Source organism: Aquamicrobium ahrensii, from assembly GCF_040545755.1.
Lineage (GTDB): Bacteria > Pseudomonadota > Alphaproteobacteria > Rhizobiales > Rhizobiaceae > Mesorhizobium > Mesorhizobium ahrensii.
In genome coordinates, this window is record NZ_JBEPMN010000002.1 from 341,550 (window position 1) to 396,908 (window position 55,359).

60 protein-coding genes (2 of these 60 running past the window's edge) are annotated in these 55,359 nt (G+C 63.7%); 37 read left to right on the forward strand and 23 right to left on the reverse strand.

Annotation, left to right across the window (positions count from 1 at the left end):
- The 5 genes from ABID44_RS04495 to ABID44_RS04515 all read right to left on the reverse strand — a co-directional run.
- On the reverse strand, positions 1-441 hold the 5' portion of the coding sequence (locus ABID44_RS04495; protein ID WP_354150478.1) for a tetratricopeptide repeat protein. 384 nt of this gene lie to the left of the window's left edge; 441 of the gene's 825 nt are visible here — the first part of the coding sequence; its start codon is at positions 439-441; its stop codon lies beyond the left edge, outside the window.
- Positions 442-633: 192 nt separating this feature from the next.
- Positions 634-1,899 carry a mechanosensitive ion channel family protein gene (locus ABID44_RS04500; protein WP_354150593.1) on the reverse strand — a complete coding sequence of 422 codons (1,266 nt, stop codon included), beginning with the start codon at positions 1,897-1,899 and terminating at the stop codon, positions 634-636.
- Between the two features lie 225 nt (positions 1,900-2,124).
- A complete protein-coding gene (locus ABID44_RS04505) occupies positions 2,125-2,457 on the reverse strand; it encodes a cupredoxin domain-containing protein (protein WP_354150479.1) in 333 nt (110 codons plus the stop codon).
- Positions 2,454-2,978: a DUF4142 domain-containing protein gene (locus ABID44_RS04510; protein WP_354150480.1), complete on the reverse strand. Its 525-nt coding sequence runs from the start codon at positions 2,976-2,978 to the stop codon at positions 2,454-2,456. Before ABID44_RS04510 ends, ABID44_RS04505 begins: the two co-directional genes overlap by 4 nt.
- 251 nt (positions 2,979-3,229) lie before the next feature.
- Entirely contained in the window at positions 3,230-3,934 is a 705-nt protein-coding gene (locus ABID44_RS04515) for an RNA polymerase sigma factor (protein ID WP_354150481.1), read from the reverse strand.
- 152 nt (positions 3,935-4,086) lie between these two features.
- On the opposite strand from ABID44_RS04515, the gene ABID44_RS04520 reads away from it, so the two are divergent.
- Genes ABID44_RS04520 through ABID44_RS04530 form a run of 3 tightly spaced genes read left to right on the forward strand, consistent with a single transcriptional unit; the run spans position 4,087 to position 6,733 of the window.
- A complete protein-coding gene (locus ABID44_RS04520) occupies positions 4,087-5,454 on the forward strand; it encodes a leucyl aminopeptidase family protein (protein ID WP_354150594.1) in 1,368 nt (455 codons plus the stop codon).
- Positions 5,455-5,509: 55 nt separating this feature from the next.
- Positions 5,510-5,860, forward strand: coding sequence for a MarR family transcriptional regulator (locus tag ABID44_RS04525; protein ID WP_354150482.1), 351 nt, complete (start codon positions 5,510-5,512; stop codon positions 5,858-5,860).
- Positions 5,861-5,872: 12 nt separating this feature from the next.
- On the forward strand, positions 5,873-6,733 hold the full coding sequence (locus tag ABID44_RS04530; RefSeq protein ID WP_354150483.1) for a C40 family peptidase: 861 nt from the start codon (positions 5,873-5,875) through the stop codon (positions 6,731-6,733).
- Between the two features lie 9 nt (positions 6,734-6,742).
- Here ABID44_RS04530 and moaB read toward each other — a convergent pair whose 3' ends face one another.
- From moaB to ABID44_RS04565, 7 genes are all read right to left on the reverse strand, one after another.
- Positions 6,743-7,282 (reverse strand): molybdenum cofactor biosynthesis protein B, encoded by a 540-nt coding sequence (moaB, locus tag ABID44_RS04535; RefSeq protein ID WP_354150484.1) that lies wholly within the window; start codon positions 7,280-7,282, stop codon positions 6,743-6,745.
- A 4-nt stretch (positions 7,283-7,286) separates the two neighbouring features.
- Positions 7,287-8,159, reverse strand: a complete 873-nt coding sequence (locus ABID44_RS04540) for a 4-(cytidine 5'-diphospho)-2-C-methyl-D-erythritol kinase (RefSeq protein WP_354150485.1) — start codon at positions 8,157-8,159, stop codon at positions 7,287-7,289.
- 9 nt (positions 8,160-8,168) lie between these two features.
- Positions 8,169-8,354, reverse strand: a complete 186-nt coding sequence (locus tag ABID44_RS04545) for a hypothetical protein (protein WP_354150486.1) — start codon at positions 8,352-8,354, stop codon at positions 8,169-8,171.
- Positions 8,355-8,429: 75 nt separating this feature from the next.
- On the reverse strand, positions 8,430-9,290 hold the full coding sequence (locus ABID44_RS04550; RefSeq protein ID WP_354150487.1) for a S49 family peptidase: 861 nt from the start codon (positions 9,288-9,290) through the stop codon (positions 8,430-8,432).
- A gap of 60 nt (positions 9,291-9,350) precedes the next feature.
- Complete coding sequence (locus ABID44_RS04555) at positions 9,351-10,145, reverse strand: tRNA1(Val) (adenine(37)-N6)-methyltransferase (protein ID WP_354150488.1); 795 nt, start codon at positions 10,143-10,145, stop codon at positions 9,351-9,353.
- The gene (locus ABID44_RS04560) at positions 10,142-10,366 is read right to left on the reverse strand and encodes a putative signal transducing protein (RefSeq protein WP_354150489.1); all 225 of its coding nucleotides are present in this window, start codon (positions 10,364-10,366) and stop codon (positions 10,142-10,144) included. Before ABID44_RS04560 ends, ABID44_RS04555 begins: the two co-directional genes overlap by 4 nt.
- A gap of 43 nt (positions 10,367-10,409) precedes the next feature.
- Positions 10,410-12,089, reverse strand: a complete 1,680-nt coding sequence (locus tag ABID44_RS04565) for an alpha/beta hydrolase (RefSeq protein WP_354150490.1) — start codon at positions 12,087-12,089, stop codon at positions 10,410-10,412.
- A gap of 192 nt (positions 12,090-12,281) precedes the next feature.
- On the opposite strand from ABID44_RS04565, the gene ABID44_RS04570 reads away from it, so the two are divergent.
- Positions 12,282-13,298, forward strand: coding sequence for a polyprenyl synthetase family protein (locus ABID44_RS04570; protein WP_354150491.1), 1,017 nt, complete (start codon positions 12,282-12,284; stop codon positions 13,296-13,298).
- Between the two features lie 12 nt (positions 13,299-13,310).
- Here the strand turns inward: ABID44_RS04570 and ABID44_RS04575 are convergent, their stop codons facing one another.
- The gene (locus ABID44_RS04575; protein WP_354150492.1) at positions 13,311-13,748 is read right to left on the reverse strand and encodes a MerR family transcriptional regulator; all 438 of its coding nucleotides are present in this window, start codon (positions 13,746-13,748) and stop codon (positions 13,311-13,313) included.
- Between the two features lie 367 nt (positions 13,749-14,115).
- Here ABID44_RS04575 and ABID44_RS04580 point away from each other — a divergent pair, with 367 nt between their 5' ends.
- The 6 genes from ABID44_RS04580 (at position 14,116) to ABID44_RS04605 (ending at position 22,302) form a co-directional block, all read left to right on the forward strand.
- On the forward strand, positions 14,116-15,891 hold the full coding sequence (locus tag ABID44_RS04580; protein ID WP_354150493.1) for a tetratricopeptide repeat protein: 1,776 nt from the start codon (positions 14,116-14,118) through the stop codon (positions 15,889-15,891).
- Between the two features lie 137 nt (positions 15,892-16,028).
- A complete protein-coding gene (locus tag ABID44_RS04585; protein ID WP_354150494.1) occupies positions 16,029-16,982 on the forward strand; it encodes a glycine--tRNA ligase subunit alpha in 954 nt (317 codons plus the stop codon).
- Positions 16,983-19,133 carry a glycine--tRNA ligase subunit beta gene (glyS, locus tag ABID44_RS04590; protein ID WP_354150495.1) on the forward strand — a complete coding sequence of 717 codons (2,151 nt, stop codon included), beginning with the start codon at positions 16,983-16,985 and terminating at the stop codon, positions 19,131-19,133. It abuts the gene before it with no gap.
- A 22-nt stretch (positions 19,134-19,155) separates the two neighbouring features.
- Positions 19,156-20,121 (forward strand): L-threonylcarbamoyladenylate synthase, encoded by a 966-nt coding sequence (locus ABID44_RS04595; RefSeq protein ID WP_354150496.1) that lies wholly within the window; start codon positions 19,156-19,158, stop codon positions 20,119-20,121.
- A gap of 6 nt (positions 20,122-20,127) precedes the next feature.
- Positions 20,128-21,558 (forward strand): FAD-binding oxidoreductase, encoded by a 1,431-nt coding sequence (locus ABID44_RS04600; protein ID WP_354150497.1) that lies wholly within the window; start codon positions 20,128-20,130, stop codon positions 21,556-21,558.
- Positions 21,559-21,735: 177 nt separating this feature from the next.
- Positions 21,736-22,302, forward strand: a complete 567-nt coding sequence (locus tag ABID44_RS04605) for a DUF6101 family protein (RefSeq protein WP_354150498.1) — start codon at positions 21,736-21,738, stop codon at positions 22,300-22,302.
- A 77-nt stretch (positions 22,303-22,379) separates the two neighbouring features.
- Here ABID44_RS04605 and ABID44_RS04610 read toward each other — a convergent pair whose 3' ends face one another.
- Both ABID44_RS04610 and ubiA read right to left on the reverse strand, forming a co-directional pair.
- Positions 22,380-23,546 carry a porin gene (locus ABID44_RS04610; RefSeq protein ID WP_354150499.1) on the reverse strand — a complete coding sequence of 389 codons (1,167 nt, stop codon included), beginning with the start codon at positions 23,544-23,546 and terminating at the stop codon, positions 22,380-22,382.
- Positions 23,547-24,272: 726 nt separating this feature from the next.
- A complete protein-coding gene (gene ubiA / locus ABID44_RS04615; protein ID WP_354150500.1) occupies positions 24,273-25,256 on the reverse strand; it encodes a 4-hydroxybenzoate octaprenyltransferase in 984 nt (327 codons plus the stop codon).
- A 211-nt stretch (positions 25,257-25,467) separates the two neighbouring features.
- Here ubiA and purD point away from each other — a divergent pair, with 211 nt between their 5' ends.
- Complete coding sequence (purD, locus tag ABID44_RS04620; protein WP_354150501.1) at positions 25,468-26,742, forward strand: phosphoribosylamine--glycine ligase; 1,275 nt, start codon at positions 25,468-25,470, stop codon at positions 26,740-26,742.
- Here the strand turns inward: purD and ABID44_RS04625 are convergent.
- On the reverse strand, positions 26,739-27,863 hold the full coding sequence (locus ABID44_RS04625) for a glycoside hydrolase family 25 protein (protein WP_354150595.1): 1,125 nt from the start codon (positions 27,861-27,863) through the stop codon (positions 26,739-26,741). The two genes, purD and ABID44_RS04625, sit on opposite strands and share 4 nt — an antisense overlap.
- A 248-nt stretch (positions 27,864-28,111) precedes the next feature.
- Between ABID44_RS04625 and ABID44_RS04630 the strand changes: the two genes are divergently transcribed.
- Positions 28,112-29,881, forward strand: coding sequence for an acyl-CoA dehydrogenase family protein (locus tag ABID44_RS04630; protein WP_354150502.1), 1,770 nt, complete (start codon positions 28,112-28,114; stop codon positions 29,879-29,881).
- Positions 29,882-29,913: 32 nt separating this feature from the next.
- Positions 29,914-30,666, forward strand: coding sequence for a crotonase/enoyl-CoA hydratase family protein (locus ABID44_RS04635; protein WP_354150503.1), 753 nt, complete (start codon positions 29,914-29,916; stop codon positions 30,664-30,666).
- A 2-nt stretch (positions 30,667-30,668) separates the two neighbouring features.
- Here ABID44_RS04635 and ABID44_RS04640 read toward each other — a convergent pair whose 3' ends face one another.
- Both ABID44_RS04640 and pdxH read right to left on the reverse strand, forming a co-directional pair.
- Positions 30,669-31,121, reverse strand: a complete 453-nt coding sequence (locus ABID44_RS04640; protein WP_354150504.1) for a hypothetical protein — start codon at positions 31,119-31,121, stop codon at positions 30,669-30,671.
- Positions 31,118-31,732 (reverse strand): pyridoxamine 5'-phosphate oxidase, encoded by a 615-nt coding sequence (gene pdxH / locus ABID44_RS04645; RefSeq protein WP_354150505.1) that lies wholly within the window; start codon positions 31,730-31,732, stop codon positions 31,118-31,120. The genes ABID44_RS04640 and pdxH overlap by 4 nt, the downstream gene beginning before the upstream one ends.
- 122 nt (positions 31,733-31,854) lie before the next feature.
- Between pdxH and ABID44_RS04650 the strand changes: the two genes are divergently transcribed.
- From ABID44_RS04650 to ABID44_RS04665, 4 genes are all read left to right on the forward strand, one after another.
- On the forward strand, positions 31,855-32,241 hold the full coding sequence (locus tag ABID44_RS04650; protein WP_354150596.1) for an RT0821/Lpp0805 family surface protein: 387 nt from the start codon (positions 31,855-31,857) through the stop codon (positions 32,239-32,241).
- Positions 32,242-32,329: 88 nt separating this feature from the next.
- On the forward strand, positions 32,330-33,274 hold the full coding sequence (locus ABID44_RS04655; RefSeq protein ID WP_354150506.1) for a DnaJ C-terminal domain-containing protein: 945 nt from the start codon (positions 32,330-32,332) through the stop codon (positions 33,272-33,274).
- 97 nt (positions 33,275-33,371) lie between these two features.
- Positions 33,372-34,190, forward strand: coding sequence for an enoyl-ACP reductase FabI (gene fabI / locus ABID44_RS04660; RefSeq protein WP_354150507.1), 819 nt, complete (start codon positions 33,372-33,374; stop codon positions 34,188-34,190).
- Positions 34,191-34,245: 55 nt separating this feature from the next.
- Positions 34,246-34,833: a histidine phosphatase family protein gene (locus ABID44_RS04665; RefSeq protein WP_354150508.1), complete on the forward strand. Its 588-nt coding sequence runs from the start codon at positions 34,246-34,248 to the stop codon at positions 34,831-34,833.
- A 27-nt stretch (positions 34,834-34,860) separates the two neighbouring features.
- On the opposite strand, the gene ABID44_RS04670 is transcribed toward ABID44_RS04665, so the two are convergent.
- Positions 34,861-35,124, reverse strand: a complete 264-nt coding sequence (locus ABID44_RS04670; RefSeq protein ID WP_354150509.1) for a DUF1344 domain-containing protein — start codon at positions 35,122-35,124, stop codon at positions 34,861-34,863.
- 309 nt (positions 35,125-35,433) lie between these two features.
- Between ABID44_RS04670 and aroC the strand changes: the two genes are divergently transcribed.
- From aroC to ABID44_RS04715, 9 genes are all read left to right on the forward strand, one after another.
- Positions 35,434-36,531: a chorismate synthase gene (gene aroC, locus ABID44_RS04675; RefSeq protein WP_354150510.1), complete on the forward strand. Its 1,098-nt coding sequence runs from the start codon at positions 35,434-35,436 to the stop codon at positions 36,529-36,531.
- A gap of 103 nt (positions 36,532-36,634) precedes the next feature.
- On the forward strand, positions 36,635-37,726 hold the full coding sequence (gene ribB / locus ABID44_RS04680) for a 3,4-dihydroxy-2-butanone-4-phosphate synthase (RefSeq protein WP_354150511.1): 1,092 nt from the start codon (positions 36,635-36,637) through the stop codon (positions 37,724-37,726).
- A gap of 106 nt (positions 37,727-37,832) precedes the next feature.
- A complete protein-coding gene (locus ABID44_RS04685) occupies positions 37,833-38,762 on the forward strand; it encodes a histone deacetylase family protein (RefSeq protein WP_354150597.1) in 930 nt (309 codons plus the stop codon).
- 4 nt (positions 38,763-38,766) lie between these two features.
- Positions 38,767-39,018, forward strand: coding sequence for an exodeoxyribonuclease VII small subunit (locus ABID44_RS04690; protein ID WP_354150512.1), 252 nt, complete (start codon positions 38,767-38,769; stop codon positions 39,016-39,018).
- A gap of 161 nt (positions 39,019-39,179) precedes the next feature.
- Positions 39,180-39,452 (forward strand): hypothetical protein, encoded by a 273-nt coding sequence (locus ABID44_RS04695; protein ID WP_354150513.1) that lies wholly within the window; start codon positions 39,180-39,182, stop codon positions 39,450-39,452.
- Between the two features lie 41 nt (positions 39,453-39,493).
- Complete coding sequence (locus ABID44_RS04700) at positions 39,494-40,258, forward strand: TlyA family RNA methyltransferase (protein WP_354150514.1); 765 nt, start codon at positions 39,494-39,496, stop codon at positions 40,256-40,258.
- The gene (locus tag ABID44_RS04705; RefSeq protein WP_354150515.1) at positions 40,255-41,496 is read left to right on the forward strand and encodes a class I SAM-dependent RNA methyltransferase; all 1,242 of its coding nucleotides are present in this window, start codon (positions 40,255-40,257) and stop codon (positions 41,494-41,496) included. Before ABID44_RS04700 ends, ABID44_RS04705 begins: the two co-directional genes overlap by 4 nt.
- Before the next feature lie 78 nt (positions 41,497-41,574).
- Entirely contained in the window at positions 41,575-41,946 is a 372-nt protein-coding gene (locus ABID44_RS04710; protein WP_354150516.1) for an antitoxin Xre/MbcA/ParS toxin-binding domain-containing protein, read from the forward strand.
- Entirely contained in the window at positions 41,939-42,448 is a 510-nt protein-coding gene (locus ABID44_RS04715; RefSeq protein WP_354150517.1) for an RES family NAD+ phosphorylase, read from the forward strand. Before ABID44_RS04710 ends, ABID44_RS04715 begins: the two co-directional genes overlap by 8 nt.
- Before the next feature lie 6 nt (positions 42,449-42,454).
- Here ABID44_RS04715 and tldD read toward each other — a convergent pair whose 3' ends face one another.
- Entirely contained in the window at positions 42,455-43,867 is a 1,413-nt protein-coding gene (gene tldD / locus ABID44_RS04720; RefSeq protein ID WP_354150518.1) for a metalloprotease TldD, read from the reverse strand.
- 151 nt (positions 43,868-44,018) lie between these two features.
- Entirely contained in the window at positions 44,019-44,543 is a 525-nt protein-coding gene (locus ABID44_RS04725; RefSeq protein WP_354150519.1) for an invasion associated locus B family protein, read from the reverse strand.
- Between the two features lie 334 nt (positions 44,544-44,877).
- Between ABID44_RS04725 and coxB the strand changes: the two genes are divergently transcribed.
- From coxB to rnhA, 11 genes are all read left to right on the forward strand, one after another.
- Positions 44,878-45,744 (forward strand): cytochrome c oxidase subunit II, encoded by an 867-nt coding sequence (coxB, locus tag ABID44_RS04730; protein ID WP_354150520.1) that lies wholly within the window; start codon positions 44,878-44,880, stop codon positions 45,742-45,744.
- Positions 45,745-45,781: 37 nt separating this feature from the next.
- Positions 45,782-47,428 (forward strand): cytochrome c oxidase subunit I, encoded by a 1,647-nt coding sequence (ctaD, locus tag ABID44_RS04735; protein WP_354150521.1) that lies wholly within the window; start codon positions 45,782-45,784, stop codon positions 47,426-47,428.
- A 74-nt stretch (positions 47,429-47,502) separates the two neighbouring features.
- Complete coding sequence (locus ABID44_RS04740; RefSeq protein ID WP_354150522.1) at positions 47,503-48,441, forward strand: heme o synthase; 939 nt, start codon at positions 47,503-47,505, stop codon at positions 48,439-48,441.
- Between the two features lie 5 nt (positions 48,442-48,446).
- Complete coding sequence (locus tag ABID44_RS04745) at positions 48,447-48,605, forward strand: cytochrome c oxidase system small membrane protein (protein WP_354150523.1); 159 nt, start codon at positions 48,447-48,449, stop codon at positions 48,603-48,605.
- A gap of 8 nt (positions 48,606-48,613) precedes the next feature.
- A complete protein-coding gene (locus ABID44_RS04750; protein ID WP_354150524.1) occupies positions 48,614-49,243 on the forward strand; it encodes a cytochrome c oxidase assembly protein in 630 nt (209 codons plus the stop codon).
- Position 49,244: 1 nt separating this feature from the next.
- Positions 49,245-50,123 carry a cytochrome c oxidase subunit 3 gene (locus tag ABID44_RS04755; protein ID WP_354150525.1) on the forward strand — a complete coding sequence of 293 codons (879 nt, stop codon included), beginning with the start codon at positions 49,245-49,247 and terminating at the stop codon, positions 50,121-50,123.
- A gap of 162 nt (positions 50,124-50,285) precedes the next feature.
- On the forward strand, positions 50,286-50,693 hold the full coding sequence (locus tag ABID44_RS04760) for a DUF983 domain-containing protein (RefSeq protein WP_354150526.1): 408 nt from the start codon (positions 50,286-50,288) through the stop codon (positions 50,691-50,693).
- The gene (locus ABID44_RS04765; RefSeq protein WP_354150527.1) at positions 50,690-51,448 is read left to right on the forward strand and encodes an SURF1 family protein; all 759 of its coding nucleotides are present in this window, start codon (positions 50,690-50,692) and stop codon (positions 51,446-51,448) included. Before ABID44_RS04760 ends, ABID44_RS04765 begins: the two co-directional genes overlap by 4 nt.
- A 325-nt stretch (positions 51,449-51,773) precedes the next feature.
- Complete coding sequence (gene ispH / locus ABID44_RS04770; protein WP_354150598.1) at positions 51,774-52,808, forward strand: 4-hydroxy-3-methylbut-2-enyl diphosphate reductase; 1,035 nt, start codon at positions 51,774-51,776, stop codon at positions 52,806-52,808.
- Positions 52,809-52,817: 9 nt separating this feature from the next.
- Positions 52,818-53,780: a homoserine kinase gene (locus ABID44_RS04775; RefSeq protein WP_354150528.1), complete on the forward strand. Its 963-nt coding sequence runs from the start codon at positions 52,818-52,820 to the stop codon at positions 53,778-53,780.
- Positions 53,777-54,301 carry a ribonuclease HI gene (gene rnhA / locus ABID44_RS04780; RefSeq protein WP_354150529.1) on the forward strand — a complete coding sequence of 175 codons (525 nt, stop codon included), beginning with the start codon at positions 53,777-53,779 and terminating at the stop codon, positions 54,299-54,301. Before ABID44_RS04775 ends, rnhA begins: the two co-directional genes overlap by 4 nt.
- Positions 54,302-54,337: 36 nt before the next feature.
- On the opposite strand, the gene ABID44_RS04785 is transcribed toward rnhA, so the two are convergent.
- Entirely contained in the window at positions 54,338-54,823 is a 486-nt protein-coding gene (locus tag ABID44_RS04785; protein WP_354150530.1) for a peroxiredoxin, read from the reverse strand.
- 71 nt (positions 54,824-54,894) lie between these two features.
- Positions 54,895-55,359: the 3' portion of a protein-disulfide reductase DsbD domain-containing protein gene (locus tag ABID44_RS04790; RefSeq protein WP_354150531.1), read on the reverse strand. 342 nt of this gene lie beyond the right edge of the window; only the last 465 of its 807 coding nucleotides appear in the window; the start codon falls outside the window, past its right edge — the gene reads right to left on this strand; it ends in the stop codon at positions 54,895-54,897.

The window sequence follows — 55,359 nt, forward strand, 5'->3', positions numbered from 1 at the left end:
CGACATCAGCCGCCAGTCGGGATATTCGGGGGTCTGGGCGCGACGCACTGCATCCAGCGCCGGCTCGAACTGGCCGTTGGCCGCCAGCGCCTTGCCGTAGGCGGCCAGCACCTGCCGGTCCTTGGGATGGGCGATGGCCAGCTTGCGCATGACGGCCAGAGATTGCCCGGCGTTGCCGTCCATCTGCAACACGCTGGCGAACTGGATGGCGGTGGCCTTGTCGTCCGGATTGGCTGCATAGGCCTTGCCGAGCCTCGCCGAAGTGCTGCGCAATTCGCCGGTGGACATGGTTTCGATCGCCTTGCCGGGGCCGGTGCGGCCAATCGAACCTGTCTTGATCTTGTCGGTGCCGCAGCCCGAGAGGCTTGCCATCACAACGATGGCGAGCGCCGCCGCGGCAAAGCGACGTCCGGTTGCGGCGTGATTGCGCCAAATGTGCATGAGAGCCCGCCTCCATCTGCTGGCGCGGCCGTTTTCGCGCGGCCGGTCCCCATGCAAATCAATAGTCCGTTAACCCTAATGGATGGTTAATTCGCGCTTCTCATGCTCCGGAAGCGTTAAGAATCCGGGCCATTCCTGAAGAGGGAGGGCGCGCGCCGGGATGAGCGCGTTCCGCCCCATTTTCAGGGCGGATCAGCCCACCCGCACCTGTTCCGTCACCGCTTCCGGGTTCGCCAGATAAGGGCGGGGCGATGACCATGAGCTGAGATCCGCGCCGCTCGGGTTCTGGAAAACGGCCAGCCCGAACTCGGGCAGAATGGCGAACAGATGATCGAATATATCCGCCTGGATGCCCTCATAGGAGGTCCACACCGTGGTGTTGGTGAAGCAATAGATTTCTATCGGCAGGCCTTCCGGCCCCGGCTGAAGCTGGCGCACCATGATGGTCATGCCCTTGTGCACGCCCGGATGGTTGCGCAGATAGGTGTCCACATAGGCGCGGAAGGTGCCGATATTGGTGATGCGCCGCGTGTTTGCCGCAACCCTGGCCTTGTCGCCAAGCTTGCCGTTCCACTCGGAAATCTCCGTCTTCTTGTGCTTCAGATAGGCTTCGAGCAGACCGAAGGACTCCAGCTTGCGGAGTTCGTCTGGCGTGAGGAAACGGATGCTGGTCTGGTCGAGATAGATCGAGCGCTTGATGCGCCGCCCGCCCGATTCCTGCATGCCGCGCCAGTTCTTGAACGAATCGGTGACCAGCTTGCGGATCGGAATCGTGGTGATGGTCTTGTCGAAATTGCGCACCTGAACCGTGTGCAGCGCGATCTCGATGACGTCGCCGTCTGCGTTCAGGCTCGGCATCTCGATCCAGTCGCCGACCCGCACCATGCCCGTCGAGGAAATCTGGATGCCGGCGACGAGCGAAAGCAGCGTGTCCTGAAAGACGAGGATGAGGACGGCGGCCATGGCGCCGAGACCGGAGAGCAGGATCAGCGGCGAGCGATCGATGAGCGTGGCGATCATCAGCAGCGCGGCGACCACATAAACCGCGATCTTGACGACCTGGATATAGCCCTTGATGGGCTTCATCCGCGCTTCTGCCCTGCGGTGATAGAGCGTGTCGACGATATTGAACGCCGCACTGATCGCCATCGCCACCATGAGGATCATGAAGGCGCTGGCGACGTTCGTCACCACCGCCGCCACCACCGCCGGCAGGCCAGGCACAAGCGTGACGCCGCCTGCGATCACCATGGCCGGCATGACATTGGCCAGCCGTTCGATGACGCCATAACGGCGCAATTCCTCGTCCCGGCCAAAGGCCGTTCTGGCAAAGATGCGGTTGAGGATTTGCAGGAGGACCGACTTCACGATGAAATTGGCGAACAGGGCCGCCAAAACCAGCGCGATGAGCGCCGACAGGGTTTGAAGCCAGGGATAGGACTGGAAAAATTCCTGTATTGAGACCGTCACTGTCTCGCTTGCCTCACATTTCGGGGTGAATGTCGTGCGCCACATCAGGGCGAAATCGGCAGAAGGCTAACCATAGCGGAAATAAGGTCAAAATTGGAACCCGGGCAAAAAAGGGTTCCTCGCTGAAAAGAAGACTATCCGCTTTTCCAGGCGGTGAGGCCGGCGAAGGCGGCCGCAGCCATCTTCGCCGTCCGGCGCATCGCGCCGAAGCCGTCAGCCGATGACGGTGATCGTTCCGGTCATGTTGGGATGGAAGCGGCAATAATAGCTAACGCTGTCGTCTTGCCGGACGACATGCGTGGCGCTCTTGCCGGGGGGCAGCATCACCTCCCATCCGTCCTTGACGGTTGCTGTATGCGCGAAAGGATCCTTGTTGATCCATTCGATGGTCTGGCCGGCCCGGACCTCGACCGAGGCCGGCTCGAAGGCCATTTTATGAACGGTCACATGCACGGTGTCGCCATGCGCTGAGGCCGCGCCCGCCGTGGCGAGGAGGGCCAGGCCGCCCGTCAGAAAAACCCGCCTGTCGAGGACGAGGCGGCTCATTTCAGATCCGCCGCAACATGCTCGGCATGCTGCTGGTGCCCCTGAAACAGCTTCAGACCGGTTTCAAGCAGGGACTTCAACTCCCCGTTCTCGGCCGAGGGGATGAGCACCGTTTCCAGCGCCGCATTGACCTGCTTGTGGAACGCGATCTCGTTGTCGACATAGGCCTTGTCGAAGGCCGCGCCGTCGAGCTTTTCAAGCTTGGCGCGCTCCGCCTGAGCGGCCGCCGTCAGCGCCTGGCTGGTGGCGTTGTCCTCGGGCGTCACGTTCAGCTTCTTCACCAGCGCCAGCGCCTGTTCGTTGACCGCCTGATGGTCGTTTTGCATCGATGTGGCGAAGTCGACGACGGCCTTGGTGTTGCTTTTCGTCAGGGCGAGTTTGGCGGCCTCGATATCGATGACGCCGGCGGTGTAGGCCACATGCGCGATCTGCGGATCGGTGGGCTTGTCCTGCGCCTGAGCGGCGGGCGCGGCGAACAGCAGGCAGGCGATGCCCAGCATGGAAACCAGAGGCATTCTCATGGCGATGTCCTTTCAGGGGCGGCGTTCCGCCCCGTAATGGTGGTTGACACAGCATTGGACGCCGCGTGCCGCCGGACGTTCCCGCTGGAGCGTCGGACGGAAAGGTGGGCGCGGTTGTTCGGATTGTTCCAATGCCCGATCAAAATGCGGGATCGTCCTCCGTGCGTCCGGCAGGACGCACGGCGCTCTATCTCATTGTTTTGGTCACATTTCCGGACGCAAAACCGCTTCACACTTTTGCTGGAAATGCTCTAATTGCCGGTCGACAGGCGTGCCAGCACCGCTTCAGTGAGGCGCTCGCAGCGCTTCCCGGCGAAGGGGAAGGCATCCACCAGAACCGGTCCGATCTGCGCCTCGAGCTGCTCCTTCACCATTTTGCGGGCGCGGTGGAGACGGGTGCGCACCGTGGAAGGCTGAAGGTCGAGCAAAGCCGCCGTCTCCTCGACGCTCAGGCCCTCGATCACCCTGGCGACGAAGACCAGCCGGAAGGGCTGGGGCAATGTGTCGGTGGCCTGTTCCACCAGATGGAGAATCTGCCGCTGCGCCATGGTGCGTTCCGGGTCGTCGCTGCCGTTGCGGATGGGAAAGGGAATAATAATCTGCGAGGCGCTGTCGGGCCTGTCCACAGCGTTCCGCTTGAGGCGCTTGCGCCTGCGCAGACGGGAGGCCGCCTCGTTGAGCGTGATGCGCGACAGCCATGTCGACAGGCTGGCCTCGCCGCGAAAGCGGTGAAGATGGGTGAAGGCCTTCAGATAGGCGTCCTGCAGGGCGTCCTCGGCGTCGGCGTCGTTGCGCAGCACGGCCCGCGCCAGCCGGTAGAGGCGCTGGTTGTGCTGGCGCACGATCTGGCGGACGGCGGCGGGATCGCATCTGGCGGCGCGGCGCGCCAAAGCCAGCTCGGCCGATGACGGCGCGTGATGCTTGCTGGAAAACGGATCCGGGATCGCAGCTTTCACGGGAATGCTCCTGTTGCATCCTATTTGATGTCGGCTGCGTGGAAAAGTTCCCGCCTGTTTTCCACCGTCGCTTGCATTGTTTCGGCCGAGTTCCGAAATTGTCGGGATCGACTCATCGCCAAACTGCTCATCGCCGGGTCTGGAGACATATGATGGCCGTAGAATTCGCCGCGACCGATCTTGCCGGAGCGCTTCCTGTTCATCTTGTCGGGAAGGACGGGCTGGATCGCGCGGGGTTGTCCGGGCAGGCGTTGGCCTGGGCGAAGGCCAATGGCTTCACCGGGGAAGCGGGCAAGACGCTTGTGCTGCCGGGCGAGGGCGGCAAGATTGGCGGCGCGCTGTTCGGCCTTGGCGATGGATCGAAAGGTGCGCTGGCGCTTGGCGGCCTCGCCCGCTCGTTGCCGGAGGGCGACTGGCGGCTGGAAGGACGGCTGGAAAAGCCGGAACTGGCGGCGTTGGCGATTTCCCTCGGCGGCTATGTGTTCACCCGCTACGGCAAGAAGCCCGGCCGCGCCCTGCGGCTGGCTTTGCCCAAGGGGATCGAGGCAAAGCGGCTGGAAAGGCTGGCGGAAAGCGTTTTCCTGACCCGCGATCTGGTCAACACGCCGGCCAATGACATGGGGCCGGATGCTCTGGAGCAGGCGGTGCGGGGGCTTGCCGAAAAGCATGGAGCGGCGGTCGCGGTCACGGCAGGCGACGATCTTCTGGCGGCCAATTTCCCGATGATCCATGCGGTCGGCCGCGCGGCGGCGCAGGCGCCGCGTCTCATCGACCTGCGCTGGGGGCGGGAAGACGCGCCCAGGGTGACGCTGGTCGGCAAGGGCGTGTGCTTCGACACCGGCGGGCTCGACATCAAGCCGGCGTCCGGCATGCTGCTGATGAAGAAGGACATGGGCGGGGCCGCGAACGTGCTTGGCCTCGCGTCCATGATCATGGCGGGCGGGTTGAAGGTGCGGTTGCGCGTTCTCATTCCGGCGGTGGAAAACGCCATCTCCGCCAATGCCTTCCGCCCCGGCGACGTGCTGCAAAGCCGCAAGGGCCTGACTGTCGAGATCGGCAATACGGATGCCGAGGGGCGTCTCGTTCTGGGCGATGCGCTGGCGCTGGCCGATGAGGAAAAGCCCGAACTGCTGATCGACATGGCGACGCTGACGGGGGCGGCGCGCGTCGCGCTCGGTCCCGACCTGCCGCCCTTCTACACCGATGACGAGGCGCTGGCCGCCGACATCGCCGCCGCATCCGTCAATGTCGAGGATCCGCTGTGGCGCATGCCGCTGTGGCGACCCTACGATGCGAAGTTGTCCTCGAAGGTGGCCGATCTGAACAACGTCACCACGGACGGGTTCGCCGGCTCGATCACCGCCGCGCTGTTCCTGAAGCGCTTCGTGGAGAACACCGCGGCGTGGGCGCATTTCGACATCTATGCTTGGAACCCGACCGAAAGGCCGCACGGACCGGCGGGTGGCGAGGCGCAGGCGATCCGTGCGCTGGAGCAGGTGATCGCCAATCGCTTCGCGTGAGATTTCGCGCCGAAACTGAAACGGAAGCGAAACGATTATGATCTAAACCGGATGCATGACGGTTTCCATGCGTCCGATACAGGCCTTGCGGCTGTGGCGACAGGTCTGCCTGCATGAGGTGCGTGACGACGCGCCGGACCTCACCATGCGCCAGATGGCGATCCTCTTCACCATCTATCTGGACCCGCCGCCGCATACGGTGCGCGGGCTTGCCGCAAAGCTCGGCGTCACCAAGCCGGTCATCACCCGGGCGCTCGATACGATGGGGGCCATGAAACTCGTGGCGCGCCATCGCGACGAGCAGGACCGCCGCAACGTTCTCATCCGGCGCACCGTGGAAGGCGCGCTCTATGTCGAACGCTTCGGCGATGCTATTGTCGACAAGGCATTTGAACTTCCGATCTGAAAGCTCCCGACCGTGACCCTGCGCGACCGCCGTCTCCATGCCTTCCGCACCGATCTTGCCGATAGGCGGCTGGAGGGTGAGGTGGAGGCACAGCGTTTTGTCGCCGGAAATCCGGCGCGCATTTCGGCCCCCGTCGCAGATGTGTTGACCGCGCCGCGCGCCGATGCGGGCGTCAACACCCAGTTCCTGTTCGGCGATGACGTGCTCATCTACGAAACCGGCGATGGCTGGGCCTGGGTGCAGGCAGAGCGCGACGGCTATGTCGGTTATGTGCGTGAGGCCGAAATCGGCGAACGCGGCGGCGAGCCGACGCATCTGGTCTCGGTGTCGCGCACATTCGTCTATCCCGGCCCCGATCTCCGTTTTCCGCGCGCCGGCGCGTTGTCGCTCGGCTCGGCGGTCACGGCGGTCGGCGTGGCCGAGACGCGTGGCACGAACTATGCGCTGCTGGCCGACGGCAAGGCTGTGATCGCCCGCCATCTTGCGCCGGCAGGCGAGTTTGCGCCGGATTACGTGGCGGTGGCGGAAACGCTGCTCGGCACGCCCTATCTGTGGGGCGGGGCGTCGGGCTTCGGCATCGACTGTTCCGGCCTTGTCCAGCTTGCCATGCGCATGAGCGGCCGCGACGTGCTGCGCGATTCCGACATGCAGGCGGCCGGCCTTGGTGAACCGCTTGAACCGGGCGCGGACTATGCCGGCCTGAAGCGCGGCGATCTGGTCTTCTGGAAGGGGCATGTCGCGATCATGACGGACCAGAAAAATATGATCCACGCCAACGGCCACACCATGACCGTGGCGCGCGAAGGCCTGCGCGAGGCGATCGACCGCATCGGCTATCTCTATGGAACTCCGACCGGCTTCCGCCGCCCGTAAGCTCCCGATTTAGCCCTTGCTCCGGCGCAGATGCTCGTCCAGCCGCGGCATGATCTCCACGAAATTGCAGGGCATGTGCCGGTAATCGAGCTGGGCTTTCAAAATTCCGTCCCAGGCGTCGCGGCACGCGCCGGGGGAGCCCGGCAACACGAAGACGAAGGTCGCGTTGACCACGCCGCCGGTGGCGCGGCTCTGGATCGTGGAGGTGCCGATCTTGTCGTAGGAGATGCGGTGGAAGACTTCCGAGAAGCCGTCCATGCGCTTCTCGAAGATGGGCTCCAGCGCATCGGGGGTGACGTCACGGCCGGTGAATCCTGTGCCGCCGGTGGTGATGATGACGTCGACGCCGTCGTCCTTCGACCACCCCAGAACCTTGTCGCGGATCAGTGCCTTGTCGTCGGTCACGATGTCGCGCGCCGCCAATATATGGCCGGCGTCCGTGATGCGGTCGGCCAGCGTCTGGCCGGAACGGTCCTCGGCGAGGCTGCGCGTGTCCGATACGGTCAGCACCGCGATGCGCACGGGAATAAAGGAGCGTTCCGTTACCATGGCTCTAGCCTGTCGTTGTCGTGGTCGCGGCGACAAACCAGCCAGGTTGTTCGCGACGAATGGTCCCGGCTGCGGCGGTAGCCGCCTGCGCATGTTCGTAAAGGCCGAAGCAGGTGGCCCCCGAGCCCGACATGCGCGCAAGGCTTGCGCCGCTGGAGCGAAGCGCAGAAAGGCTTTCGGCGATGACGGGCGCGATGGCCAGGGCCGGCGCTTCCAGATCGTTGCGGCTGGCGGCGAGCCAGTCCAGCAGCGAAGTAAAATCAAAGCGGGCCGGCAGGGGTTGCAGCGGCGGATTCTCGCGGCTGGCGAGCGCGGAAAACACCTGCGGCGTGGAGACTTCCACGCCCGGGTTGACCAGCACCATGGCGAGCTGGGGCAGGCCCGCAACAGCCTCGATTCGCTCGCCAACGCCACGCGCCAGCAATGGCCGGGCGGCGAGGCACATCGGCACATCCGCGCCAAGGTCGGGCGCGACGGAGGCGAGGGCGTCGCCGTCCGCAAGCCGCCAGTGACGGGCGAGCGCTCTCAGCGTCGCCGCCGCGTCGCTCGATCCACCACCGATGCCGGAAGCGATCGGCAGGTTTTTCTCAAGCTGGATGGACACGGGCGGCAGGTCGGCTCTGCCACATGTGCGCCTCAGCGCCTCGCGTGCGCGGATTACGAGATTTCCCTCGTCAACGGGCAGGCCGCCCGCGTAGGGGCCATGGATGGAGAAGTGGTCGTGCGGCGCGTCTTCGAGGGTCAGCCGATCGCCATGTTCCGTGAAGACGGCCAGCGTTTCCAACTCATGATATCCGTCCGGCCGACGGCCGACGACATGCAAGGCGAGGTTGATCTTGGCCGGCGCGGCCTCGGCAAGCGCGCAAATCGCGTCCACGGCTGGCGATCAGTCTCTGGCGACGCGGTATTCGCCCGTCTCGGGGTCCTTGACCAACGTGCCGTTCGCGCCCGTTTTCTGTTGCTGCTCGGCGCGGCGAATCTTGGCCGTCACCCGTTCGGCCTCCCGTACGAAGGCGCGATAGCCGACAAAGGCGACAATGCCCACGGCAACGAAGAAGATGATCTGCGGCATCTCAGCTCTCCTGCGGCGCGATGCCGAAAGGCATACGGCCGATCATGGGTCATGGTAGCGCGTGTGCGCGGCTTTTCAAAGGCCGAAGCGCGACCAGAGGGCGCGCTCCTGCGCCGCACCCAGCACGCTTTCGACCGTCGCGGCCGCCATTTCCGGCGCCGCGCCGCCGCGCGATCCGAAGGGCCCGATCCGCGACAGCAGGCCGCGCTGGGCGCTGATCAGCTTGAGGCGGGTCTTCGCCCCATAGCGCTGCTTCAGCACGGAACGCATGTCGCCAAGCGCATCGACGAGGCCAAGCTCCAATCCCTTTTTGCCGGTCCAGAACAGGCCGGTGAACAGGTCGGGCTCGTCCTTGAGCTTCGCGCCGCGCCGCGCCTTCACCATTTCAATGAAAGTGTCATGGATTTCGAGTTGCAGGCTCTTCAGCCGCGCGACATCCTCTTTCTTCTCCGGCTTGAAAGGATCGAGCACGGATTTGTTCTGGCCCGCGGTGTGGACACGGCGCTCGACGCCGATCTTCTTCAGCAGTTCGGGAAAGCCGAAAGAGGCTGAAACCACGCCGATGGAACCGACGATGGAGGAGGGGTCGGCGATGATCTCGTCGCCCGCCAGCGCGATCATGTAGCCGCCCGAGGCCGCGACATCCTCCACGAACACCAGCACCTTGCGGTTCTTCTCGGCGGCGAGATCGCGGATGCGCTTGTAGATCAGCCGCGACTGCACGGGCGAGCCGCCCGGCGAATTGATCGAAATGGCGATGGCGGGCGCGTCGAGGGCGAAGGCCTTTTCGATCAGCCCCGCCGTCGTGGCCAGAGAAAGGGCGGGACGCAACTGCGATCCTCCCGCCATGATGGCGCCGTGCAGCCGGATGACCGGTATGGTGACGATATTGGAGCGCCAGGCTTTCGGCAGGAGTCGGTTGAAAAGTCTCTTCAAGGCAGGTGTCTCCGGCAATGTGCGAGGCATGTAGGCATTCGGGCGGCCTCGGCAAAGGCGTCAGTCGCCGAAAAGTGAGGCAAGCCCGTTATTGATGCGGTCCGTATGGGAGCTGAAGCGGCCGCTGTCGCTCTCATGCAGGATCAGCGGCGGGCGGATGGCGAGCTTGCCGCGCGTTCCGCGTGTGGCGCGCGTGACGATGCGGATCGCGGCCGCATCCGGGCGCGGATGGATGGCCATGAGTTCGACATTGCCGAAACGGCTGCCCATCGCATCGAGGATGGCGTGCAGCGATTGCGGGCGTGCGATGACGCAAACGCCGCCGCGTGGGCGCGTGACCGCCGCCGCGCTGCGCAACCAGTCTTCGAACAGACCGTCCTCCATGACATGCGCCAGACGTTTCAGTTCGTCCGGCGTCGCCCGGTCCGCTTCCGCGTTGAAGGGCGGGTTCATGATCACGTAGTCGAAGCTGTTGTCGACAAGTCCCGCCGCCTGCCGCGCCGCGCCGGTCAGCGCCACGTCGGCCTGCAACGCCTCGGCCCGGCCTGAAAGATGGGCGTTGTCGGGGAGGGCGAGCGTGGCTTGCGCGAAGGCGGCCATTTCCGCCGCGCGCTCGACCAGAACCGCGCGCGCCTGCGGACAGCGCGACAGAACGGCAAGGCCGGCGGCGCCAGCGCCCGCCCCGAAATCGGCCAGCCGGCCGGCAAAGGCGGAAGGCACGCTCGCCGCCAGCATCATGGCGTCCATGCCGGCGCGATGGCCGCCCTTTGCGGGCTGGACCAGAAAGAAGCGGCCGCGATGGAAGGCGTCGACGGTATGGCTGCCCGGCGCGGCGGAAACGGCCTGTGCGGTCATTGCTTCCGGATCTCGTTGCCGATGCCGGCGTCCGCCAGAATCCTGCGCGCCGTTTCAGCCTGTTCGGCATCGACGAGGATGCGGCGCGGCAATATGCCGAGCGAGCCGTCCATGACGCTCATGTTCTGGTCGGCGACGATGCAGGCAATGCCGGCGTCGCGCATCAGCGCCTCCACGAAGGAGATGACCACGGCGTCGTTGGTGCGTACAAGCTCGATCATGGCCGGCATTTTGCAGGTATTGGCCTGTGTGTAAACGCGCCGCTCACTGCTCCTCCATCAATGTGGCGAAATGCGCTTTCAGCCGGTCGATATCCGCCTGCGACCAGCCCTGCACGTCGGTCACCTCGATCCATGCGTCGATATAGTGCTGCGGGGCGTACACATGGCCGTGGCCCATGGGCGTGGTGGTCGCGGTCATCATGTCGACCAGCAATTGCAGGAAGCTGACGATCGGATACCAGCGCATCTGGGGGGAAACGTCCGGACCGCGCGGTTGGTTCATCCATTCCGGCGCGCGGTAGACCGAGAGCGGGTCGAAGAACGCCACCGCATCGCTGGCATATTGCAGGTAGACCACCCTGAGCGGTCCCCAATGCGCGCCAGGAATGTTCACTTCGTTCTCCTGGCCCGTGAACCGGACATAGGAGCCGTCGCGGAAGCGCGGCATCCAGACCGGCGAGCCGGGATTGCGACGCGCTGTGATCGAGCGCCATAACTGGCTGGAATAAGGCGGCCCTGCCCACAGCGCGCCCTGATAGGGATCGCCCAGCACCTCGAACAGCTCGCTGGAACGCTGGGAATTCATGGCGCCGAGGCTGAGGCCGTAAAGGTAGAGCTTCGGCCGGCTTTCCCGGGGCAATGCAGTCCAGTGGCCGTAGACTTCCGTGAACATCGCCCGCGAAACCTCTCCGCCATATTCGGGCTCGATCAGAAGCGACAGCCAGCTTGCAAGGTAGGAATACTGGATCGCGACGGTGGCGACATCGCCGCCATGCAGATATTCCAGCGTGTCGATGGCCGGCGGGTCGATCCAGCCCGTGCCTGTGGGCGTGATGAGGACGAGCGCCGACCGTTCGAACGCCCCGACGCGCTTCAGTTCCTCCAGCGCCAGCCGCGCCCGCTCTTCGGGCGTTTCCGCCGAACGAAGGCCGACATAGACACGCAGCGGCTCCATGGCTTCACGGCCAAGGAAAGTGGAAATGTCGTCCTTCGATGGAGCCGTGGCCACGAATTGCCGTCCGCGCCGGCCGATGCCGTCCCAGTCGAGCAGCGATGCCGCACTGCCGGTTTTAACCGGATCGTCCGGCTGTGGCGTGTCGGGTTCGATCAGTTCGTCAGCGGCCCGGAACGAGCTGTCGGCGACGTAGATGGCGTAGCGCAGGAGCACGCCGTTGAGCAGGCTGAAAAAGATGATGGCTGCGGCGGCGACGCCGATCACCGTCGCGATGCGGCGTGGCAGAAAGCCGCGCAACCGGCGGTCGATGAAGTTGAGCGTGAGACGGAACAGCCGGCTGACGCCGAGCAGCATGGCGAAGGTGAGAATCGCGATCAGCCCGACCCGGAACGGATAGACGCTGTCTACAGGCTCCATGTCGACCAGCGTTCGGATCGAGTTTTGCCATTCTGAAGCCTGCCAGAGAAAGATGACCGCGACCGCCGCGCAAAGGGCTGCGGCGGTCCGTTTCGCCCATCGCGAAGCCGGCGGCTTGAGCGCGGGCAGTTCGAGATAGCTCCACAGCCACACGCCAAGCACGCCGACAAGATAGCCTGCGCCGAAGGCAAGGCCAGCCAGTGCGCCCTGAAGGAGCCAGGTGCGTGGAATGAGCGAAGGCGTGAAGGACGCGGCGAAGAACAGCGTTCCGGTCAGCAGGCCGATGGTCGACAGGGATTTTACGAGACGCGAAAACAGACCGCCAGTGCGGGACGTGATAGAAAGGGACATTGCTTCACCGTCGCCGTTTGATCTTTGCCAGCTATAGGCGGCGCAGGGCCTGTTTTTCCAGACCATTCCTGTTCGCCGCGGTAAAAAAGCAGCTTATGCCGCGCCAATTCGCCTCTTGCCGTGGGGTGACCATCTCCCTAGAGTCCGCTATATGCTGCCGCGTCCGCGGGTCTGTTGGTCAGGAGTCGTTTGTTGGGTATCGTTGTCAATCTCGAGGGCGGCAAACGCGATGCCGCTTCCATCAAGGAGCTGGTTTCGCTGACCGCTTCGGACATGGGGCGCGTCAACGAGCTGATCCTGTCCAGGGCCGGTTCGGACGTGCAGATGATCCCCGAGGTCGCCAATCACCTGATTTCCTCGGGTGGCAAGCGCCTGCGGCCGATGCTGACGCTCGCAGCGGCGCAGATGTTCGGCTACGAGGGCGAGGGGCACATCAAGCTCGCCACCGCCGTCGAATTCATGCACACGGCGACGCTGCTGCATGACGATGTCGTTGACGAGAGCGGCATGCGGCGCGGCAAGAAGACGGCGCGCATGATCTGGGGCAACCAGGCCAGCGTTCTGGTGGGCGACTTCCTGCTTGGGCAGGCTTTCCGCATGATGGTCGACGTCGGCTCGCTGGACGCGCTGGACATCCTCTCCACCGCCGCCTCCATTATCGCCGAGGGCGAGGTGATGCAGCTTGCCGCGGCCAAGAACCTCGAAACCACCGAGGACGAGCATTTCGCCGTCATCAAGGCCAAGACCGCGGCGCTGTTTTCGGCTGCGGCCGAGGTGGGGCCGGTTGTCGCCAATGCTTCGCGCAACGACCGCGCGGCCCTGCGTTCATATGGCATGAACCTCGGCCTGGCCTTCCAGCTCATCGACGACGCGCTGGATTACGGTGGGTCGAGCAGCGACCTCGGCAAGAATGTCGGCGACGATTTCCGCGAGGGCAAGGTCACCCTGCCGGTGATTCTCGCCTATCGTCGCGGAACTGCGGAAGAGCGCGCTTTCTGGAAAAAGGCGATCGAGCAAAACGACGCCGACGATGATGCGCTGGAAAAGGGTATCGGCCTGCTGGCCCGCCATGCGGCCATTTCCGACACGATCGGCCGCGCCCGTCATTTCGGCGAAATCGCGCGCGATGCGCTGGCTCCATTGCCTGCTACGCCGCAGAAGGCGGCGCTGATCGACGTCATAGACTTCTGCATCAGCCGGGTGAGCTGAGGCGCCCCCGTTTCAGCGCCCGACCGCAAGCTCCTTCCAGCCCTTGTGCGAATGGGTGCGGTCGGCCAGAGTTTCGATGACCTGACAATCGCAAACGCGCCCCTGCGCGCATTCATCCACCATCTTCTTCAGCTCCTTGCGCAGGGCCTGAAGGCCGGCGATGCGTCTGTCAACCTCCACCAGACGCGCCCTTGCGATCTCGTCGGCCTGGGCGCAGGGCTGATCGGGGTCGTCCTGCAGGGACAGAAGCGTGCGGATCGCCTCGACGTCGAAACCGAGTTCGCGCGCATGACGGATAAAGGAGAGCCGGGACACTGCCGCAGACCCGTAACGGCGCTGCTGGCCCTCGGTGCGCAGGGTTTCCGGCATCAGTCCGATCTGCTCGTAATAGCGGATCGTCGGAACCTTCACGTCCGCCCGTCGCGCCAGTTCGCCTATTGAAAACTTCATGTCGGCCCTTTCGCTCCTGTGTTGAGGAAAAAGTAAGCACTCCGGCCAACTATGTCACGCCAGAGCCCCCGTGTGTCCTGCCGGATGCGCCAAGGGCGCTCCAGCACCTTGATTGAGCGTCGCAATGATCCGAAAAACCGCGTGCACTTTTCGGCCTGAGGCTCTGGCAAGTCCGTAAGGGTGGCGTTGCCGGATTGCGCGCTCTGGCGGGCAATCGTACAAAAGCGCGTGATGTCCGTGTCCGCCGGTACGGACGCCCGGCGATGCGGATTGAAGCATGATCCCAAAAAGGCCATGCTTTCCCGCCACAGGATCAACATGACGGTTCCGGCAAGGCGACCGGGACTTTTCGGCTGAAAGGATGACGATGCCGCATCAACGCATTCGCTGGCTCGCGGGTCTGACTGTGGCGACCGGGCTGGCCCTGTGCGGCCCTGTCGTCGTCGCCAAGGAATCCGCCAAACCCATCGAGATCACGTCCTTTTCCGGCGCTTATCTGGCGGCGCGCGTGGCCGAGGGCGACAACGACCTCGACAGCGCCATCACCTATTACAAGCAGGCGCTGGCGTTCGCGCCCGACGATGTGCAGTTGCAGCAAAGCCTGATGCTGACGCTGATTTCACAGGGGCGGTTCGACGAATCGTTGCCCTATGCCGACAAGCTCAGGGAAGTGCCCGACATCGAGCGCTTCTCGCGTCTCGCGCTCGCGGTCGACACCTTCCGCAAGAAGGACTACCAGAAAGCCGAGTACTGGTTGAAACTGTCCCTTCAGGCCGATCTCGACCGGCTCATCAGCGGGGTCATGACCGGCTGGGCGCGTCTGGGCGCAGATCATGGCAAGGATGCCGTTTCCTACGTCGCCACGCTGAAAGGGCCGGAATGGTTCGACCTGTTCAAGTCCTATCATCGCGCCCTCATCGCCGATGTCGCCGGGCAGAAGGACAAGGCGGTGGAGGCCTACGAATCGACGCTTGAAAACGCGGCGGCCGGCGGCGCCGCCCCCGAAACCTGGCTGCGCAACGCCGAGGCTTATGCCCGCTTCCTCGCCCGTCAGGGAAAGAAGGACGACGCGCTGGCCGTGCTCGACAAGTCCGAAGAGTTTGTCACTGGCCGCCCCGAGATCGAAGCCCTGCGCGAAAGCATCGGCAAGGGCGAGGAAATCGCGCCCATGGTCGCCAGTCCTGCCGATGGCGCGTCGGAAATTCTGGTCAATCTGGCGACCGCCCTGAACCGTGGCGGTGGCGAACCCTTCGTGCGGCTTTATCTCGAATATGCTCTGGCGCTGAAGCCAGACAGCGATATCGCGCTGGTGCAACTGGCCGGCGTGGCCGAGCAGATGAAGGACAGCGAGCGCGCCATCTCCTATTACAAGCGCATCGCCGACGGTTCTCCCTACAAGCAGATCGCCGAGTTGCAGCTTGGCCTCAACCTCGCCGACCTCGGCCGCAACGACGAGGCGATCGAGCATCTCAAGGCGCTGGTCGAGGCCAGGCCGGACGAGATGCGCGGCTATCTCGCCCTCGGAGGCGTCTATGGCTCCAAGGAGAACTGGCGCGCATCGGCGGATCTCTATGATCGCGCCGTCGAGCGCCTGAAGGAGCCGGAGGCTGCCGACTGGAACGTCTTCTACCAGCGCGGCATCGCCTATGAGCGGCTGAAGGAATGGAACAAGGCTGAGCCGAGTTTCCGCAAGGCGCTGGAACTGAACCCTGAGCAGCCGCAGGTCATGAACTATCTCGGCTATTCGTGGGTCGACAAGAACATGAACCTGACGGAAGCGCTGGAGATGATCCAGAAGGCGGTGGAATTGCGCCCGAGCGATGGCTACATCGTCGATTCGCTGGGCTGGGCCTACTACCGGCTCGGCCGTTTCGAGGATGCGGTGCGCGAGCTTGAAAGAGCCGTTTCCCTGCGCCCCGAAGATCCGGTGCTCAACGACCATCTGGGCGACGCCTACTGGCGGGTCGGCCGCAAGCTGGAAGCCACCTTCCAGTGGGGCTACGCCCGCGATCTCGAACCCGAGCCCGATGTTCTGGCCGAGGTGGAGAAGAAGCTGCAGGAAGGCCTGCCGCCGCTGGCGACCAACACCGCGCAGGATACCGGCGCGGCCAGGACAAAGCCTGCCCCTGAAAAGATCGACTGACAGGGCGGCCCGGATCGACTGCGCGACGAAGCGCCCCGCTTTTGGCGAGGCGCGCGCCGCGCTCTTTTCTTGACGCTCCGGGACCGGCGCTCTAGGGATGGCGGCATCCTCCCTTTTGCCGCATCGAGGCCGTTTCCGTGAACGCCGAACTTCCTGCCCATATGCATCCCAGCCGCTCGTTTCAGGGGCTGATTCTCACTCTCCACAGCTATTGGGCCAATTACGGCTGCGCCGTTCTGCAGCCCTACGACATGGAGGTGGGCGCGGGCACCTTCCACCCGGCCACGACGCTGCGCGCCCTCGGTCCCAAAGCGTGGAACGCCGCCTATGTGCAGCCGTCGCGCCGGCCCAAGGACGGCCGTTATGGCGAAAACCCCAACCGGCTCCAGCACTATTATCAGTATCAGGTGATCCTGAAACCGAGCCCGCCGGATCTTCAGGAGCTTTATCTGGGCTCTCTCGCCGCCATCGGCATCGACCCGCTGGTGCATGATATCCGCTTCGTGGAGGACGATTGGGAAAGTCCGACGCTGGGCGCCTGGGGGCTTGGCTGGGAATGCTGGTGCGACGGCATGGAAGTCTCGCAATTCACCTATTTCCAGCAGGTTTGCGGCATCGAATGCGCGCCCGTGGCGGGTGAGCTGACCTACGGCCTTGAGCGGCTGGCCATGTATGTGCAGGGCGTCGACAATGTCTACGACCTCAATTTCAACGGCCGCGAGGGTGAGGAAAAAGTCACTTATGGCGACGTCTTCCTTCAGGCCGAGCAGGAATATTCCCGCTACAATTTCGAACATGCCGACACGGCCACGCTGCACCAGCATTTCATCGACGCCGAGAAGGAATGCATCGCGTTGCTCGCCGCCGGGGCCAATCGTGCCGAGGGCCAGCCGCACCGCATGGTGCTTCCGGCCTACGACCAGTGCATCAAGGCCAGCCATGTCTTCAACCTGCTCGATGCGCGCGGCGTCATCTCCGTGACCGAACGCCAGAGCTACATCCTGCGCGTGCGCAATCTCGCCAAGGCTTGCGGCGAGGCGTTTCTCCAGACCGAAGCCGGCGGCTTCCAGATCGCGCGGGAGGCCGCATAAATGCCTGATCTTCTGCTCGAACTCCGCTCTGAAGAGATCCCCGCACGTATGCAGCGCAAGGCTGCCGAAGACCTGAAGAAAATGGTCACCGACGGGCTGGTCGACGCCGGTCTCACCTATGAGGCGGCGCGCGCCTACTGGACGCCGCGCCGGCTGACGCTGGATGTGCGCGGTCTCACCGCCCGTTCGCGTGACGTGCGCGAGGAACGCAAGGGCCCGGGCGTCAATGCGCCCGAAGCCGCCATTCAGGGTTTCCTGCGCTCGGCGGGGCTCGCCTCCATCGACGAGGCGCATGTCCACTCCGATCCGAAGAAGGGCGATTTCTACGTCGCCCACATCGTCCGGCCGGGCCGGGCGGCGGAAGAGATCATCGCCGACCTCATGCCGGGCGTCATCCGTTCGTTCCCGTGGCCGAAGTCGATGCGCTGGGGCGCCGCTTCCGGTCCCAAGGGCAGGAGCTATGGCGGCGTCGAGGGGCGTGGCGGCGACGCGCTGCGCTGGGTGCGGCCCCTGCAATCGATCCTGTGCACCTTCGGGCCCGAGACCGCAGAGCCGGTGGTGGTCGAATTCGAGGTCGAGGGCGTGCGCTCCGGCAACGTCACTTATGGCCACCGTTTCCACGCGCCGCATGCCATCACCGTCAGGCGTTTCGAGGATTACTCCGCCTCGCTTGAGGCTGCGAAAGTCATCATCGACGCTGACCGGCGCAAGGAAATCATCCTGACCGACGCCAGGAATCTCGCCTTCGCCAACGGTCTCGATCTGGTCGAGGATGAGGGCCTTCTGGAAGAGGTGTCGGGGCTGGTGGAATGGCCGGTGGTGTTGCTCGGCGAGTTCGAGAAGGAGTTTCTGGCGATCCCGCCGGAAGTCATCCGCCTCACCATCCGCGCCAACCAGAAGTGTTTTGTCGCCCGCCCGCAGGATGAGGCGGAGGCGCTCGCCAACCGCTTTCTGCTTATCTCCAACATCGAGGCGAAGGATGGCGGCAGGGAAATCGCCCATGGCAACGGCAAGGTGGTGCGTGCCCGTCTTTCGGACGCGGTGCATTTCTGGAAGACCGATCAGGCCGATGTGCCGGACCTCGACCAGCTTGAAGGTTCAGCAAAAAAGTTGGCGCTGGACCTGAACAAGCCTCTCGATCAGCGCATGGCGCGTCTCGACCATCTGGGCGTGACCTTCCATGCAAAGCTGGGCACGCAGGGTGAGCGGGTGGAGCGCATCGTGAAGCTGGCGCGCGAGATTGCACCGCTGGTCAATGCCGATCCCGAACTGGCCGCTCGTGCCGCGGTGCTGGCCAAAGCCGATTTGCAAACGGAAGTGGTGGGCGAATTTCCCGAGCTTCAGGGCGCGATGGGCCACAAATACGCGCTGTTGCAGGGCGAGCAGCCTGCCGTCGCCGCCGCGATCGAGGCGCATTACAAGCCGCAGGGCCCGTCCGACCGCGTGCCGACTGATCCGGTTTCGGTGGCCGTGGCGCTAGCCGACAAGCTCGACACGCTGACCGGTTTCTGGGCCATCGACGAAAAGCCCACAGGCTCCAAGGATCCCTATGCGCTCCGCCGCGCTGCGCTTGGGGTGATCCGAATGGTGGTCGAGAACGGGGTCAAGTTCGGGCTCGGCCGCTGGGCGAACGCCGATCTGCTCTCCTTCTTCCATGATCGGCTGAAGGTCTATCTGAAAGACAAGGGCGCGCGGCACGATCTGATCGACGCCGTCATCACGCCGCAGGCCGACGATCTGCTCGCCATCGTGCGTCGGGTCGAGGCGCTGGGTTCCTTCCTCGATAGCGAGGAAGGCGGGAACCTGCTGGCGGGCACGAAGCGCGCCGCCAACATTCTCGCCGCCGAGGAAAAGAAGGGCACGGCGATCGCCGGTGCGGTCGATCCGGCCCTGTTCCGGGGCGAAGCAGAAACGGCGCTGTTCGCCGCCGTGAATCAGGCTGAGAAGAACGCCCGCCAGGCGATTGCAAATGAAGATTTTTCCGCCGCCATGCGCGCGCTGAGCAGCTTGCGTGAGCCGGTTGATTCATTCTTCGAAAAAGTGCTCGTAAATGACGAGGACGCAGCCGTGCGCGCCAACCGTCTCGCGCTGCTGTCGCGCATCCGCGCGGCAACCGGCGAGGTGGCGGATTTCTCGCGTATCGCCGGCTGATCCGGCAAGGGGATGGACGAGCGTGGCCGAGATATTGCCCGCCAGTAAGGCCCTTGAGCCGGCGCTGGCTCTGTTGAGGGCCGGCGAGGTCGTCGCTATCCCCACCGAGACGGTCTATGGTCTTGCCGGCGACGCCACCGATGGCGCGGCGGTGGCGCGCATATACGAGGCCAAGGGCCGGCCGCGCTTCAACCCGCTTATCGCCCATGTCAGCGACATGGAAATGGCGGGGCGCATCGGCCGTTTCGATCCGCTGTCGCTGAAGCTTGCCGAAACATTCTGGCCCGGCCCGCTGACGCTGGTGGTGCCGTTGCGGGCCGATGCCGGCATCCATCCTCTTGTCACGGCGGGGCTAGACACCATCGCGCTGCGCATGCCGCGCGGCTTCGGGTCGAGGCTGATCGCGGCGCTTGGGGCTCCGCTTGCGGCTCCCAGCGCCAACACATCGGGCCGCATCAGCGGCACCACCGCATCGGCGGTCGCCTCGGATCTGGGCGACCGGATCAGCTTGGTGGTGGATGATGGCCCGACGCCGGTCGGGCTGGAATCGACCATTGTCAAGGTTGAGAACGGCAAGGTGCGACTGCTGCGGCCGGGCGGGGTCGCCGCCGAGGAGATAGAAGCGGCGATCGGCCAGAAGCTGGAGCGCGGAGCGAAAGGCATCGAGGCTCCCGGCATGATGCTTTCCCACTATGCGCCCAACGCAGGCATGCGGCTTGCCGTCGAAGATGTGCGCCCCGGCGAGGCGCTGCTGGCTTTCGGGCCGGATCGCGTAAGGGGAGCGGCGAACGCGGTGGCGACGCTCAACCTGTCGCCCGCGGGTGACCTGCGCGAGGCGGCGACCAACCTCTTTTCGTTCATGCAGGAACTGGACCGCGACGGTGCTGCTACGATTGCGGTTGAGCCGATCCCCACGGAAGGGCTCGGCGAGGCGATCAACGACCGGCTGGCGCGGGCGGCGGCCCCGCGTGGGGCAGACAGGGAGTAGGGTGTCATGACCGACGCGGCACTTGCTCTCGATCCTGGTCTGGTGCAGCGTTTCGCGGAGATCGTCGGCGACCGCTATGCGCTGACTGCCCGGCGGGACATCGTGCCGTACGTGACCGAACCACGCGGTTTGTGGCATGGCCGCACCTCGCTGGTTCTGCGGCCGGGCAGTGTCGAAGAGGTCAGTCGCATCATGCGGCTGGCGACCGAAACGCGAACGCCCATCGTGCCGCAGAGCGGCAATACCGGGCTTGTTGGCGGGCAAATGCCTGATGAAGGGGGCGGGCAGGTGGTGCTGTCGCTGTCGCGTCTCAACCGCATTCGCGAGATCGACCTGCTTTCCAATACGGTCACGGCCGAGGCCGGAGTCATACTCCAGACACTGCAGGAGGCGGCGGCAAACGCGGACCGTTTGTTCCCGTTGTCGCTTGCTGCACAGGGCTCTTGCCAGATCGGCGGCAATCTTTCCTCCAACGCCGGCGGCACCAATGTGCTGGCCTATGGCAACGCGCGCGACCTGTGCCTCGGGGTGGAGGTCGTGCTGCCGACTGGCGAGGTGTTTGACGATCTGCGCAAGCTGAAGAAGGACAATACCGGCTACGACCTCAAGAATCTGTTCGTCGGGGCCGAAGGCACGCTGGGCGTCATCACCGCCGCTGTGCTGAAGTTGTTCCCGAAGCCGAAAGGCCGCGAGGTGGCGTTCGTCGGCCTGCCGTCGTCCGAGGCGGCCCTTGCCCTGTTCGGCATGGCCAGCGACCGGGCCAACAATGCGCTTACCGCTTTCGAACTGATCGGGAGGCTGCCATATGAATTCACCCTGGCGCATGCTGCGGGAGTGGTGCGGCCGCTGGCGAGCGACTGGCCCTGGTATGTGCTGGTGGAGATTTCCTCGGGCCGTTCGGCGGAGGACGCGCGCGGCCTGATAGAGGACATTCTGGGTGCGGCGATCGAGACGGAACTTGCAGGCGATGCGGTGATCGCCGCAAGCCTTTCGCAGGCCGAGGCCTTGTGGAATTTCCGCGAGGTGCTGCCCGAGGCGCAAAAGCCGGAAGGCGCTTCGATCAAGCACGACATTTCGGTGCCGATCGCCTCCATCCCCAAATTCATCGAACAGGCGGGCATGGTGGTCGAAGGCGTCGTGCCGGGTGCGCGCCCCGTTTGTTTCGGCCATATGGGCGACGGCAATCTGCACTACAACATCTCGCGGCCTGTCAACGGCGATGATGCGGCTTTCCTTGCCCGCTATCGCGCCGTGAACGATGCTGTCCACGACGTGGTGCGCAGTCTCCACGGTTCGATTTCGGCCGAGCATGGGGTGGGCCAGTTGAAACGCGACGAACTGATCGCCACCGCGCCGCCCATGTCCATGGAACTGATGCGCCGCGTGAAGGCGGCTTTCGACCCTGCCGGCATCATGAATCCGGGTAAGGTTATCTGATCCTCAACGCCGAGGGGTTTGGTGGTACTTCCCTAACCATCTGGCAGATCAGCAAAATTTAACCCAATTTCTTAAGCGGGCCGGTAAGGCCCCCGCGCTACCTTGCCTTCATAACGAGGCCGAAACGGCCCGGAGAAGACCGGAAAACCGGCTCTCGGAAGAAACAGGAAGGCACCGATGCAATCTGGACTGAAGCCAGTCTGGGCGGGGCGCGACATGCGCCTCGACCCCTTTCGCTTGCCGCAAATGGTGAGCTACGCCAGCCGCGAGGATCATGGCGACGTAACCCTGACGATCGATCATCGCGGCGCGGTTCTGCGCCGTACGCTCCAGATGAGCGGCCTGCCCGCCGTCATCGCGCTGCCGGCCAATGTGTTTCGCGGCGTGGCCGCCCGTGCGCTGGAAGATGGGCAGGGCAACGTCACCGTGACGCTCGAACTGCTGCATGACGATCCGCTTCTGTCCGTGCCGCTGCTGGTCGCGCACGATCTCAACGATGTCGCCGCCGACTGGCGCGCCTGGGCGGAAGCCTTTCGCCTGCCCATGCTGCTGATCGAAGCCGACGGCGTGGCGCGAACGCTGGAGGAATCGCTGGGAGCCGCGATTAGGACCATGCCGCCGCAGGATCGCCGTCAGGGGCGCGCATCGGCGCGCCGCCGGCCCCGCTTCCTTGCCCGCCGCCGCATGGGCAACCTTGGCTTGCGGCTGGTTATCGACGGCGAGGAAATCATCGCCCGAAACTGAAACGCGCCTGCAATCGGCCAACCAAAAAACCCGGCAGTCTCCTGCCGGGTTCTTCTGTTCAGACGGTGAAACCGATCTTAGAACGAACGCTGGAAGCGGAGGTAACCGCCCCAGTTGTCGTCGCCGTCGCGGTCGACATAGGCAATTTCCGGACGAATCTGGAGGCCGGGCACCACGTCGTAGCGCATGCCGACAACTGCGCCGAAGGTCTCGGCGTCGTCGTAGGAGAGCTGGACGTCGAGAGCGGCTTTTTCGGTGAAGCGGTACTGACCACCGCCCCAGACGGCCCAGTCGCCGCCCCAGACGCCGTAGTAGCTCGCATTGTCGCCATCACGCAGGCCAGCCATCACCCAAAGGCTCAGAGCGTCATTGACGTTAACGTCAACTCGGGCCTTGCCGGCAACTTCACCGAAGTTGGCGTCGTAGCCGATGACAGCGGCGATCTTGCCCCAGCCCTGCGTGAAGGACGCACCCGCGACAACATGCGGAACGTAGGAGTCGATCGTACCGCGAACGCCAGCACCTTCTTCAACGCCGACGGTAGCGGAGAAGCCATTGCCGCCATCGAAGGTGTAGGCGATGTAGTGCGACTTGCCCGGCGAGTACCTGACCAGATCGTCATTGATGACGGAGCCGGCCGAGTCGGTGAGCGTTTCGAACAGCGAGTCAGAGTAAGCCAGCGTCAGGCCGCCAAGCTGGATGATGGCGTGGTCGATGCCCCAGGCGTTACGGGTGTTGCTGATGCCAGGCAGGTCGAGATCCAGCGCGCTGATCACGCCTTCAAGCTCGGCGGGAACACCGATGATGCTGCCGCCCGGCCCCGGAAGGGCAGACTGCCTGTAGGATTCACGCTGGAAGTTCAGAGCGATAAAGCCGCGGAGCGTGCCGTACTCGGTTTCCGACCGGGCGTCCAGATTGATCTGGGCGCGCATCATCTTGTAGTAGGTGTCGTTGGTGCGGGCGTCGATGATGTCACCAGCCGCATCGGTGACCCACGGGTTCTTCTTGTCCAGCACGTCTTCATGGCCGAACTCGCCCACGCCGATGTCATAGCGCAGGTAGCCGCCGACCTTGAGGCAGGTTTCGGTGCCGGGGATGTAGTAGAAGCCGGCGCCGTAGACGTCGCAGATGCGGACATATTCGGCGGGCTCGGGTTCAGCGACGACGATGGCGTCGGCGGCGCGCGCGCCGGAAACTGCGATCAGGGCCGCAGCGGAGCCGAGAAGAAGGCTCTTGATGTTCATTTATACTCTCCAGTTCAAAACTGAATGGTTTCCTGTGTGCCCGAAGGCCGTGGGTGAAAAGATCGTGCGAGTCGCCCCTCTTTCCGTCCCGATTGATTTCCCAGCGGGCTTTTTCTGGCAAGGAAAATTGCACTTAAAGGTTGTGTAGATTTATGAATTACAACCTATATGTTGCATTAAGGGCACATATAGCCAGCCGCCTTCATGAACGCGATGGCCCTTCGTCAATGTGAAATTAACAACTATAAATAGTATATTTACAAATAATTCAACCTATGAGAGTGTGCAGGCCTCGATCTCCAGTCGAGAGAGGCCTCGCCTGAGGGGGGCGCCGTAACCTTTTGCGAGGCCTCTGTTTTTTCTTGATCCTGCGGGGTGCCCGGCATGAGAGTTGGCCCCGGCGGCAACCCGGGTCGCCGGCGGACAGGCTCCTATCCGACAAATCTGCCTGAAACCGTGTCCGACCATTTCCGGGAAATCTGCTTTATGCAGCCTAAGGACAGCTGGAGGTTGTATTCCGCCTTTCGAAGCGGCGCAGCACCTGCCGGAGGCGGGCAACGACGTTCCTCCGCTCCGGGCAGTCGGATAAATGCGACGAATAAAGGCGAATGGAGCGGCAGGCCGCTTCAGAGCGTCCGCTACTGTGATCGCCGCCTTGCCGATGCGAGAGGGCGGCAAGCTTGGGCGCGAGGATCGTCGCCCGGACGCGACATCCGGAAATTGCGCTTAAAGCATCGGCTTGAGGAAGCTCCAGCAGGCGCCGCCGATGAGTCCGAGGAAGATCAGCCAGCCGACCTGATTGTTCGACTTGAACAGCCTGAGGCACTGGTCGCCGTCATCGATGTCGAGCACCAGTATCTGGCGTCCCATATGGACAGCCGCCGCGATCAGCCCGGCCATGGCGGGCATCGGCACCTGCGCATTGGCGAAGGCCACTGCGAAGCACATCAGCGCGCCGCTGTAGAGCACGATAAGCCACGACTTCGTGTTGTCGCCGAACAGGCGGGCGGTGGATTTGACGCCGACGATGGCGTCGTCCTCCTTGTCCTGATGGGCGTAGATGGTGTCGTAGCCGATGGTCCACATGATGGCGCCCACATAGAGCAGGATGGCGGGACCGTCGATGTCGCCGAACTCGGCCGACCAGCCCATCAGTGCGCCCCACGAGAAGGCGAGGCCGAGCACGAATTGCGGCCAGTTGGTGATGCGCTTCATGAACGGATAGGCGGCGACCACCGCCAGCGAGGAAATCCCGAGCAGGATGGTGAAGCTGTCGAATTGCATAAGCACGGCAAGCCCGGCCAGCGCCTGGAGGACGAGGAACAGCCACGCCTTGCGGCGGCTGACCTGACCGGAGGGCAGGGGACGCGAACGGGTGCGCTCGACCTGATTGTCGATGTTCACATCGACTATGTCGTTATAGGTGCAGCCGGCCCCACGCATGGCGACGGCGCCGATGAAGAAGAGAATCAGCGTCGACAGCGGCGGCAGAAGGGATTCAAGCGTATCCTCCGGGCGGGCATAGGCGGAAGCGGCCATGGCCGCCGACCACCAGCATGGCCACAAAAGAAGCTGCCAGCCGATAGGGCGATCCCAGCGCGCCAGCTGTGCATATGGCCACAGGGCGCGGGGCAGGATTTTGTAGACCCAATGCCCGCTTGGCGCATCCGCGACGCGGCCCTGCGAGGATTTCGACTGAATGGTTTCCATGCCGGATCAAGTGGCAGGCGATGGCGCGGGCGTCAAGCTGGATAGATCGGCAGCCGGTCAGATCGCGATTTTGCAGACGTTACGGCCTGTTAGCCCCATACGCAGTCTCCCCGCTCACGGAAACCGCTGCTGTGCGCCCATAACGGCTTGACCTCGGCGGCCATCGCCAATAGCGGAAGCCCTTGCAATCCCACTCGCGCGAGGTCTGCCCATGAACGTTCTCCTTATCGGCTCCGGCGGGCGTGAGCATGCGCTGGCGTGGAGGCTGGCGGCGTCGCCGTTGCTGTCGAAGCTCTACGCCGCGCCCGGCAATCCGGGCGTTGCCGGGGAGGCCGAACTGGTGGCGCTCGATGTCGACGATCACGATGCGGTGCGCCGCTTCTGCCTCGATCATGGCGTCGATCTGGTGGTGGTCGGGCCGGAAGCGCCGCTGGTCGCCGGCCTTGCCGATGATCTGCGCGAAGCCGGCGTCCGTGTGTTCGGCCCGTCGAAGGCGGCGGCGCAGCTGGAAGGCTCCAAGGGCTTCACCAAGGATCTGTGCGCGCGCTTCGCCATCCCGACCGGCGCTTACCGGCGGTTCTCGGCGCTCGAGCCGGCAAAGGCCTATGCGCGCGAGCAGGGCGCGCCGATCGTCATCAAGGCCGACGGCCTCGCGGCCGGCAAGGGCGTGACGGTGGCGATGACGCTGGAAGAAGCCATCGAGGCGCTCGAAGCCTGCTTCGACGGCTCTTTCGGGAGCGCGGGGGCCGAGGTGGTGGTCGAGGAATTTCTCACCGGTGAGGAAGCGAGCTTCTTTTGTCTGTGCGATGGCAAGACGGCTCTGCCCTTCGGCACGGCGCAGGATCACAAGCGCGTCGGCGATGGCGACACCGGGCCCAACACGGGCGGCATGGGGGCCTATTCACCGGCCCCGGTGATGACGCCTGAAATTATCGAGCGCACCATGCGCGAGATCGTGGAGCCCACCATGCGCGGCATGGCCGAGATGGGACATCCCTTTCAGGGCGTTCTGTTCGTGGGGCTGATGATCGGCGAGGATGGTCCGAAGCTCATTGAATACAATGTCCGCTTTGGCGATCCCGAATGCCAGGTGCTGATGATGCGCCTGAAGGAAGACCTGCTGGTTCTGCTCAACGCCGCCGTGGATGGCCAACTGGCCCATGCTTCCGCGCGCTGGCGCGACGAGACGGCGCTGACCGTGGTGATGGCCGCGAAGGGCTATCCAGCCTCGCCGGAGAAAGGCGGCGTCATCCGCGGCGTCGCGGCGGCGGGGGGCGACAACGTCGAAATCTTCCATGCCGGTACGGCGTTGCGCGATGGCGAGCTGGTCGCCAATGGCGGCCGGGTGCTGAACGTCACTGCCATGGGGGCACGCGCCCGCGAAGCGCAGAAACGCGCCTATGAGGCGGTCGAGCGGATAGACTGGCCGGGAGGATTTTGCCGCCGTGATATCGGCTGGCGCGCGGTGGAACGCGAACGGGGCTAATCCTTCTCCCGGATCGAGCCGGTGGCGATGGGGTCGATACCGGCGGCGGATTCGCGCTCGACGGCCATCTGCTGCAAGGCGTTCAGCCTGCTGATCGCATATTCCGCCATGCCGTGCCGGTGGCGGCCCTGATAGGGACCGCTCATCGCCACTGACCAGCCATGGCGCATCCGGCGCCAGCCTTCGCCGGCCGCTTCGGCCAGCATGGAAAATGTGGGCGGTTGCGCGACATCGGCATAGGCGATGGTGACTTCGCCTTTCAGCCCGTCCGTGCGCGCCACCGGGACGGGGACACGAAAAAGCATGTCCGCCGGCACGCCGATCAATCCGCCGAACGGCCATGCCGCGCGCAGTTCGTCCGCCGTCATCGCAGCGACGTTGACGTCGATGTCGGTCGGCGTGCCGGGCACGCGATAAGGACAGCGCCGGGCGTTGCAGTTGGCCTGGGTTGCGAATTGCCACAGCGCATAACCTTGCCAGTTGCCTTTCGGGAAATGCATGTCGATATCGGGCTTGTAGCGCGCATACCACAGTGGCAGCCGAGACAGCAGCGGATAGAGGCGACGGTTGTCGGCGATGTGTTTGGCCGTCGTCCCGTTGGTATAGAGCACTGGAAAACGTCCCACTCGGCGGTGCACATGGCGCACGAATTCCTCGGCGTCGACCAGCGACATCCATTTTTCCGGGTCGTTGTCCTCGATGTCGAGCGCGAGCAGGTCATCGGGCCCCGGTCTGGCGAACTCGATGAAGTTGTTGGCCTGCTCGATCGGGTTTCCGGGACGGGCCAGATGATATGCGCCCCATTCGAGACCGAGCGCCTTCGCCACCATGCGGCGGGTATGGAACAGTTCCTTCGCCACCGCATGGCGGCGAAACAGCGCCCGGCACAGCCGCACTTCGGTTTCGTCGCCCCTGCAGGCATAGGGCGGCGGCAACCCGTCGGAGGCCTTGTTGATGAAGCCCACGACGCGCTTGTCGGTGGAGAGAGCGTTCCAGTCTATCGAATTGTACTCATAGGCGTCGATGACCAGCGCGCGGTCCTCGCGCTTCCACGGCTCGCTGAAATCGGAGGCGAGCGCGGGTGAGCCGGCAAGGGCGATTGCCGCAGCCAGAAGCGCCATCAGCCGAAAGTTCAGTCGCCTTGACCCCAAACCACAGTTCCTTGCGATTGACCGGCAATCCTCACCCTTTATGGTTAACCAATCCTTGCCGCCTGAACGGCCCGGCCTCGATATGTCGATTCATGGCTGATGACGCCGCAGAATCCGCGTGACAAAATTTGACGTTTACGTAAAAAGAAGAATGATTGGACAGGCCGTCAGCCTATGCCGGACCGTCACTGCCGCCAACAGTTTCAGGAGGAGCCTGCATGTATCGCGCACCGGTTGATGAAATCGCCTTCACGCTCAAGCATGTGGCGGGCCTGGAGGAGGCGCTGGCCTCCGGTGCGCTGGGCGATCTGGGAGCCGATCTGGTCGATGCGGTGCTGGCCGAGGCGGGACGGTTCGCAACGGAAGAGGTGGCCCCTCTCTACAAGGCGGGCGACGAGGCCGGCGCGGTGCTGAAGGATGCGGCTGTGACCACGCCGCCCGGCTGGAAGGACCTTTACACGCGCTGGCGCGAGGGCGGCTGGAACAGCCTCACCGGGCCGGAGGAATATGGAGGGCAGGGCCTGCCGATGATGCTGTCGGTCGCCGTTCTGGAAATGTGGAACTCGGCTTCCATGGCGTTCGGCATCGGGCCGACGCTGACCATGGGCGCGGTCGAGGCGCTGGAGAAGCACGCGACCGACGACCTGAAGCGCAACTATCTGGAAAAGCTGGTGTCGGGCGAGTGGATGGGCACCATGAACCTGACCGAGCCGCAGGCGGGTTCCGATCTGGCGGCGCTGCGCGCCCGCGCCGAGCGGGCGGAGGGTGGCGCCTATCGTATCTTCGGCCAGAAGATTTTCATCACCTATGGCGAGCACGATTTTACTGACAACATCGTGCATCTGGTGCTGGCGCGCCTGCCGGACGCGCCGGCCGGCACGCGCGGCATCTCCCTGTTTCTTGTGCCGAAGTTCCTCGTCAACGAGGACGGCTCGCTCGGGGCGCGCAATGACGTCTTCTGCTCAGGCCTTGAGCACAAGCTTGGCATTCACGGCTCACCCACCTGCACCATGATCTATGGCGACGGTTTCGGCGATGTGGGGACTGGAGCTATCGGCTGGCTTGTCGGCGAGGAAAACAAGGGCCTCGCCTGCATGTTCACCATGATGAACAATGCGCGTCTGGCTGTCGGCATGCAGGGCGTGGCCATTGCTGAAGCCGCGTTCCAAAAGGCGCTCGCCTACGCCAATGAACGCCGACAGGGCAGGGCCGCCTCCTATACGGGCGAGGGCATGGCTCCGATCGTCCATCACCCCGACGTGCAGCGCAATCTGCTGACCATGAAGGCGCTGACGCAGATCGCCCGCTCCATCTCCTACAATTGCGCCCACGCCATCGACATGGCGGGTGTCTCGGACGGGCCTGAGGCGCAGCACTGGCGCGATCGCGCCAATCTGCTCACCCCGCTGGCCAAGGCCTTTTCCACTGATGTCGGCGTCGACGTCGCTTCGCTCGGCGTGCAGGTGCATGGCGGCATGGGTTATATCGAGGAGACGGGCGCCGCCGCTTTCTATCGCGATGCGCGCATTGCGCCGATCTATGAGGGCACCAACGGCATTCAGGCCATCGACCTCGTCACCCGCAAGCTGCTGCTGGGCGAGGGGCGGCATGTGCATGGCTATATCGAAGAGCTTGGCGCGGTGACGGCCAGCTTGAACGGGAAGGATGGATTCGGCCGCAGTACGGACCTGCTCCAGACGGCGCTTGCCGACCTGACCGAGGCGACGCGCTATTTGCAGGAAAAGCTTGCCGGCAACTCCGTGCAGGAGGCCCTGAGCGGCGCGACGCCCTATCTGCGCCTGTTCTCGCTGGCGGCGGGCGGCGTCTATCTGGCCCGGGCGGCGCTGGCCGATCAAAGCGGCGAGCGCGTGGCGCTCGCCCGCTTCTTCGCAGAGAACATGCTGGGCGAAGTTCGTGCATTGAAAGAACGCGTCACCGGCGGGGCGGAAAGCCTTGGTCTTGCGGGCGCATCGCTGATAACGGCCTGATTGGCTCCAAGCCGCACCTGGGAGGACACATCTTGACGCAGAATATCGAGATCGAGCGCCGCGGCGCGGTGCAGATCATCCGCATGAACAGGCCGGAGAAGAAGAACGCGCTTACCCGCGCCATGTATGCCGCCATGGCCGACGCCCTGACCGGCGGCGACGCCGATCCGGCGGTGCGCGTCCATGTCTTCCTCGGCGTTCCGGGGGCGTTTTCGGCCGGCAACGACCTTGCCGATTTTCTGGCCATCGCCACCGGCGGCGAGGGCGGCAGCGAGGTGTGGGATTTCCTGCTGGCGCTGGCCGGCTCGCAAAAGCCGATCGTATCCGGCGTAGATGGCGTCGCCGTCGGCATCGGCACCACGATCAACCTGCATTGCGACCTGACCTTCGCCACGCCGCGCACCGTTTTCCGTACGCCCTTCGTCGATCTGGGCCTTGTGCCGGAAGCGGGTTCGAGCTTGCTTGCGCCGCGTTTACTGGGCCGACAGGGCGCTTTCGCGCTGCTTGGGTTGGGAGAAGGCTTTTCCGCCGAGCGCGCGCGCGATGCCGGCCTGATCTATGACGTGGTCGAAGAGGGGCGGCTGGAGGACGCGACGCTCGCCGCCGCCGAGGATATCGCCGCCAAGCCGCCGGAGGCGTTGCGGATCGCGCGCGACCTGATGCTCGGTTCGCGCGAGGAACTGAAGGAGCGCATCCGCATCGAAAGCCAGCACTTTCGCGAGCGACTGGCTTCCGACGAGGCGCGCGCGGCCCTGATGGCCTTCATGAACCGCAGGAAGGCTTGAGTTCACGCCAGCCCGTGGTCCTTCATGGCCTGCGCCTCGTCGGGTGTGATCCACGCGAAGATTTTGGGCTCGCCGCCGGCGAAATTGACGAAATAGATGTTGCGGAAAGCGATGGTTCCCGTCGCCCCGTTGCGCGGGCGAAGATAGTCGAATTCCCAGTCGGCCCGGACCATGACGTTGCAGTCGTCCAGCATTTCCACTTCGAGATTGATGATCTCGAAGCGTGTTCCGCCGCTGGCGCGATAGGCTTCGAAGCCTCGGCGCAGGATTTCCGGGAAGGAGGCGTCCTTCGCGCCACCCATAACGCCCGCCGGGCTGGCGCCGACGAAATGACCGGCGAAAGCACCGGCCAGCGCGTCTAAATCCGCGCGTTCCGGCGCATGCAGGGCCGCGTTGCTGCGCTGGCTGTAATCCCGGAAAAGCGCGCGTGCCCTGGCCTCTAGCGTACGCATCACGGATAGAGCCGCGTTTTCTCCCAACCCTCGCCTGCGCGCGAGAACACGACCCGGTCGTGCAGGCGGAAGGGGCGGTCGTGCCAGAACTCGATGGTTTGCGGCATGATGCGGAAACCGGACCAGTGAGATGGGCGCGGGATCGAGCCGACCGCATAGCGCGCAGTATATTCCGCAACCGCCTTCTCCAGTGCGAAGCGGCTTTCCAGCGGTCGCGACTGTTTCGAGGCCCATGCGCCGATACGGCTGCCGCGCGGGCGCGAGGCGTAATACTCGTCCGCTTCCGCGTCGCTGACGATTTCCACCGGCCCGCGCACGCGCACCTGCCGGCGCAATGATTTCCAGTGGAAGCACATGGCCGCCTTCATGCTGCCGAGAATCTCGCGACCCTTGGCGCTCTCGAAATTGGTGTAGAAGGTGAAGCCGCGCTCGTCGACGCCCTTGAGCAGCACCATGCGCACATCCGGCATGCCGTCCTGATCGACCGTGGCCAGAGCCACCCCGTTCGGATCGTTGACTTCGGCCTTCGAGGCGTCGTCAAGCCACTGCGCAAACAGGCGAAACGGCTCCTCCTCCTGTGTAAAGTCATGGTCTGTTAACTTCGCATCACTCATAAGTTTTTACTCGAATTCTATCTTTCACCGGAGACAGGCTATTGTGGCGAAGCGCGCAGGCTTCTGACAACCGGGTAGGCCGAAAAAGGGTCCCTGCCAGCGTCAAGGCTGTCGTGGCTGTCATGCTTCTGTCGCTCGGCGGTTGCGGCATGGGCGGCTTCAGTCTCGACAAGGCCGGGATAGACCGTTCCATCATCACCAGCAATGTGCCATCCACGAATAGCGGCACGGCCACCGATGCCGGCTTCGCCGCGGACCAGACGACGGTCCGCAACGCCGCCTCATCGGCCGATCTGGAGGAACTGGGCGGGCAGCCGGTTCTGTGGGCGAATGCCGATACGGGTTCGCGCGGCTCGATTTCGGGCATTGCTGAAACCCGGATCAAGGGGGAATTGTGTCGTGTGTTCTCCACCACGCGCGAAAGCTTCGATGGCGTGACCCTCTACAAGGGGCGCATCTGCATGTTGGGCGCCGGCGCATGGCGCATTGACGAGTTCGAGGCCGGCTGAGGAGTTTTGCACAGGGCTCTGGAATTTCTTCCTATGCGAGCGCATATAAGGCTCGACACCAGAACCGTTCGTCTAGCAGGCAGGATACATGCGCGACCCGTATGAGGTGCTGGGCGTTGCAAAAAACGCCTCAGCCAAGGAAATCAAGTCGGCCTACCGGAAGCTGGCCAAAAAGTATCACCCGGACCAGAACCCGGACGATCCCGGGGCCAAGGACCAATTCGCGGCAGCGAATCAGGCCTACGAGATCGTCGGCGACGAGAAGCAGCGCGCCGCTTATGACCGTGGCGAGATCGGCCCCGACGGAAAGCCGCGCTTCCAGGGATTCGAGGGCGCGGCCGGGGGCGATCCCTTCGCCGCGTTCAGGCGCGGACAGCAGGGGCCGGGCGGCGCGAATTTTGAGTTCCGTTCGGCCGGGCAGGGCGGCGAGGCCTTTGGCGACGACATCTTCAGCCACATATTCGGCGACGCGTTTTCTCGCCAGCAGCAGTCCGGTCAGGGTCCGTGGCCCGGTGGCGCGGACCGTCGTCGGCAGGCGCCGCGCGGTCAGGACATAAATGTCGAGCTCGGCATCACCATCGAGGAAGCGGCGACGACGCCGAAGGTGACGGCCCAGTTCCCCGACGGCCGCAAGATCGCGGTGAAGTTGCCGACCTATGTCGAGGACGGCCAGACCATACGCCTCAAGGGGCAGGGGGAGCAGGGCCATGGCGCGCCGGGCGATGCGCTGGTCAAGATCCGCTTCCTCAATCATCCGCGCTATCGTGTGGAGGGCCGCGACCTGCACGCCGATCTGCCCGTCCCGCTGCGTGACGCGGTGCTGGGCGCCAAGCTGCCTGTGGAAACGCCCACCGGCAAGCTGGCGCTCAATGTTCCGGCCTGGTCGAGCTCCGACAAGGTGCTGCGCCTGAAAGGGAAGGGTTTGCCCCACAAGTCTGGCGGGCATGGCGACCTGTATGTGCATGTGCGCGTGATGCTGCCGGAAGGCGGCGACGGCGAGCTTGAAGCGCTGATGCGCGAGCGTCGGAGCTGACCGTCGGTCGATCAGCGCGCGTTTGAGAGCTTGAAGCGCGGGTGAGCCTGTGCGATAGGGCTTGCTCCCAAGCAGACAAGTTGCGGAGAACGGTGACATGGCGGGTGGACAGGGCCTCATGGCTGGCAAGCGCGGCCTCATTCTGGGCGTCGCCAACAATCGCTCGATCGCTTTCGGCATCGCAAAGGCCTGCGTCGACAATGGCGCCGAGATCGCGCTGACCTATCAGGGCGAAGCCTTCAAGAAGCGCGTGGAGCCGCTGGCGGCGGAACTCGGCGCGCACATCGCCGGCCATTGCGACGTCACCGATCCGGCCAGCCTTGACGCGGTGTTCGAAAATGTCGCGGCGCATTTCGGCAAGGTCGATTTCGTCGTCCACGCCATAGCCTTCTCCGACAAGGAGGAACTGGATGGCCGCTACGTCGACACCACCCGCGCCAACTTCAACCGCACCATGGAGATTTCGGTGTTTTCCTTCACCGACATCGCCAGGCGCGCCGAGGCCATCATGAACGATGGCGGGTCGTTGCTGACGCTGACCTACTATGGCGCGGAAAAGGTGATGCCGCATTACAACGTCATGGGTGTCGCCAAGGCCGCGCTGGAAGCCAGCGTTCGCTATCTGGCCGTTGACCTCGGCGGCCGCGGCATCCGCGTCAACGCCATTTCGGCCGGCCCGATCAAGACGCTGGCCGCCTCCGGCATCGGCGACTTCCGCTACATCCTGAAGTGGAATGAGTACAACTCGCCGCTCAAGCGCACCGTAACACCGGAAGAAGTGGGTGATTCGGGGCTTTATCTGCTGTCCGACCTGTCGCGCGGCGTCACCGGCGAAGTTCATCATGTCGATTCCGGCTACCATGTCGTCGGCATGAAGGCCGTGGACGCGCCCGACATCTCCACCGTCAAGGACTGACATCGGCCGTTCCCGCCCGGCCTTTTCGGAAGGTTTTCAAAGGACGCCGCAGATCATGCCCGCGCCTGTCTATATCGTGCGTCACGGTCAGACCGACTGGAACGCCGAGTTTCGCCTCCAGGGGCAGGCCGACATCGGTCTCAACGATCTCGGCCGCACGCAGGCTGTGGGAAACGGCCGCAGCCTGTCGCGCCTGATCGCGGAGCCGCAATTGTTCGATTTCGTCGCCAGCCCGATGGCCAGGACGCGCCACACCATGGAGCTGCTGCGTGGCGCAATGTCGCTGGAGTCCGCCGTCTACCGCATGGACGAGCGGCTCAAGGAACTGAATTTCGGTGACTGGCAGGGCTATACGGCGCAGGAACTTGAGGCGCTGCACCCCGGTTCGACGCGTGAGCGCGAACTGGCAAAGTGGGATTTCCAGCCGCCTGGCGAAGGGGCGGAAAGCTACCAGATGCTGTTGGAGCGGGTTGAGCCCGTGTTTCGCGAACTGGGCGGCCCCGCAGTCTGCGTGACCCATGGCGGCGTGATACGCGCGTTGTTCCACCTCGCCGGAGTTGCGACGAAGGAGGAGGCGTGCGCGCTCGCCATTCCGCAGGACCGCATCCTGCGCTGGCAGGCGGGCGCTCTGGAATGGCTGTGAGAACCGCCCCGGGACGCGGGGTAGGACTTACTCCGTGACCTGCATGTCGGTGATGACGTTTTCACCGTTGGTCACGTCATAGGCGATCACGACGTCCATACCGGCCTGGAGGGCGTCGACGTCCATCTCGGCATTGAGCTTGTAGGATTTACCGTCGTCCAGCGTCAGCGTCATTGCCTCCTTGTCGACCTTCCTGATCAGCCCTTCCGCCTGCTCGGCGAAGGCGGCGGTCGAGATCAGCATGAGAGCTGCGGCGGCGCCGGCAAGAATGCGCCCGGTTTTGATTGGCATGTGTCGTCCTCTTGTTTCTTGCTCCGGCTTCGGGCCGGGTGATTGCGGAGACGGGGCGATGTGAACAGAAGCAGTCCAATGTGTCAAAGCTTAGACGTGGGCCATGACGGTTTGACCACCGCAAAAAAACGCCAGCAGAGCGCCGTGCGTCCGGTCGAAGACACAAAGGACGCTCTAAAACTTTGATTGAGAAGCGGAACCATCCGAAAACCGATTCCACTTTTCGGTCCGATGCTCTAGAACGCAGGCACGATCATACCGGGATCGGGCCGCCCCGCCGGCTTCGACCCGAAGGGCAGGGTTTCCGCGATGTCTCACAACACGTTCGGCCATCTGTTCCGCGTCACTACCTGGGGCGAAAGCCATGGAGCGGCGCTCGGTTGCGTGGTTGATGGCTGTCCGCCTGGCGTCCGCTTTTCGCTGGCCGACATTCAGGGGGATCTCGACCGCCGCCGCCCCGGCCAGTCGCGCTTCGTGACGCAGCGACGCGAGCCCGATCAGGTCAAAGTGCTTTCCGGCTTCGTCTTCGACGAGGACGGCGAGACGATGATCACCACCGGCACGCCGGTGTCGATGCTGATCGAGAATGTCGACCAGCGTTCGAAGGACTATGGCGAGATCGCGCGCCAGTACCGCCCCGGCCATGCGGACTATACCTATGATGTGAAATACGGCCTGCGCGACCATCGCGGCGGCGGACGATCCTCGGCTCGGGAGACCGCCGCGCGCGTCGCCGCCGGTGCGCTCGCCCGCAAGGTGGTGCCGGGCCTCGTGGTGCGTGGCGCGCTGGTTTCCATGGGCGTGAAAGGTATCGACCGCGCCAACTGGGACTGGGATTTCATCGGTCACGAGGACAATCCGTTCTTCACGCCGGACCCTGCCTCGGTGCCGGTTTTCAGCGCCTATCTGGATGAAATCCGCAAGGCCGGATCGTCGGTCGGCGCAATTGTGGAGATCGTGGCGGAAGGCGTGCCGGCAGGACTTGGCGCGCCGCTCTACGGCAAGCTCGACCAGGACATCGCCGGCAACCTGATGTCGATCAATGCGGTCAAGGGCGTCGAGATCGGCAATGGCTTCGAGGCAGCCCGCATCACCGGCGAGGAAAACGCCGACGAGATGCGCATGGGCGACGACGGCCGTCCGGTCTTCCTGTCCAATAAGGCCGGTGGCGTCCTGGGCGGCATCTCGACCGGTGAACCGGTCGTGGCGCGCTTCGCGGTCAAGCCGACATCCTCGATCCTGACGCCGCGTCTTTCCATCGACAAGGATGGTGCTGAGGTGGAGGTGCGCACGAAAGGCCGTCACGATCCTTGCGTCGGCATCCGCGCCGTTCCGGTGGGTGAAGCCATGGTCGCCTGCGCCATCGCCGATCACTACCTGCGCCATCGGGGGCAAGTGGGGGAGTAGGGCGGCAGGGCGGCATGTTGAACCCGCCCTTGTCCGTCCTTGCCTGAACGCCTATTCCCTTATTGCCTTACTGCCAGTCCCTTGTGAGCGAAGCGAGCCTCCCATGTACGACCAGAAGAAGATCGTCGAATCCATCCGCGCCTTCGAGCGTGGCGAGATCGTTGTCGTCATGGACGATGACGGGCGTGAGAACGAGGGCGACCTGATCGTCGCCGCCGTGCATTGCACGCCCGAGAAGATGGCCTTCATCGTGCGCCACACCTCTGGCATCGTCTGCACGCCGATGCTGCGGGAAGACGCCAAGCGGCTCAATCTCGCGCCTATGGTCGCCGATAACGATTCCGCGCATACCACCGCGTTTACCGTCAGCGTCGACTTCAAGCACGGCACCACCACCGGCATTTCGGCCGACGACCGAACGCTCACCGTGCGCAACCTGGCCAACGGCAATGTCGGCCCTTCGGATTTCGTGCGACCCGGACATATCTTCCCTCTGATCGCCCGCGAGGGCGGCGTGCTGATGCGTTCCGGCCATACGGAAGCCGCTGTGGATCTGTGCAAGCTCGCCAATCTGCCGCCGGTCGGCGTCATTTCCGAACTCGTCAATGACGATGGCACGGTGATGCGCGGTCCGCAGGTTCAGGCCTTTGCCGAAGCCAACGGCCTGAAGCAGGTGTCCGTCGCCGACCTGATCGCCTATCGCCAGCGGCAGGAAACGCTGGTCGAGCGCGTCGCCTGCACCGATATCGAAACATCCGGCGGCAGGGCCAGGCTCTATGCCTACACGCTGCCGTGGGATCCGATGCAGCATCTGGCCATCGTTTTCGGCGATATTCGCGATGGTGAGGAAGTGCCGGTACGTCTCCATCCTGAAAACGTAGTGGCGGATGTGTTCGGCACGGACCGGCGGCTGGGCGATATCATGAAGACGATGGGCGCGCAGCAGCGCGGCGTCATCGTCTATCTGCGGGAAGGCTCAGTCGGCGTCGGCCAGAAGGAAACCCGAAATCGCGGCGGGGACGAGGATCATGAGGAAGCGCGCAACCGCGAGAGCGAATGGCGTGAGATCGGGTTGGGCGCGCAGATCCTGAAGGATCTGGGAATTTCCTCGATCAACCTCATCGCCTCGCGTGAGCGCCATTATGTCGGGCTGGAAGGCTTCGGCATTCGCATCGCGAAGACCGAAATCGCCTGAAAGGCTGTGGGGCGGTAAAGGCCCTGCGAAGACCGTTTCTGTTGATCGCACTTCTTCGTAAGTGCGAAAACATGGTCAATTGTCCTTCATGCCCTTATATCGGGGCATGGTCACGCGCCTCTACAGCCACCCGATCTATCTGGAGCACCTGACGCCGCCGGGGCATCCGGAGCGTCCGGACCGCCTGCGCGCCATCGAGCGCGTTCTGATGGAGGAGCCGTTCGAAGCGCTTGACCGGGTCCAGGCGCCGGAAGGCGATGCGGCGACCCTCCTTTATGCCCACCCGGAGAGCTATGTGGAGCGGCTGCGCGCCCTGACGCCGCAGGATGGCATCGCCACCATCGACGGCGACACCGTTGTCAGCCCGAAGAGCTGGCAAGCCGCCCTGACGGCGATTGGCGCTGCGAATGCGGCGGTGGATGATGTGTTTTCAGGTGCTGCAAGCAATGTCTTCGTGGCCTCGCGCCCGCCGGGCCATCATGCAGAGAAGTCCACGGCGATGGGCTTCTGTCTGTTCAACAACGCCGCGATCGCCGCCCGCCATGCGCAGAAAAAGCACGGCGCCGAGCGTGTCGCGATCGTTGACTGGGACGTCCACCACGGCAACGGCACGCAGGACATCTTCTGGGATGATCCAAGTGTTCTCTATTGCTCGACCCATCAGTTGCCGCTGTTTCCGGGCAGCGGCCGGCGCAACGAAACCGGCGCGTTCGGCAATGTCGTCAACGCGCCGCTCGCGCCGGATACGGGTTCGGAAGCGTTCCGCGAGGCCTTCGGCACCCGGATTCTGCCGCGCATCGATGATTTCGCGCCTGATCTCATCATCATCTCGGCCGGCTTCGATGCCCATCATCGTGACCCGCTGGCGGACATCAACCTGACCGAGGACGATTTCGACTGGGCGACGGGCTATTTGCTGGAACGTGCGGCACGCTATTGCGACAACCGCCTCGTGAGCCTGCTTGAAGGCGGCTACGATCTGCACGGACTGGCGTTTTCGGTTGCGGCCCATGTCGGCCGCCTGATGAAGGGATAAACGGATGGATGCATCGGCCAACGACGACGTGAAGGCCATGAGCTTCGAGCAGGCGCTCGATGCGCTGGAGAAGATCGTCGAGGATCTCGAACGCGGCGAGGTGCCGCTCGACCAGTCGATCCGCATCTATGAACGCGGCGAGGCGCTGAAGGCCCATTGCGACCGTTTGCTGAAGGCGGCCGAGGACAAGGTGGAGAAGATCAGGCTCGCACGCGATGGCAAGCCTGCCGGCGTCGAGCCGCTGGACGGAGAATAGACGCGTTACTGAATCACCGCATGAGCGGCATGAATCGCCCCGCGCAGCTTCCTTTGTAACTCTCTGTTCACGCTGCTTTTTGCCGTTTCGCTTACCCTTCTGGTTGGCCGAATCTCAACGTGGCGCTGTTAGCTCTGGCCCCGGCAAAGGGCAGGATGACAGTGAAAGCGGTTCTCTACGGTCTGGCAATTGCGATGGCGACGACGACGCACGGCGTCGCCGAGGCGCGCATCGATACCCGCATCGATGAAGCGGCGCGCGGGATCGTGGCGGCGCGGATGGGAAATTTGCGCGGCGGCCTCGCGCCCGGCGAAGAACCCGTTTTCGTCTGGCAGGAAGCAGGCCAAAAGAAGCGCGAGCCGCTCAAGGTTCTTCAATATGGCCGTTATCGTGATGACACCCGTACTGCGCCGCAAAGCAAAAAGGCGCACTGACGGCGCTTGCGTTCCCGTCCACCTTTCGCCAATGAAGGCGAATGAAGCCCGAAGCACCAGCCAGCCGGCGGCTGCGGCTCGATGAATTGCTCGTCGAGCGCGGCCTGTTCGCCAGCCGATCCCGCGCCCGCGATGCGATCGAGCGCGCAACCGTGCGCGTCGATGGCGCGCTTGCCGCGAAGCCCGGACGAGCCGTCGCCATCGACGCCGCGGTCGAGATCGCCGATCCGGCCCGCGCCTATGTCTCGCGCGCGGCGCTGAAGCTGATTGCCGGGCTCGATTGTTTCGGTTTTGATCCGGCTGGCTGCGAAGCGCTCGATATCGGCGCTTCCACGGGCGGCTTCACGCAAGTTCTGCTGGAGCGGGGCGCCGCCCATGTCACGGCGATTGATGTCGGCCATGGCCAGATGCGCGAGGAGATCGCGGCTGATCCGCGTGTGACCTCGATCGAGGGGCTGAACGCCCGCGACCTCGGCGCGGCCGATCTGGGAGATCGCAAACCGGATTTCATCGTCTCCGACGTCAGCTTCATTTCGCTGAAGATCGCCCTGCCGCCTGCCCTTGAACTTGCCGCGCCCGGTGCGCGGGTGGTGCTGCTGGTGAAACCGCAATTCGAGGCGGGCAGGCAGGCCATCGGCAAGGGCGGCCTGTTGAAGAGCCCGGATGACGGGGAGCGTGTCGCCGGGAATTTGCGCGACTGGCTGGACAGCCAGCCGGGCTGGCGGGCGCTCGGCCTGCATCCATCGCCAATCGAAGGCGGCGACGGCAACCGTGAATTCCTGCTGGGCGGGGCGAAAGACAAATGAGCGCGCGCTTCACCATCGACAGGCTGGGCGCTCAGGGCGACGGCGTAGCCAATACCGAGGCCGGGCAGGTGTTCATTCCCTTCACCCTGGCCGGGGAGGTGGTGACCGCGGCCCGTGAGCGCGACCGCGCGACGCTGATGGCGGTGCTGGAGAAGTCGCCGCTGAGGATCGAGCCTGCCTGCCGTCATTTCGGCGATTGCGGCGGCTGCGCCCTGCAACATCTGGAGGACGCGGCATATCGCGCCTGGAAGCGCGACAAACTCGTGCATGCGCTGAAGGGCGCGCGCATCGATTGCGAGGTGGACGACATCGTGCCATGCGCGCCGCATACGCGCCGCCGGGTTACGCTCAGCGCGCGCCGCAGCGAGGCCGGCTTGCTGCTCGGCTTCAATCGGCACATGTCGACGCAGATCGTGGATCTTGACGAATGTCCGATCGCGTTGCCGCAGATCGTCGGGGCGCTGGATATGCTGCGCGAACTGGGCAGCCTGATCAGCGCCACGCCAAAACCGTTTCATATGACCGTCACCATGACAGCTTCGGGACTGGACGTGGCGGCTTCCGGTTCAGGCCGCATGGGCGAGCGTCAGCGCCAGATCGCCTCCAATTTCGTCATCCATCACGGGCTGGCAAGGCTGTCGGTCGATGGCGAGATCATCATCGAGCCGAAGAAGCCGGTGATCATGTTCGGCGCTGCGGCGGTGCCTCTCCCGCCCGGCGCCTTCCTTCAGGCGACGGAACCGGCTGAGCAGACCATGACCGATCTGGTCGGCCAGCATCTGTCGCGGGCGAAAAAGGTTGCCGATCTCTTTGCGGGCTGCGGCAGTTTTGCGCTGCGGCTGGCGACGAAATCGGAGGTTCATGCGGTGGAAGGTGAGGCCACAGCCCTTGCCGCGCTGGATCGCGGGTTCCGTTATGCTCCCGGCCTCAAGCGCGTGACCTCGGAAAAGCGCGACCTGTTCCGCCGCCCGCTTACCTTCAAGGAACTGAATGCTTTCGACGGGCTGGTCTTCGATCCGCCGCGCGCCGGTGCTGAGGACCAATGCCGGCAGATCGCGCGCTCCGATGTGCCGCTGGTCGCGGCGGTGTCGTGCAATCCTGTCACTTTCGCACGCGATCTCGCCATTTTGCTTACCGGGGGTTACCGGCTCAGGCAGGTGACGCCGATCGACCAGTTCCTGTGGTCCCCGCATGTCGAGGCGGTGGCCCTTCTGGAGAAGCCCAGGAAAAGGCGATAAGCGCGCTGCGCTTGAATTGAGCGCCGATTGCGCTTATTTTGAACATAAGACGTTCAAAATATGAAAGGAGGATGCATCATGACCTCCGTGGCTCTTGAAATTCAGGCGTCACGCTTTGGCGAGAGCGGTTCGCCTTTCCTGTCGCCGAGGCGGGTGGCTGAGCTGCTCGGCGTCACGCTTTCCGAGCTGGCGGCTCTGATCGGCGTCGCCCGCAACACGCTGGCCGCCAAGAGTGGCGCGCGCAAGGTGGATGCGGCGCTGAGCCCTGTCGTGCGCATACTGGCCATGGCTGGGGAAATGTCGGGCGACGAGCGCCGCGCCGCGATCTGGTTCAAACACCAGCCCATACCCGGCTGGGCCGGCAAGACCGCCTACGATCTCGTGCGCGAGGGCAAGGCCGGCAAGGTTCTCGCCTATCTGGAGGCCGTGCGCTCCGGCGTTTATGCCTGATAGAGCGCCTCTCACCCTGTGGCGCGCCTTCGTGCCCCAATGGGCGCATCAGCCGCTGTCAGGCCAGGGAGCGGCCCGTTTCGGTGGCCGCTGGAATCCGGTCGGCGCGCCGACCATCTATGCGGCGCGGGAACTATCCACAGCCTGGGCCGAATACAATCAGGGTTTTGTCCAGCATCCGGCGCTGATCGCCCGGCTCGAACTGACGGGCGCACAGCTTGCCGACCTGACCGATGCGGAGGCGCTGGACGCGCTGGGCATAGCGCCCGCGATCCATATTTGCGAATGGCGCGACATGATGGATCGCGGCGAGGTTCCCGCCACCCATGTTCTGCGCGAGAAACTGCTGCGGCAGGGGTGGGACGGGGTGGTCTATCCGTCCTTCATGTCTCCGGGCGGCGCCTGCGTGGCGCTATGGCGCTGGAATCACAAGGGTGCGCCCGAACTCACTGTCATCGACCCGGATCACAGGCTGCCGAGATCGGCGGCCTCGTGGATGTGACGCCGTTCAGACCTGCGTCCCGCCGACCGTCATCTGGTTCATGCGCAGATGCGGCTGGCCGACGCCGACCGGCACCCACTGGCCGGCCTTGCCGCAATTGCCGATGCCGGTGTCGAGCTTCATGTCATTGCCGACCATGGTGACGCGATGCATGGCGTCGGGGCCGTTGCCGATCAGCATCGCGCCCTTGACCGGCTGCGTCACCTTGCCGTCCTCGATCATGTAGGCCTCAGTGCATCCGAACACGAACTTGCCGGAGGTGATGTCCACCTGCCCGCCGCCGAAGGACACGGCGTAGATGCCCTTCTTCACGGAGGATATGATTTCCTCGGGCGTCTTGTCGCCGGACATCATATAGGTGTTGGTCATGCGCGGCATCGGCCGGTGGGCATAGCCTTCGCGGCGTCCGTTGCCGGTCGCCTTCATGCCCATGAGGCGGGCGTTTTGCCGGTCCTGCATGTAACCGACGAGCTTGCCGTCCTCGATCAGCACATTATGGGCGCTGGGCGTGCCCTCGTCGTCCACCGTGATCGAACCGCGCCGTTCCGCAATGGTGCCGTCGTCCACCACGGTGACGCCCCTGGCTGCCACCTGTTGACCCATCAGGCCCGCGAAAGCTGAGGTTTTCTTGCGGTTGAAATCGCCTTCGAGCCCATGCCCGACCGCCTCGTGCAGCATCACGCCCGGCCAGCCGTTGGCGAGCACGATGTCGAAAGCGCCGGCAGGGGCGGGAACCGCTTCGAGATTGACGAGCGCCTGCCGCAAGGCTTCGCCGGCGGCATGTTTCCAATTCTCTTCCGTGAGGAATTCACCGAAATCCCTGCGGCCGCCCGTGCCGTAGGAGCCGCTTTCCTGACGGTCGCCGTCACCGACCACGACCGCCACGTTCATGCGCACCAGCGGACGGATGTCGCGCACAACCTGCCCATCGCCACGCAGGATTTCCACATGCTGCCATGACGAGGCGAGCGACGCCGTCACCTGCCGCACGCGCGGATCGGCGGCGCGCAGCCAGCCGTCGATCTCCTGCAAAAGCTTCGCCTTGGCTTCGAAGCCCGGCGTGGGGATAGGATTCTCGTCGGAGTAAAGGCGGTGATTGGTGTGGGCGGGCGCATCGGCAAGCGTGCCTTCATGGCCGTTTTTCACGGTTGCGACCGCGTCTGTGGCGCGCAGGAGCGCGGCACGGGAAAGCTCGCTCGAATGGGCGTAGCCCACCGCCTCGCCTGCAACCGCGCGCAGGCCAAAGCCGCGATCGGTGTTGAAATTTGCGGTCTTGAGCCGGCCATTGTCGAACATCAGCGATTCGCTTTCGCTGTGTTCGAGGAAAAGTTCGCCATCGTCCGCGCCGTGCAGCGTGTCGGCGACGAGCGTTCGGATATGATCCTCGGAAATGTCGAACTGGGAAAGCAGGCTGGTCATGACATGTCCTCGAGCGAGAGCATCGGCCCGGAAAATGACGCCCGGTTTTCAGGGCGATCCGATGCTTGAACAAAAAGGTCTCGCCGCCATGTAAGCGCGCGAGACCCGTTCGGCAATGAGGGGAGGGCTAAGAACCGACCGAAGCGCCGGCTCAGGGCAGCGCTGCGAAACCGTCCGCGAAGCCTTTTAGATCGACCGGGATGCCGATGCCTTCTTCCGGCGTCTGGAAGATGATGAAGGTCGCCGACGCGCCTGCCTTGAGCGTATCCAGGAGCTGCTTTTCAAGGATCACCTCGGCATAGCAGCCGTCCTGGAAGCAGCGCACGAAATAGGCGCGGCCGATGTCCTTGCCGTCGACATTGAGACCGAGGCCGTTGGGCAGAAGCACGCCGAGCGGAGCCAGCACGCGCAGGATTTCAGCCTTGTTGTCGGCCGTGCGCAGCACGACGACAGACAGACCCATTTCCGGCCTGTCCTCGGCGACCACATTCTGCATCATTACGCATTGTTCGGCGGTCGCGCCCGGGGGCGTGTCGCAGATCACCGACCACGCGCCATGGGTCGAGCGAACCGTGCCGTTCTGCTGCGCAAGGGCTAAGCCCGAAACTGACATCACCCCCAGCAAGGCGGCGAGGAAGGTGACCTTCGCCAAGGTTCCCGAAACCCAAGACTTCATGACGGCTCCACTGCGAATCGCCTCACTTTAAGCCGCACATGCGCGGAGCGGAAGGACGCGAACGCGCCCAATTGCTTCCGGCGGCGGCAATAATGCGGTTTTTGCACCTCTATTTTGCCCGTGCGGCCAGCCCGGGGCAAGAATGCGCTTACATCAAGGCCGGCATATTGCTGCGATGCCGCGCGCAAAAATGCCGCATGGATGAGCCCGGTCCTTCCTTGCGGAGGGAAACAGAGTATGGTTTGAACCACCATCGACTGTCCGGGATTCCCGTTCCGGCATCAATTGGATTATTCTCGCGTTGGATGCGTGAGCAAGGGAGATGATAAGGGCGATGAAAAGATTCATTGCAGGGGGAATCGGCGCCGCTGCCGCATTGCTTTCCGCAGCGTCCGTCTGGGCGGCGCAGCCGTCGGACTGGGAATACAGGTTCCAGCCTGCCGCAACCGATATCATGCAGCAGATCGCCTGGTTCGAGGGCTATACGCTCGCCTTCATCATTCCGGTCACGCTTCTGGTTCTGGTGCTGCTCGGCTATTGCATCGTGAGGTTTCGTGCGAGCGCCAACCCGGTGCCCTCCCGCACCAGCCACAACACCGTGATCGAGGTGATCTGGACCGTCGGGCCGGTGCTGATCCTGCTGTTGCTGGCCGTGCCGTCCTTCCAGTTGCTCACCAACCAGTACACTCCGCCTGAGGAAGCCCAGCTGACCATCAAGGCGACGGCAAACCAGTGGAACTGGGATTACGAGTACCAGACCGACGACGCGCTCTCGTTCAACTCGGCCATGTTGCAGGAAGATGACCGCGCCGCTTCCGGCAAGGAGGACAAGTCCGTCTATCCGCGCCTGCTTGCGGTCGACAACGAAATGGTGGTGCCCGCCAACACTATGATTCGTGTGCTCGTCACGGCTTCCGACGTCATTCATGCCTTCGCTGTGCCGTCCTTCGGCATCAAGAGCGACGCTGTGCCCGGCCGCCTGAGCGAGGTCTGGTTCAAGGTCGAGAAGGAAGGCTTCTATTACGGGCAGTGTTCCGAGCTTTGCGGCAAGGATCACGCCTTCATGCCGATCGCCGTTCGTGTCGTTGCTCCTGAGCAATATGAAAGCTGGCTGGCGGCAGCCAAGGGCGATCTTCCCGCCGCCAACAAGGCGCTGACCGCCCAGATCGAGGCGGCCGGCAAACTGGCCGCTGCAAACTGAGCCCGCAACCCAGGTATTCAAGGTAACGGAGCCGAAAATGGCACATGCTGAAACACATGACGATCACCACGCTCCGCGTGGCTGGGTTCGCTGGGTCTATTCGACCAATCACAAGGACATCGGCACCCTCTATCTGATCTTCGCGATCATTTCGGGTATCATCGGCGGCGTCATGTCGATCATGATGCGCTGGGAGCTGGCCGAGCCGGGTATCCAGATCTTCCACGGTCTCGCTTCCATGGTCTATGGCGTCGAAGGCGCGGCCGCGCTGGACGCCGGCAAGCACATGTTCAACGTGTTCACCACCATGCACGCGCTGATCATGATCTTCTTCATGGTCATGCCGGCGCTTATCGGCGGCTTCGCCAACTGGATGATCCCGATCATGATCGGCGCGCCGGACATGGCGTTTCCGCGCATGAACAACATCTCCTTCTGGCTGTTGCCTCCGGCGCTCATCCTGCTGCTGATCTCGTTCTTCGTGCCGAGCGCCCCGGGTGCGCACGGCATTGGCGGCGGCTGGACCATGTATCCGCCGTTCTCGACTTCCGGCCAGCCGGGGCCTGCGATGGACTTCGCCATCTTCTCGGTCCACATCGCCGGCGTGTCCTCCATCCTGGGGGCCATCAACTTCATCACCACCATCTTCAACATGCGCGCTCCTGGCATGACCATGCACAAGATGCCGCTGTTCGCGTGGTCGGTGCTGATCACCGCCTTCCTGCTGCTTCTGTCGCTCCCGGTTCTGGCCGGCGGCATCACCATGCTGCTGACGGACCGTAATTTCGACACGGCTTTCTTCAATCCGGAAGGCGGCGGAGATCCGATCCTGTACCAGCACCTGTTCTGGTTCTTCGGTCATCCCGAGGTCTACATCCTGATTCTGCCGGGCTTCGGCATCGTCAGCCACATCGTGTCGACCTTCTCGCGCAAGCCGGTGTTCGGTTATCTCGGCATGGCCTACGCCATGGTCGCGATCGGCGCCGTTGGTTTCGTCGTGTGGGCGCACCACATGTTCACCTCCGGCATCTCGCTGAACGCCCAGCGTTACTTCACCTTCGCCACGATGGTCATCGCGGTGCCCACCGGCATCAAGATTTTCTCGTGGATCGCGACGATGTGGGGCGGCTCGATCACCTTCCGCACCCCCCTGCTATGGGCGATCGGCTTCATCTTCCTGTTCACTGTGGGCGGGGTGACCGGCGTCCAGCTCGCCAATGCCGGCCTCGATCGCATGTACCACGACACGTATTATGTGGTGGCGCACTTCCACTACGTATTGTCGCTGGGCGCCGTGTTCGCGATCTTTGCGGCCTGGTATTACTGGTTCCCGAAGATGACCGGCTACATGTACTCGCCGAAGATCGCCGACCTTCATTTCTGGGTCACGTTCATCAGCGTCAATGTGGTGTTCTTCCCGCAGCATTTCCTGGGTCTGGCCGGCATGCCGCGCCGCTATATCGACTACCCGGACGCTTATGCGGGCTGGAACATGGTGTCGTCCTACGGCTCCTATTTCGCGGGCATCGGCGTGCTGATCTTCCTGTTCGGCGTGTTCGAGGCCTTCCAGAAGAAGCGTGTCGCCGGGGCCAACCCGTGGGGCGAGGGCGCCACCACCCTCGAATGGCAGCTGCCTTCGCCGCCGCCTTACCACCAGTGGGAGCAACTGCCCCGCATCCGGTGATACGGACCTGAATGCGAACCGCCGGCTCCGGCCGGCGGTTTGGCCACACGGAATTGATCGGACGTTGAGTACGCATGGCCCTGATCGACAGACATATTGACGATGCGCCGGTTCGCATGTCGGAAGCGACGCCTGGCGACTATATCGCGCTGCTGAAGCCACGCGTTATGTCGCTGGTCGTGTTCACCGCGGTTGTGGGCCTTGTCGCCGCGCCGGGGCCGATGAACCCGCTGCTCGCCGTCATCGCCATTCTGGCGATCGCCATCGGTGCGGGCGCGTCCGGCGCGCTCAACATGTGGTACGACGCCGATATCGACAAGGTCATGAGCCGCACCGCCAAGCGTCCGGTGCCGGCCGGTCGCGTCACGCCCGGGGAGGCGCTCGGTTTCGGCCTCGTGCTTTCGGTTTTGTCGGTGATGACCCTTGGCGTGCTGGTCAACTGGCTGTCGGCGTCGCTGCTCGCCTTCACCATCTTCTTCTATGCCGTCATCTACACCATGTGGCTGAAGCGCTGGACGCCGCAGAACATCGTCATCGGCGGTGCTTCCGGCTCTTTCCCGCCCATGATCGGCTGGGCTGCCGCAACCGGCAATATCAGCCTGGAAAGCGTCATCCTCTTCCTCATCATCTTCCTGTGGACGCCGCCGCATTTCTGGGCGCTGGCCCTGTTCAAGTCCGGCGACTATGAGCGCGCGGGAATTCCGATGATGCCCAACGTGGCCGGCCATGCATCGACACGCCGCCAGATTTTCGCCTACGCGCTGCTGCTTGCGCCGATCGGCGTGGCGCCGTGGTTGCTGGGCTACACGACGCTCTTCTACGGAGCTGTGTCGCTCGCATTGGGCTTCGGCTTCGTGTGGTATGCGTGGAAGGTGCTGGCGATGTCCGACGAGGACAAGGTCATGGCGCCTGCAAAGTCCCTGTTCGGGTTCTCGCTGGTCTATCTTTTCGTGATCTTCGCCGCCTATCTCGGTGACAGGCTTATCGCCCATCTGATGGGCCTCGGAGCGTGAGCGCCATGGACAAGCCTGAACTGGTCGACCTGACCGAAAAGCAGAAGAAGGCCCGCCGCTGGCGTTCGATCGCCATCGGTCTGGCTCTGGCGGGGCTTGTCGTCATCTTCTATGTCGCAACGCTTGCGAAATTCGGCCCTGCCATTCTCAACAGATCGTTTTGAGGGAGGACATGACCATCGCTTCTGACAAGGACGAGGCCAGACTGAAGAGCAACCGCAGGGTTGCGGCGATCTGCGTCGCCTTTTTCTGCGGCATGGTCGGCATGGCCTACGCGGCCGTGCCGCTCTATACGCTGTTCTGTCAGGTGACGGGCTACGGCGGCACCACGCAGCGGGTGACCCAATATTCGGACCGCGTGCTGGATCGCGATATCACGATCCGTTTCGACGCCAACACGGCCGGCGGCGTGCCGTGGAAATTCGCGCCCGTCGACCGGTCGATCACGGTCAAGATCGGCGAGACGGCGCAGGCGCATTATACGGCCACCAACGTCGCTTCCGTCCCGACCGGTGGTCGCGCCACCTTCAATGTGACGCCGGAAACGGCCGGAGCCTATTTCAACAAGGTGGAATGCTTCTGCTTCACCGACACCACGCTCGCCGCGGGCGAAACGATGGACATGCCGGTCATCTTCTTCGTCGATCCCGATATCGTGGACGTGCCGGAACTGAAGAACGTAAAGACCATAACCCTGTCCTACACAATGTTCCCGATCGACAAGGTCGACTCCGCAGTCACCGGCGCGATCGATACAGATAACAAACCCACAACGAACGCCGAAGAGAACCTCGGGGGCTGATATGGCTGAAGCAAACGCGAAACAACATGACTATCATATCCTCGACCCTAGCCCGTGGCCCGTCCTCGGCTCCCTGGGCGCGCTGGTCATGTGCATCGGCGGCGTCTTCTGGATGCAGTATCTGAAGGGTAACGAATTTCCGGTCTTCGGCGTCAACATGGCCTCGCCATGGCCATTCTGGGTTGGCGTGCTCATCGTCCTGTACACCATGTATGGCTGGTGGTCCGACACGGTGAAGGAGGCCCATGAAGGGCACCACACACGGGTCGTCTCGCTTCACCTGCGCTATGGCATGATCATGTTCATCGCCTCCGAGGTGATGTTCTTCGTCGCCTGGTTCTGGGTGTTTTTCGACGCCAGCCTGTTTCCGGGAGAAACGGTCCAGTACGCGCGCAATGAATATACCGGAGGCATCTGGCCGCCGAAGGGCATCGAGGTTCTCGACCCCTTCTACCTGCCGCTTTACAACACCATCATTCTGCTGCTGTCGGGCACGTCGCTGACCTGGGCCCACCATGCCCTGCTGAATAACGACCGCAAGGGGCTGATCAACGGTCTGGCCATCACTGTGGCGCTCGGCGTCCTGTTCAGCTTCGTGCAGGCGTACGAATATGCCCATGCGCCGTTCGCCTTCAAGGACTCCATCTACGGAGCCACCTTCTTCATGGCGACCGGCTTCCACGGCTTCCACGTTTTCGTCGGAACCATCTTCCTGATCGTCTGCCTGATCCGCGCCATCCGTGGCGACTTCACGCCGAAGCAGCATTTCGGCCTCGAAGCCGCAGCCTGGTACTGGCACTTCGTCGACGTGGTGTGGCTCTTCCTCTACGCCACCATCTATGTGTGGGCTTCGATGGGCGGCGTCATCGCGGTCCACTGAGGCGCAGGCGAAATATGAATGAATGGGCGGCTGCGGCAACGTGGCCGCCTTTTCCTTTTCCGCTTTCGGCTGGTAGAGCAGTATCCATGGCGCAGCGGCAAGCCGCATCCAGAACTCCTTCCGGTGTGGGCTGATCAGGCGGAACGCCTTCAGGGTGAAGAGATGACCGACAAGCAGACATCAGGCGGTGAGGATCGGGCCCTGTGGGCTCCTGTCGATCCGATACGCGCGGGGATTGCGGGCCGTTGCCCACGCTGCGGCGAGGGCAGGCTGTTTTCCGGCTTTCTGACTGTCGGCAAGGAATGCAGCAGTTGCGGTCTCGACTATTCCTATGCCGATGCGGGTGACGGACCGGCGGTGTTCGTCATTCTGATCATCGGCTTCATCGTTGTCGGGCTGGCCCTGTGGGTCGAGGTGACCTACAGCCCCACGCTTCTGGTTCATATGCTGCTGTGGGCGCCGCTGGCGCTCATCCTTGCTCTTTTGTCGCTGCGCTGGATAAAGGGCGTTCTGCTGACGCTGCAATATGCCAACAAGGCGGCGCAGGGCAGGCTGGATAGCAACGAATGAGCGATAGCCCCGCCACGGAACTGAAGGGCCGAGGTCGCTTCTGGCTTGCCGTCCTGCTGAGCCTGATCGGGCTTGCCGTGCTGCTTTCGCTCGGCACATGGCAGATGCAGCGGCTGAAGTGGAAAGAGGGCCTGCTCGCCACCATAGACCAGCGCATGCATTCACAACCGATTTCTCTCCAGCAGGCGGAGCGGCTTTTTGAGGAAAGCGGCGATGTGGATTATGTGCCGGTTTCAGTGAACGGCGTCTTCGTGCATGAAGGCGAGCGGCATTTTCTGGCCACATGGAAAGGCCAGTCCGGCTTTTATGTCTACACACCGCTGAAACTGGAGGATGGCCGCTTCCTTCTGGTTAATCGCGGGTTCGTTCCCTATGGCATGAAGGAAGCCTCCAGCCGGGCCGAAGGTCAGGTGCAGGGCACGCTTGCGGTGACGGGCCTCGGCCGCAATCCTCTTGCCGAAAAGCCATCCAGCATCGTGCCGGACAATGATCTGGCCAAGAACGTATTCTACTGGAAGGACCGCGACGCCATGGCCGCGTCGGCCGGATTGCCTGCCGGATACACGCTCATTCCCTTCTTCCTCGACGCCGATGCGACGCCAAATCCAGGAGGATGGCCCGCCGGCGGCGTCACCATCGTCGACCTGCCCAACAATCACCTCGAATATGCGGTGACATGGTACGGGCTGGCGGTGGCGCTTGCAGGCGTGCTTCTGTTTTCACTGGTCGGGCGACGCAAACGCCGGCGGTCATGAAGGCGATCGTCCCCGACCCTTGACATGAGTGGCATGGTCATCCCATGTCGAGCGGAGCGCCGCTACGGCATCTTGCAGCCAGATGGGTCATCCCGGCGTCGCAGGATGCGGCCAGAGCATGGGACCGCAAGGCGTACGCGGTTTCGGGTTGTTCCGATGCTCGATCACAGGGTTGGAGCGTTCCTTGTGCGTCCGAAAAGATGCACGGCGCTCCAGGAAAATTGGCTGGAATTGCGGGCCCGTTCGTCAGAACGTCCGCTGCTCCGGCATTCCAGCGAAAGGGTGCTGCGGTCGGCGACCGGCATTGCGAAAGAATTTGGACCAGATGCTCAAGACCATCCCGGCCGATAACGCGCCGACTGTGACCAGGCCGCCGTTGACGATTCGGCTTTGCCAGCCGCGCGGTTTCTGCGCCGGCGTGGACCGGGCGATCCAGATCGTGGTTCTGGCCATCAAGAAATACGGCGCGCCGGTGTATGTGCGCCACGAGATCGTGCACAATCGCTATGTGGTCGAGGGGTTGCAGAACCTTGGCGCGGTGTTCATCGAGGAACTCCATGAGATCCCAGACGACCATCATCAATGCCCGGTCGTCTTCTCGGCCCACGGCGTGCCGAAATCGGTTCCCGCCGATGCGCGGGAGCGGAACCTGTTTTATCTGGATGCGACCTGTCCGCTGGTTTCCAAGGTCCACAAGCAGGCGATCCGCCATCATCGCCATGGCCGCCATGTGCTGCTGATCGGCCATGCGGGCCACCCGGAAGTGATCGGCACCATGGGGCAGTTGCCGGATGGCGCGGTGACGCTTATCGAAACGGAAGACGACGCCCGCACCTTTCAGCCGGCCGACGCGCAGGTGCTGGGCTTCGTGACCCAGACCACGCTGTCGGTCGAGGACACCGCCCATATTCTGGAGGCCTTGCAGGAGCGTTTCCCGACGATGCAGGCTCCGGCGGCCGAATCGATCTGCTACGCCACCACCAACAGGCAGGACGCGGTGAAGGAAACGGCCCCCGGCGCCGACCTCTATCTCGTGGTCGGCGCGCCGAATTCCTCCAATTCGCGCCGGCTGGTCGAGGTGGCGGAACGCGCGGGCGCGCGCATGTCTCTTCTGGTGCAGCGCGCCAGCGAGATTCCGTGGAACGAGATCGGCAAGATTTCCACGCTCGGTCTTTCGGCCGGGGCCTCTGCGCCCGAAATCATCGTCGACGAGATCATCGAAGCCTTCAGGGCGCGCTTCGACGTCACGGTCGATCTGGCCATCACCGCCACCGAGACCGAGGATTTCCCGGTCATGCGCGTGCTGCGCGACGTGGAACTTACCAAGGCCGACATGGCCTTCGTCAACGGCGAACGATAGCAGGCACGCATGGCCGTCTACACCGATGTCACCGAAGGTGAACTGGGCGCGTTCCTGCGCGATTATCCCGTCGGCGAGCTTTTGTCCTACAAGGGCATCGCCGAGGGGACTGAAAACTCGAATTTCCTCCTGCACACGAGCGGAGGCTCATTCATCCTCACGCTTTATGAGAAGCGGGTGGAAAAGACCGACCTGCCGTTTTTCCTCGGCCTGATGGACCATCTGGCCGGCAGGGGGATTTCCTGCCCGCTGCCTGTGCACCGGCATGACGGCGAGATCATTGGCGCACTGGCGGGACGGCCGGCCGCCATCATCACCTTTCTGGAAGGCATGTGGCCGCGCCGGCCCACCGCCGCGCATTGTCGGGAGGTGGGCAGGGTTCTGGCCTCTATGCATCTGGCCGGAGCCGACTTCCCGATGACCCGCAGGAACGCGCTGGCGCTCGATGGCTGGCGGGAATTGTGGACCGCATCGCGCGGGCGCGCCGATGAGGTCGAGTCCGGTCTGGCGCGGGAGGTCGACGCCGACTTCGCCGCTTTCGAGGAAAGCTGGCCCATGAACCTGCCGGGCGGCGTCATCCATGCCGATCTGTTTCCGGACAATGTGTTCTTCCTTGGCGAAAAGCTGTCAGGCTTGATCGATTTCTATTTCGCCTGCAACGACCTGCTCGCCTACGATCTCGCCACCTGCCTCAACGCCTGGTGCTTCGAGAAGGACATGTCCTACAACCTCACCAAGGGTGCCGCGCTGCTTGCCGGCTATCAGAGCGTGCGACCGCTGACAGACGACGAGAAGCAGGCGCTGCCCATTCTGGCGCGCGGCTCGGCGCTGCGCTTCATGCTGACCCGTCTTTATGACTGGTTGCACGGGCCGGATGGAGACCTCGTCGTCAAGCGGGATCCGGCCGAATACATCCGCAAGATGCGCTTCCATCGCGCCATCGTCTCGCCGCAGGAATACGGGCTGCCATGAAGTGCGTGGAAATCTTCACCGACGGCGCCTGTTCCGGCAATCCGGGGCCTGGCGGCTGGGGCGCGATCCTGCGTTTCAACGGCACGACGCGCGAGATGTCCGGCGGGGAGGCGCAGACGACCAACAATCGCATGGAACTGATGGCCGCGATTTCGGCGCTGAACGCGCTGAAAGAACCCTGCGAAGTCGATCTGCACACCGATTCCATCTATGTGAAGGACGGCATTTCAAGCTGGATCGATGGCTGGAAACGGCGCGGCTGGAAGACGGCGGACAAGAAGCCGGTCAAGAATGTGGAGTTGTGGCAGGCGCTGGATGAAGCGCGCAATCGTCACAAGGTGAACTGGCTCTGGGTCAAGGGCCATGCCGGCCATCCCGAGAACGAACGCGCCGACGAACTGGCGCGCGAGGGCATGGCCCCGTTCAAGAAGGGACCTGTGCGGACTGCGAACGCGGCGCCGAAACCCGATATGGAAAAACCGGCGCGGGCGAAGCCGCGCCGGTCGTCACAGAGCTATTGAAAGACGAGAGCCGGCTTGCCGGCTCTTTTCCTGTGCTCAGAGCTGCTCCAGGATTTTCGCAGCCGTGGTCTCGTCGGCCTTGCTCGGTACTGGCTCGATATTGAGCGCAGTCACCTTGCCGTCATCGAGGATCATGGAAAAGCGCTTGGAGCGCAGGCCCATGCCGGCTCCCGTCAGATCGATGTCAAGGCCGAGCGCCTTGACGAAAGTGCCGCTGCCGTCGGCCAGATAGACGATCTTGCCTTCCCCGCCGGTGAATTTTTCCCATGCGCCCATCACGAAAGCGTCGTTGACGGCCACCACGGCGATCGTGTCCACGCCGCGGGCGCGGATCGCGTCGTTGTTTTCCAGGTAACCGGGCAGATGATTGTTGTTGCAGGTGGGGGTGAAAGCACCCGGCACACCGAACAGAACGACCTTCTTGCCCGCGAAAATGTCGGCAGTGGTCAGTTCCTTTGCGCCGTCGGCGGTCATGGTCTTCAAAGTGGCTTCAGGCAGCTTGTCGCCAACGGAAATCGTCATGGAAATTCCTCATCATGTAAAGGGACGTGAGATCGATAGCGGACTATGCCTGCCGCTGCAACGACGCTGGTTCAGGGATAGGGCAGGAAGCCGGAAACCGCGCCTGCGGAGGAAGTCAGCGTGTAAGGCACGCCCTCTCCGAGGGGCTTTTGTGCGGGGCGGGCAAGGATAGGCAACTCGAACACAAGCCTGCCATCCTGAGCCTTGCGGGCAGGCGTTGCGAAGGCATAGCCTTCTTCGCCGGCGACGAAGAGTTCTACCGATTGTGCGCCGTGTGGGAGCGAGGCTTCCACTTCCAGAACGCCGTTTTCCGAGGCGATAACGCTGACGCCGAAATCCGCGGCGGCCCGTCCGGGCAGCGCCGCCCGTGCGTTGCGCACCAGAGCTTCTTCCACCGCCTCATGGGAAGGTTTGGCCAGATCGACTTCCAGATCGGCATGAACCGGAATGCAGATCTTCTCACATATGCCGACCAGCACCTGTGCGGCGATGCTGCCCATCGGTGCCGCGCCATCGGCCACAGTGAAGCTGACCGG

Bases quoted from the DNA above. Each gene is read 5' to 3' on its own strand.
- ABID44_RS04505 (WP_354150479.1), bottom strand. From the start codon at position 2,457: ATGAGCCGCCTCGTCCTCGACAGGCGGGTTTTTCTGACGGGCGGCCTG.
- ABID44_RS04510 (WP_354150480.1), bottom strand. From the start codon at position 2,978: ATGAGAATGCCTCTGGTTTCCATGCTGGGCATCGCCTGCCTGCTGTTC.
- ABID44_RS04520 (WP_354150594.1), top strand. From the start codon at position 4,087: ATGGCCGTAGAATTCGCCGCGACCGATCTTGCCGGAGCGCTTCCTGTT.
- ABID44_RS04525 (WP_354150482.1), top strand. From the start codon at position 5,510: ATGACGGTTTCCATGCGTCCGATACAGGCCTTGCGGCTGTGGCGACAG.
- moaB (WP_354150484.1), bottom strand. From the start codon at position 7,282: ATGGTAACGGAACGCTCCTTTATTCCCGTGCGCATCGCGGTGCTGACC.
- ABID44_RS04545 (WP_354150486.1), bottom strand. From the start codon at position 8,354: ATGCCGCAGATCATCTTCTTCGTTGCCGTGGGCATTGTCGCCTTTGTC.
- ABID44_RS04555 (WP_354150488.1), bottom strand. From the start codon at position 10,145: ATGACCGCACAGGCCGTTTCCGCCGCGCCGGGCAGCCATACCGTCGAC.
- ABID44_RS04560 (WP_354150489.1), bottom strand. From the start codon at position 10,366: ATGATCGAGCTTGTACGCACCAACGACGCCGTGGTCATCTCCTTCGTG.
- ABID44_RS04565 (WP_354150490.1), bottom strand. From the start codon at position 12,089: ATGTCCCTTTCTATCACGTCCCGCACTGGCGGTCTGTTTTCGCGTCTC.
- ABID44_RS04575 (WP_354150492.1), bottom strand. From the start codon at position 13,748: ATGAAGTTTTCAATAGGCGAACTGGCGCGACGGGCGGACGTGAAGGTT.
- ABID44_RS04580 (WP_354150493.1), top strand. From the start codon at position 14,116: ATGCCGCATCAACGCATTCGCTGGCTCGCGGGTCTGACTGTGGCGACC.
- glyS (WP_354150495.1), top strand. From the start codon at position 16,983: ATGCCTGATCTTCTGCTCGAACTCCGCTCTGAAGAGATCCCCGCACGT.
- ABID44_RS04600 (WP_354150497.1), top strand. From the start codon at position 20,128: ATGACCGACGCGGCACTTGCTCTCGATCCTGGTCTGGTGCAGCGTTTC.
- ABID44_RS04605 (WP_354150498.1), top strand. From the start codon at position 21,736: ATGCAATCTGGACTGAAGCCAGTCTGGGCGGGGCGCGACATGCGCCTC.
- ABID44_RS04610 (WP_354150499.1), bottom strand. From the start codon at position 23,546: ATGAACATCAAGAGCCTTCTTCTCGGCTCCGCTGCGGCCCTGATCGCA.
- ubiA (WP_354150500.1), bottom strand. From the start codon at position 25,256: ATGGAAACCATTCAGTCGAAATCCTCGCAGGGCCGCGTCGCGGATGCG.
- purD (WP_354150501.1), top strand. From the start codon at position 25,468: ATGAACGTTCTCCTTATCGGCTCCGGCGGGCGTGAGCATGCGCTGGCG.
- ABID44_RS04625 (WP_354150595.1), bottom strand. From the start codon at position 27,863: ATGGCGCTTCTGGCTGCGGCAATCGCCCTTGCCGGCTCACCCGCGCTC.
- ABID44_RS04630 (WP_354150502.1), top strand. From the start codon at position 28,112: ATGTATCGCGCACCGGTTGATGAAATCGCCTTCACGCTCAAGCATGTG.
- pdxH (WP_354150505.1), bottom strand. From the start codon at position 31,732: ATGAGTGATGCGAAGTTAACAGACCATGACTTTACACAGGAGGAGGAG.
- ABID44_RS04650 (WP_354150596.1), top strand. From the start codon at position 31,855: ATGCTTCTGTCGCTCGGCGGTTGCGGCATGGGCGGCTTCAGTCTCGAC.
- ABID44_RS04655 (WP_354150506.1), top strand. From the start codon at position 32,330: ATGCGCGACCCGTATGAGGTGCTGGGCGTTGCAAAAAACGCCTCAGCC.
- fabI (WP_354150507.1), top strand. From the start codon at position 33,372: ATGGCGGGTGGACAGGGCCTCATGGCTGGCAAGCGCGGCCTCATTCTG.
- ABID44_RS04665 (WP_354150508.1), top strand. From the start codon at position 34,246: ATGCCCGCGCCTGTCTATATCGTGCGTCACGGTCAGACCGACTGGAAC.
- ABID44_RS04670 (WP_354150509.1), bottom strand. From the start codon at position 35,124: ATGCCAATCAAAACCGGGCGCATTCTTGCCGGCGCCGCCGCAGCTCTC.
- aroC (WP_354150510.1), top strand. From the start codon at position 35,434: ATGTCTCACAACACGTTCGGCCATCTGTTCCGCGTCACTACCTGGGGC.
- ribB (WP_354150511.1), top strand. From the start codon at position 36,635: ATGTACGACCAGAAGAAGATCGTCGAATCCATCCGCGCCTTCGAGCGT.
- ABID44_RS04685 (WP_354150597.1), top strand. From the start codon at position 37,833: ATGGTCACGCGCCTCTACAGCCACCCGATCTATCTGGAGCACCTGACG.
- ABID44_RS04690 (WP_354150512.1), top strand. From the start codon at position 38,767: ATGGATGCATCGGCCAACGACGACGTGAAGGCCATGAGCTTCGAGCAG.
- ABID44_RS04700 (WP_354150514.1), top strand. From the start codon at position 39,494: ATGAAGCCCGAAGCACCAGCCAGCCGGCGGCTGCGGCTCGATGAATTG.
- ABID44_RS04705 (WP_354150515.1), top strand. From the start codon at position 40,255: ATGAGCGCGCGCTTCACCATCGACAGGCTGGGCGCTCAGGGCGACGGC.
- ABID44_RS04710 (WP_354150516.1), top strand. From the start codon at position 41,575: ATGACCTCCGTGGCTCTTGAAATTCAGGCGTCACGCTTTGGCGAGAGC.
- ABID44_RS04715 (WP_354150517.1), top strand. From the start codon at position 41,939: ATGCCTGATAGAGCGCCTCTCACCCTGTGGCGCGCCTTCGTGCCCCAA.
- tldD (WP_354150518.1), bottom strand. From the start codon at position 43,867: ATGACCAGCCTGCTTTCCCAGTTCGACATTTCCGAGGATCATATCCGA.
- ABID44_RS04725 (WP_354150519.1), bottom strand. From the start codon at position 44,543: ATGAAGTCTTGGGTTTCGGGAACCTTGGCGAAGGTCACCTTCCTCGCC.
- coxB (WP_354150520.1), top strand. From the start codon at position 44,878: ATGAAAAGATTCATTGCAGGGGGAATCGGCGCCGCTGCCGCATTGCTT.
- ctaD (WP_354150521.1), top strand. From the start codon at position 45,782: ATGGCACATGCTGAAACACATGACGATCACCACGCTCCGCGTGGCTGG.
- ABID44_RS04740 (WP_354150522.1), top strand. From the start codon at position 47,503: ATGGCCCTGATCGACAGACATATTGACGATGCGCCGGTTCGCATGTCG.
- ABID44_RS04745 (WP_354150523.1), top strand. From the start codon at position 48,447: ATGGACAAGCCTGAACTGGTCGACCTGACCGAAAAGCAGAAGAAGGCC.
- ABID44_RS04750 (WP_354150524.1), top strand. From the start codon at position 48,614: ATGACCATCGCTTCTGACAAGGACGAGGCCAGACTGAAGAGCAACCGC.
- ABID44_RS04755 (WP_354150525.1), top strand. From the start codon at position 49,245: ATGGCTGAAGCAAACGCGAAACAACATGACTATCATATCCTCGACCCT.
- ABID44_RS04760 (WP_354150526.1), top strand. From the start codon at position 50,286: ATGACCGACAAGCAGACATCAGGCGGTGAGGATCGGGCCCTGTGGGCT.
- ABID44_RS04765 (WP_354150527.1), top strand. From the start codon at position 50,690: ATGAGCGATAGCCCCGCCACGGAACTGAAGGGCCGAGGTCGCTTCTGG.
- ispH (WP_354150598.1), top strand. From the start codon at position 51,774: ATGCTCAAGACCATCCCGGCCGATAACGCGCCGACTGTGACCAGGCCG.
- ABID44_RS04775 (WP_354150528.1), top strand. From the start codon at position 52,818: ATGGCCGTCTACACCGATGTCACCGAAGGTGAACTGGGCGCGTTCCTG.
- rnhA (WP_354150529.1), top strand. From the start codon at position 53,777: ATGAAGTGCGTGGAAATCTTCACCGACGGCGCCTGTTCCGGCAATCCG.
- ABID44_RS04785 (WP_354150530.1), bottom strand. From the start codon at position 54,823: ATGACGATTTCCGTTGGCGACAAGCTGCCTGAAGCCACTTTGAAGACC.